Genomic DNA, 55,826 nt, shown 5'->3' with positions numbered 1-55,826 from the left:
CGAGCCCGTCGGTCATCACGAGGTACACCGCGGGCGCGGCCGCGATCAGGGCCTCGCTGGTGACCGGCCGGTACTCGGCGTCCAGGCCGATCGCCGTGCCGGCGTCGACCCCGCCGACGGCGGTGATCAGCTGGTCCGCGCCCGAGCCCGGACCGAACAGCAGCTTCAGCGCGGACCCGCGCAGGTACAGGAACGCGACGACGGGGGAGCCGGTCTGCGCGGGGACGGCCTCGCGTGCGGAGCAGATCTCGTCATCGGTGCGCTTGGCCAGGGCAGCACCGGCCGCGTCGACGCCGAGGGCGTGCGCCACGGCCGTGATGCGCGGCCCGACGGAGGCGAGCGTGCGCTCCGGGGCGAAGGTGACGACCGGGACGCCGGACTCCGCCAGCTGCGTGCGCGTGGCGTCGGTCAGGATCGAGTCGTCGGTGAGGATCACGGTCGGGTCCAGCCCGAGGATCGCCTCGACGTTCAGGCTGTGGCCGGCCTGCGTCACGACCGGCACCGCCGCGGCCTCCGGGAACCCGGTCGAGACGTCGCGCCCGACGACGTTGCCGCCGAGGCCCAGCGAGTAGACGATCTCGCCCAGCGTGCCGTAGAGGTCGACCGCGACGATGCGGTCCGCCGACGACACGGTGACCTCGGCGCCGTCGGCCGTCGGCACGGTCACCGGCAGGGTGGGCCGGGGGTCCTCGGCCACCGGGTGGATGCCGTCGTCGGGGATCGTCGCCGTGCGCGGTCCGTCGGCGAGCGCGGTGGCCGCGGGAGCGGACGGTGTGCAGGCGGCGGCGACAGGGCCGGGGCCGGCGGAGGCCGCCTGCGTCGGGGCCGGCGACGCAGTCGTGGTGGGCGTCGGCGCCGCCTCGATCGGGGCGCAGGCGGCGAGCGCGAGTGCGGCGACCGCCAGAGTGGCGAGGCGAAGAGGGCGTCTCACAGAAGTCAGCGGCAGTGGATCGCGCCGAGGTCGGCGAACATCGCGCCGTTCAGCTGGAACGCGAGCTGCGCCTCGGCCACCGCGCGTGCGGACTGCGCACCGTCGAGCCTCAGGCCGTCCAGCCGCTCGCGGTAGACGTCCTTGAACGGCTTCGCCTTCGGGATCTCGACGAACGTGTAGAACGCGAGCACCTCGGGACCGAGCCCGTAGTGCCGCTCCAGCATCCGCTTGACGATCTGACCGCCGGACAGGTCGCCGAGGTAGCGCGTGTAGGCATGTGCGGCGTAGGTGGCGACGTCGGTCCCGAGCTCGTCGAGCCGGTCGGCGTAGACCTGCGTGGCGGGGTGGACCGTGATCCGGGATGCCCAGTCGGGGCCGACGAGGTGCGCGAGGTCGCTCTCGATCGACGCGGTCCGCGCCAGCTCGTCGAAGACGAGGGTGGCGCCCCGCTCGTCGTCGCGCATCGCGTCCGTGGCCCGCTCCAGCGCCCGGTAGACGACGAGCTGCTGCGCCGCCAGGTCCGCGTACGCAGCCACGTCGAGCTCGCCGGCCATGAGCCTCGAGATGAAGCGCGACGACTCCGCCCGCTCGTGCTCGGCACGGGTGCCCTCGCGCAGCAGCGAGGACAGCAGGGTGGGCGCGACCGTGTCGGCAGTCATGGCGGAGCTCCGATGTGCAGGCGGTCGGGAGACCGCGAGATGACGATGCGTCAGAACATACGGCAGGAAGTGAGGATTGCCTATCCTCAGTGTGGCTACCCTAACTCAGACCTTCGTGAGGGCGATGGCCGCGGAGACGTCACCGTGCAAGAATCACTTTTCTTGACGGGGAGGCAACGGCGATGTCCGAACAGGTGCGGGACCGGGAGCCCGACGCGCTCACCATCGGCCGGCGGGTCCGGCACCTGCGCACGTCGCGCGGCCTGACGCTCGACGCCCTCGGACGGCAGGTCGGCGTCACGCCGAGCCTGCTCTCGCTCATCGAGAACGGTCGCCGGGAGCCTCGCCTCGCGCTGTTGCGCAGCATCGCCGAGGCGCTCGACGTGAGCGTCTCCGACCTGCTGGACGCCGAGCCGCCGTCGCGGCGGGCCGGGCTCGAGATCGCCCTGGACCGCGCCCAGCGGTCGGCGGGCTTCGAGCGGCTCGCGCTGCCGGCCGTGCGACCGAGCCGGACCCTGCCGCTGCCGGTCCTCGAGCAGCTCGTCGGGCTGCACTCCGAACTCGCGCGCCGGGACCTCGAGGCCGTTGCGACGCCCGAGGAGGCCCGTCGCGCGAACACCCAGATCCGGCTCGAACGGCAGGCACGGGACAGCTACCTGCCGGAGATCGAGAAGGTGGCCGAGCAGATGGCGCGCGCGGCCGGCTACACGGGCGGCGCCCTCACGCACCGGGCGGTGTCCCGGATGGCTGAGCAGCTCGGGTTCGCGATCGTGCACGTCGACGACCTGCCGTCCTCGACCCGCACGGTCACCGACCTCGCGCACGGCCGGATCTACCTGCCGCCCGCCTCGATCCCGGGCGGGCACGGCCTGCGCTCCCTCGCGCTGCAGGCGATCGCGCACCGCGTGCTCGGCCACGAGCGGCCGACGTCGTACGAGGACTTCCTGCGCCAGCGGATGGAGATCACCTACTTCGCGTCGTGCTGCCTCATGCCGGAGAAGGCCGCCGTCGAGCACCTGCAGCAGGCCAAGAAGGACAAGGACCTGGCGATCGAGGACCTGCGCGACGCGTTCGGCGTGACCCACGAGGCCGCCGCCCAGCGGTTCACGTGCCTGGCGACGCACCACCTCGGGATCCCGGTGCACTTCCTGCGCATCGGCGGGGACGGGGCGATCTACCGCGCCTACGCGAACGACGGCCTGCCGCTGCCGACCGATGTGACGGGATCGATCGAGGGTCAGCTCGTCTGCCGGAGCTGGGGCGTGCGCCGCGCGCTCACCCGGCGCGACCGTTCGTCCGAGTCGTACCAGTACACCGACACCCCCGCCGGCACGTTCTGGTGCTCGACGCAGACGGGGTCGGGCACCGAGGGGCAGCTGGCGATCGCGCTCGGCGTGCCGTTCTCGTCGGCGACCTGGTTCCGCGGGCGGGACACGGCGGTCCGGCACCAGTCGACGTGTCCCGACGAGGCGTGCTGCCGCCGGCCGCGGGCGTCCGCGACCGCGCGCTGGCAGGACGCGTCGTGGCCGAGCGCCCGGGTCCACCAGCACGTCTTCACCGCGCTGCCCACGGGGTCGTTCCCGGGGGTGGACGCGCGCGAGGTGTACGGGTTCCTCGACCGGCACGCCCCGCAGCAATCGGCCGATTCTTGACGGAGCCAGCAAGAATGGTGCTTCTTGGCCGGAGCAACCCGTAGAAGTCGTCGGGACCGGGCCTGAAGTCTGAAGGAACGGCTGCACACCCCGCGGCCGCCTGAGGACGGGAGCCCCAGATGGCCAGGTACGTGTCGAGGTTCTGCGACGGAGACAAGGACCAGAAGGACCTGCTCGGCGGCAAGGGGGCCAACCTCGCCGAGATGACGAATCTCGACCTTCCCGTGCCGCCGGGCTTCACCATCACCACCGAGGCGTGCCGGGCGTACATGCGCGACGGTCACGTACCGCCCGAGCTGCGGGTCGAGGTGACCCTCGCCGTCCGGGAGATCGAGGACACGCTGGGACGCCGGCTGGGCGACTTCCACGAACCCCTGCTCGTCTCCGTGCGGTCGGGCGCCAAGTTCTCGATGCCCGGGATGATGGACACGGTCCTGAACATCGGGCTCAACGACGCGTCCGTGAAGGGCCTCACCGAGTTCTCCGGCGACGAGCGGTTCGCCTGGGACTCCTACCGGCGGCTCATCCAGATGTTCGGCAAGACGGTGCTCGGCGTCGACGGCGCGGCGTTCGAGGCTGCGCTCGAGGAGCGCAAGACGGCGGTCGGTGCGCGCACGGACGTCGACCTGTCGGCCCAGGACCTGCGGATCCTCGTGCAGACGTTCAAGGAGATCGTGGTCGAGCAGACGGGCCGCGAGTTCCCGCAGCACCCGCGCGAGCAGCTCGACATGGCGATCGAGGCGGTCCTCGACTCGTGGAACACGGACCGCGCCCGGCTGTACCGGCGTCGCGAGCGCATCCCGAACGACCTGGGCACGGCCGTGAACGTCGTGAGCATGGTCTTCGGCAACCTCGGCGAGACCTCCGGGACGGGCGTCTGCTTCACGCGGGACCCGTCCACCGGGGCCTCGGGGGTCTACGGCGACTACCTCCCGAACGCGCAGGGCGAGGACGTGGTCGCCGGCATCCGGAACACGCTCCCGCTGGCCGAGCTGGAGCTGCTCGACCCGACGTCGTACGAGGCGCTGCGCACCGCGATGCGCCGGCTGGAGACCCACTACCGCGACCTGTGCGACATCGAGTTCACCATCGAGCGCGGCAAGCTCTGGCTGCTGCAGACGCGGGTGGGCAAGCGGACGGCTGCCGCGGCCTTCCGGATCGCCACGGAGCTCGTCGACGAGAGCCTCATCACGATGGACGAGGCGATCACGCGCTGCACGGGCGACAAGCTCAGCCAGCTGCTGTTCCCGCAGTTCGACGCCTCGGCGGCCCGACGGCTGCTGACCAGGGCGATGCCCGCTTCGCCGGGGGCCGCGGTCGGCGAGATCGTCCTGGACAACGCGCAGGCGCTGGCGCGCTCGTCGCAGGGGGCGCACGTCATCCTCGTGCGCAAGGAGACCAACCCCGACGACCTGCAGGGCATGATCGCCGCCGACGGCATCCTGACGGCCCGCGGCGGCAAGACGTCGCACGCGGCCGTGGTCGCTCGCGGCATGGGCACCTGTGCGGTCGTCGGGGCCGAGGGGATGGAGATCGAGGGGGACAAGGTCCGCTTCGGGGACGTCGTGCTGACCGCCGGGGACCTGATCGCGGTCGACGGGTCCACGGGCGAGGTCTTCCTCGGGGCGGTCCCCGTCGTGGACTCCCCGGTCATGGTCTACGTATCCGACGGGCTCGACGCCGGGCTGGAGGCCGCCCGCGACGCGGAGGCGAAGGCGTTGGTGACCGCCGTCGACCGGGTGCTGCGGCACGCCGACTCCGTGCGCCGGATGCAGGTGCGCGCCAACGCCGACACCGCACAGGACGCGCGGCGCGCTCGCGACCGGGGAGCCCAGGGGATCGGCCTGTGCCGGACCGAGCACCAGTTCCTCGGCGACCGCCGGGTGTACATCGAGCGGCTCGTGCTGGCCGACGCCGGCGACGCACCCGCCGCGCTGGCCGACCTGCTCCCGCTCCAGCGCGCGGACTTCGTCGGGCTGCTGGAGGCGATGGACGGCCTGCCGACGACGATCCGGCTCATCGACCCGCCGCTGCACGAGTTCCTGCCGGACCTCACCGAGCTGGCCGTCCGCGTGGCCACGGGCGAGGGGGACGCGCACGACGCGACCGTGCTGGCCGCGGTCCGCCGGATGCACGAGCAGAACCCGATGCTCGGGCTGCGCGGGGTCCGGCTCGGCCTGACCCTGCCGGGCCTGTTCGCGCTGCAGGTGCGGGCGATCGCGGAGGCCACCGTGTCCCTGCGACAGGACGGCCGGGACCCGAGGCCCGAGATCATGGTGCCGCTCGTCGGCTCGGTCCGGGAGCTGCAGCTGGTGCGCGAGGAGGCCGAACGCGTGCTCGCGGAGGTCTCTGCCGAGACGGGCGTCCCGCTCGACATCCCGATCGGCTGCATGATCGAGCTCCCGCGCGCGGCCCTGACGGCGCACCGGATCGCCGAGGAGGCGGACTTCTTCTCGTTCGGCACCAACGACCTGACGCAGACCACGTGGGGGTTCTCCCGCGACGACGTCGAGCGCGCGTTCTTCGCGGACTACCTGCAGAACGGCGTGCTGACGATATCCCCGTTCGAGACCCTCGACGCCGACGGCGTCGGCCAGCTGGTGCGGGCCGGCGTCGAGGGCGGACGGGCGACCAAGCCGGACCTGCACCTGGGCGTCTGCGGCGAGCACGGGGGAGACCCGGAGTCGATCCACTTCTTCCACGAGGTCGGGCTCGACTACGTGTCGTGCTCGCCGTTCCGCGTCCCGATCGCGCGTCTGGAGGCCGGCCGCGCGGCGGTGTCCGGGCCGTGAGCCGTCGCGGTGGGGACGTGCGGGGCTACGCGCGGTCGCCGGGCTCGTCGATGTCGGCCCGGTCCTGGTCGAGGTCGCCGAGGATCGGGAACCCGATGCCGACGGGGTCGTCGTCGGGCAGGTTCTGCTCGCTCCGCTCTCGCTCCTCGTCGTCCGAGCGGAACGGGTCGTTGGTTCCCGCGACCGGGTCGGGTGTCGTCTGGCTCATGGTGTCGCTCCCCAGGTGAGGGTGTGGGGGACCACGCTGCTGGAGCCCGTACGGCGGCGGCCGGATCGGCCGTGCGCCGTTCCGACGATCATGCGCCCGGGCAGTGCACGCCGCGACCGCTGCAGATGCGTGGCGGGCGACCGGGTGCGACCGTCGAGCGATGACACGTTTCGGCTACACGCTGATGACCGAGCAGTCCGGACCGAAGGACCTGGTCCGCTACTCCATCGCCGCCGAGCGCCTCGGGTTCGACTTCGAGGTGGCCAGCGACCACTACTTCCCCTGGCTCGATGCGCAGGGTCATGCTCCCTACGCCTGGTCACTGCTGGGCGCGGTCGCCCAGGCGACCCGGTCGGTCGAGCTGATGACCTACGTGACCTGCCCGACCCTGCGGTACCACCCAGCCGTCGTCGCGCAGAAGGCAGCGACGCTCGGGGTGCTCTCCGACGGTCGGTTCCAGCTCAACGTCGGTGCGGGCGAGAACCTCAACGAGCACGTGGTCGGCGAGCGCTGGCCGGCGGTCGGGGAGCGGCACGATCTGCTCGAGGAGGCCGTCGAGATCATCCGGGCTCTCCTGACCGGTGAGCGCGTGAACTATGCGGGCGAGTTCTTCCAGGTGGACTCGGCGAAGATCTGGGACCTCCCCGACGATCCCGTCGAGATCGGTGCTGCCGTCTCCGGACCGGACTCGATCGCACGGTTCGCGGCGCTCGTGGACCACCTCGTGGCGGTCGAGCCGGACGGCGGAGCGATCCGCGCCTGGGACGACGCTCGCCCCGACGGCGCTCCCGCGTCGCGCAAGATCGGCCAGGTCCCGGTGTGCTGGGACGCCGACCGGGACCGCGCTGTCGCCCGTGCGCACGAGCAGTTCCGCTGGTTCGCGGGCGGCTGGAAGGTGAACGCCGACCTGCCGACGACGGAGGCGTTCGACGCGGCGAGCCAGTTCGTGCGGCCGGCCGACGTCGCCGAGCAGATCGCCTGCGGACCGGATCTGGACGCGATCGTCGAGTCCGTCTCGGCGTACTGGCAGGCCGGCTTCACCGACGTCGCCATCGTGCAGGTCGGCGACGAGGGCCAGGACGAGTTCCTGGCGACGGCCGCCGAACCGCTGCTGGACCGGCTGCGCAGCGCAGCACCCACCGACTGAGGGGGCGAACCTGGCTGTGACCGCGTTCCGACGAGCCACCGGCTGCGCCGGACGCGCGGCCTGCCCCCCCCGGGCCGAGTTCGCCGGAGCCCGGCGGCCGACGGGGCGCCGTGACCGCCGGTCCGCTCAGGCGTGCGTCGGCTCGGCGTCCCGTGCCGCCCGGGCACCGTTCCGCGAGGCCAGCACGGCGACGGTTCCCTCGATCTGGGCGAGCAGCGTCCCACCCAGACCACCCTCGGCGGCGGCCGCGGACCGGATCTCCTCGGCCAGCACGCGCACCCGCACGTTGCTGTGCTGCGAGATCAGGGCGAGGCACGTGAACGCGGTCTCGCCGTCGACGCCGCAGGTCGACATCACGACGCCCTTGGCCTGGTCGATGACGGAGCGGGACTCCAGCGCGAGCGCGAGCTGCGCGTTCACCGCCTCGGCCACCGCTCGGCTCCGAGGCGTCGTGACATCGACGAGCAGGCCCACCACGGTGCCGTCCGGCTGAGCGTCGACGGCCAGGGTCACGATCAGGTCCCTGCCCGCCAGGTCGACGAGCCGGTACTCGCACCCGGCCGGCTCGACGTGCCCGGCACCGACCACGTGGGTCACCTTCGCCCGGTCGTCCGGGTGCACGTGCCGCAGGAAGAGGGCCGCCGTGGGCACGACGGCGCCCGGCTCGATCCCGTGCAGCGCGAACAGGCCGTCGGACCAGACCCAGCGGTCGGTCCCGGGCTGGATGGTGAACCGGCCCGTCGGGGTGAGCGGCGGGGTCGTCTCGGCGGGTGGTTCATCGTTCTGGTCCACTGGATCTCCTCGTGGTCGCTTCGACGGCGGAGCGCACGGGCGGTCAGGCACCGCGGCGGGGGCCGGCGGTGCGCCGCACGGGGGTGCGTCCGCACTCGGAAAGGGCGGGGAATGCTGGGGGAGCGCGCGACGCGGTCGGTCGCGTGCCAGGTACCTTCCGGACTTCGCTCGACGGCACGCACCTGTGGCGTACCAGATTCACGTCCGGCGACGTTTCCTGCCCCGGACCGCGGAAGGCGGATCGACGAGTCGACCCAGCAGATCGGACGTTAGGCCACCGGCCGGGCGTCTGCCACTCGAACGGACTCCGGCACTAGGCCCGCTGCTGGAAGCTGTCCGCCTCGCTCTGCTCGCTCCCGGCGACCCTCTCGACGATCGCGGCGGCGACGTCACGGAGCTTGACCTTGCGATGTCCCGACGCGCTGCGCAGGATCGCCATCGCCTCGGCCGGCGTGCACCGGTTCTCGGCCATCACGACGCCGATCGCCTGGTCGATCACGGCCCGTGATGCCAGGGCGGCCCGCAGGTCCGCGTTCAGCTCGGCCTGGTCGGCGCTGCGCAGGCTGAGCGTGACGGCGCGGGCGACCTCGTCCGCGTAGATGTCGGCGACGGCGATCGCGGCGTCGTTCCAGGCGTGCGGCGCGTCGGCGTAGAGGTTCAGGGCGATGTGCGCACCGGGTCGCACGTCTCGGGGGAGGGCCGCCGCCGACGCATAGCCCTTCCGCAGCGTCACCGCTCGCCACTGCGGCCACCGGGTCTCGGTGGCCAGGTCGGGCACGTGCACGATCCGGCCGAGGTCGATCGAGCTCAGGCAGGGGCCGTCGTCGGCGGCGTACTCGACCTCGTCGCACTCGGCCGCCCGCGGGTCGCTCGCCGCGACGAGGGTCGCGCGTCCTTCCCGGCGCAGCGTGATGGTCGCGGAGGTCGCGGGTCCGACGTGCAGGGCCGCCGCCTGGGCGACGCCTTCGAGGAAGTCGTCGACGGTCGCGGTCGTGAGCAGCACGTCCTGGAGCTCGACGATCGCCGCGCTCCGCGTCCGGTCCTCCATGGTCTCCTGGTCCTCCTCGTGCGACGGGTCGTGCTTTTGCGACGGTACGCCACCGTTCCTTCATGCGCCGAGGAGCCATCGCAGGGTGCGGGCGTTGCGGACGGCGTTGCCGCCGCCGTCGTTGTTGAAGTACACGAGGACGTCGCGCCCGCCGTCGGCCCACTCGCGGATCCGGTCCGTCCACCACCGGAGGTCGTCGTCGGAGTAGGAACCGCCGTACAGGTGGTCGTGGTCGGGGCCGTGCATGCGGACGTAGACGAACGGCGCGGTCGCGCGCAGGACGCACGGGAGGTGGGCGCCGCTCATCACGCAGGACGCGGCACCGTGCCGTTCGAGCAGGCCGAAGACCTCGTCGGTCTGCCAGGACGGGTGGCGCAGCTCGACGGCCACGCGGATCCAGCCCGGCAACGAGCCCAGGAACCAGTCCAGGCGGGCGTCGTCGCGCTGCTGGTCGGGGCGCAGCTGCACCAGGAGGACCTCGCGCCGGTCGCCGAGCTCGTGCCACGACCGCGCGATGCGGTCCGACCAGGCCTCGGGTGCGTACAGGCGCTTGGCGTGCGTCAGCCCGCGCGGCGCCTTGACCGACAGCCCGAACCCGGCCGGGAGCCGGCGCCGCCAGCCGGCGAACGTCGCGTCCTTCGGCCAGCGGTAGAAGCTGGCGTTGAGCTCGACCGTGCCGAACTCCTGCGCGTAGCGCGCCAGGCGGTCGCGCACCGGGAGGCCCGGCTCGTACAGGACACCCTCCCAGTGGTCGTACGACCAGCCCGACGTCCCGATCCGGATGCTCACGCCGCGGCCGCGAGCGCCGTCTCAGGCGGAGTTCAGCGGGCCGTCGGACGCGGGGTCGTCCGTCGGGTCGTCGGGCGCGTCCGGGATGTTGCCGGGAAGGTCGGGCGGGTCGGGGATCTGCTCGGGCACGTCGCCGGGCACCGTGCCCTGGTCGGGGTGGTCGGGTCCGGGGACCTGGGGGATGCTCATCGCGCACACCTCGTACTGGGTCTCGTCCGAGGTCCCGCCTGCTCGAGGCCTGTGGCGCCGGCGTACGCCGCGCGCTCGTCGTCGATCATGCGTCCTCGCGCGCCCGGCCGCGACCCGGCGGGTGGGTCAGCCGCTGATCCGGTCGAGGTGCTGCAGGAGGTCGTGGGCGGTGAGCTCGACGTCCTTGTGGCGCCACTGCGACGCGCGGTACACGCACGCGATCAGTGCGGTGCGGTGCACCCGGCGGAAGTCGCCCGCGACGAACGCGTACCGGGCCTTGGTCTCGTCTGTCGCGCCCTCCGTCAGGCCGAGGTGCCATGCCGCGTACTCGGACCACGAGTGCTTCTCGAGGTAGGCGTTCTGCGCCTCGGCGTCGGGCTGCGCCTCGCCCCAGTCGCTGTCCAGCACGTACTGGCGGGCGTCGATCAACGACCGGAGGTGGGCGACGGCCGTCGGGTTGGAGGTGTAGCTCGCCATGACGACGAGCATAGGAACGGCGGCGCGGTGGCGCAGGTGCACGGCCCGTGATGTTCTCGGACGATGCGCTACGGCACCCTCGGGAACAGCGGGACGGTCGTGTCGAGGCACTGCCTCGGCACCATGACGTTCGGGTCGGAGGCCGACGAGTCGACCTCCGGCGAGCTCCTCACCGCGTTCGTCGAGCACGGCGGCACGTTCGTCGACACGGCGGACGTCTACTCGGCCGGCGCGTCGGAGGAGATCCTCGGCCGGTGGCTCGCGGCTCACCCGACCGAGGCCCGGCAGCTCGTCGTCGCGACGAAGGGACGGTTCGCCACCGGGGCCGGACCCAACGACCTCGGGCTGTCCCGCCGGCACCTGCGCGACGCGCTCGACGCCTCCCTGCGCCGGCTCGGCGTCGAGCACGTGGACCTCTACCAGCTGCATGCCTGGGACGCGCTGACCCCGGTGGACGAGACGCTGCGGTTCCTCGACGACGCCGTCGCCGCGGGCAAGATCTCGCACTACGGCTTCTCCAACTACCTCGGCTGGCAGCTGACCAAGGCGGTGCACGTGGCCCGCGCGCACGGTTGGGCGCCGCCCGTCACGCTCCAGCCGCAGTACAACCTGCTGGTCCGCGACATCGAGCACGAGGTCGTCCCCGCAGCGCTCGACGCCGGTCTCGGCCTGCTGCCGTGGTCGCCGCTGGGCGGCGGGTGGCTGTCCGGCAAGTACGAGCGCGACGTGCCGCCGCAGGGCGCGACCCGCCTCGGGGAGAATCCCGCGCGGGGCATGGAGGCGTGGGAGGCGCGCAACGCCCAGGAGCGCACGTGGCGGGTGGTCGACACCGTCCGAGAGATCGCCGACGGGCGCGGCGTGCCGATGTCGCAGGTCGCGCTTGCCTGGTTGGGCAGCCGTCCGGCGGTCACCTCGGTGATCCTCGGCGCCCGCACGGTCGACCAGCTCGTCGACAACCTCGGGGGCGTCGACCTCGAGCTGTCCGACGACGAGCTGGGCCGCCTGACGGACGTCAGCGCCCCGGTCGTCGACGACTACCCGTACGGCGGGCCCGGCGTCTCCCAGCGCTCCCGCCGGCTGACCGGGGGCCGTGACGGGTGACGGTCAGACGCGGACGGGCGCCACGCCGAGCTCGTCGAGCAGCGTGAGGATGCGGCCCCGGATCTCGTCGCGGATGGGCCGGACGGACTCGATGCCCTGGCCCGCCGGGTCCTCGAGCACCCAGTCCTCGTAGCGCTTCCCCGGGAAGTACGGGCACGCGTCGCCGCAGCCCATCGTGACGACGACGTCGGACGCCTGGACCGCCTCGGTGGTCAGGACCTTGGGCTGCTCGGCCCGGATGTCGATGCCGACCTCCGCCATCGCCTCGACGGCGACGACGTTGACCTTGTCCGCGGGCATCGAGCCCGCCGAGCGGACCTCGACCTCCCCGCCGGACAGGGCGGTGAGGAATCCGGCGGCCATCTGCGACCGCCCGGCGTTGTGGACGCAGACGAACAGGACGCTGGGCTTGTCGGTGGTCACGGTGCTCCAGTCAGGTGGGGGACGAGGTGGTCGACCCGGCGCGCGAGGTCGTCGAACGCCGCGTCGAACGCGGCGTCGTCGCCGGCGGGCACCGGGTCAGGGATGGACCAGTGCAGGTCCGCGACGGCGCCGATCTGCTCGTGCGCGTTGTCGCAGACGGTCACGATGAGGTCGCCGTCGTGGCGGACGTCGTCGAGGAGCTGGGGCACCGCGTCGCGGAGCGAGAGGTGGCGGCGCGCTGCGACAGCCMGCGCGCCGGGTGCGACGGCCCGCGCCGGGTGGGTGCCCGCGGAAGCCACGGCGATCGGGCTGCTGCGCCGCCACAGGGCCACGGCGAGGTGCGAGCGCGCGGAGTTCGCCGTGCAGACGAACAGCACCCGTGCCGGGCGCGGCAGCATCCAGCCGGACGGGACGGCGGCCGCGTCGGAGGTGAGGTGCAGGTACGTCCGCCGCCGGTCGCCCTCGGACCTGCTCCGCGAGACCAGCCCGTGCTCGGCCAGGACCCCGACGTGGTGGGCGACGAGGTTCGAGGCCATCCGGAGCGCGGCGGACAGCTCCGAGGGGGAGAGGTCGCCGAGCGACAGCAGCTCGACGACCGCGAGCCGGCCGGGGTCGGCCAGCACCGCGTGCAGCGCCGCGCGCCGCTCGATCTCCTCGTGCCACTCAACGTTCATTGAGTCAATTCTGGCTGAGTGATGTCTCTCGCGTCAACCGGCTGCTCGTCGCGCCGTGCCTGCGACAGGGCGAGTGCCGCGAACAGCTCGGGGGTGATCACAGGACCACGACGCCCTTGCCGCCGACTGCCCCGGCCTCCATGTCGGCGTGAGCCTGGGCGATCTCGTCGAGGCGGTACACGCGTCCGACGGGTACCCGTGCCCGGCCGTCCGCGACCGCGTCGAGGAACTCCTGGAGCACGGGGGCGGGGAGGTTGGCCGACTCGCCGGAGTAGGCGGTCAGGCGCGTGCCGTTGGGGATCCAGTCCATCGGGTAGAAGTCGGGGATCGTCCAGTCGTCCGAGAGCATGCCGGTGAAGCAGACGGTGCCGCCCGCGCGGACCGAAGCGAGCGTGTCCCGCAGCACGTCGACACCGACCAGCTCGACCGCGCCGTCGGCCCCGTCGGGGTACAGCTCGCGCACCTGGGCGGCCACGGACCCGTCGTCGACGAGGGCGTGGTCCACGCCGACGCCCTCCAGCAGGCCGCGTCGGGCGGCGGACCGCGTCGTCGACAGCACGGTGAGGCCCTGCAACCTGCCGAGGACGGCCAGGGTCAGGCCCACCGACGACGTCCCGCCCCGGACGAGCAGCGTGTCTCCCGACGAGGGGCGAACCCCGACCGAGAGCGTGCCGTGCGCGGTCTGGAGCATCTCCGGGAGCGCGCCGAGCACGTGCCACGGCAGGTCGCTCGTGAACGGGACCACCTGGGCTGCCGGGACGAGCACGTACTGCGCGTAGCCGCCGTCGAACGAGCGACCCATCCCGCCCATCATCGTGACGACCTGGGTGCCCGGCGCCAGCTCGCCCCCCGGGGCGTCCTCGACCACGCCGGCCGCTTCGATGCCAGGGACGCGCGGGAAGGAGCCGGAGGATGCCTGGCCCCGTCGGAAGTGGAGCTCGGAGCGGTTGAGCCCGAAGGCGTGCACCCGGACGAGCACCTGTCCGGGCTCCGCCCGGGGCACGGGGACGTCCCGCACCCGCAGGACCTCCGGACCGCCCGGGCCGTCGACGACGACCGCACGCATCGTGGCGCTCACGGGGCCACCACCGTCAGGCGGTCCAGGAGTCGTCCCAGCAGGGCGGTGTCGGCGGCGACGTCCTCGTCGGCCAGGTGCGCGGCGAGCTCGGCCTCGAGCACGGCGACGCCGGCGTCGTGGGCGGCGTCGCCGGCCGCGGTCAGCGCGACGACCGACGAGCGCCGGTCGTGCGGGTTGGCGCTCCGCTCGGCCAGACCGTCCCGCTCGAGGCGGTCGACGAGCTTGCTGGCCGCGCCCACGGTGATGCCGAGCTCGTCGCTCAGCTCCTGCACGCGGCCCGACCCGGCGTGCCGTCGCGCGACGCGCAGGGCCATCAGGTTGCCCAGCGACACGGCGCCGGCGGACCGCAGCCTGTCGTCGAGGTGGTTCCAGAGGTAGGTCTCATAGCGGACCAGGCGGTCGAAGAACTCCATGCCCCACCACAAGTACATTCGCCAGAACTATATTCCCGGGAATCGAGTCACGTCGACGCATGAGCCCGAAACGCGGACCAGGCAGGATGAGGGCCTCACCACCCCGCCGGCGAGAGGCACCCCATGGAAGCAGCGGCCCTGTACCTGGTTGCGGCGGTGCTCGGCGGGCTCCTCGCGGTCACGCTCCGCCTGCCGCCGCTCGTCGGCTTCCTCGCCGCCGGCTTCGCGCTGGGCGCGGTCGGCGCTCCCGACCTGCCCTACCTCGACTCGATCGCGAAGTTCGGCGTCATCCTGCTGCTGTTCGCCATCGGCCTCAAGCTCGACGTCCGCACGCTGCTGCGGCGTGAGATCTGGCTGACGACCCTCGTGCACATCACGCTGAGCGTCGCGATCGCGCTCGGCTTCCTCGGCCTGATCGCCGTGATCGGCTTCGGCTTCGTCGCCGACGAGTCGTGGGGCGCGCTCGCGCTCGTCGGGTTCGCTCTCTCGTTCTCCTCGACCGTCTTCGTCGTCAAGGTGCTCGACGACCGCTCGGACACGACCTCCCTCTACGGGCGCATCGCCGTCGGCGTGCTCGTCATGCAGGACGTCGCCGCCGTGATCTTCCTGTCGCTGTCCAGCGGGGAGGCGCCCAGCCCGTGGGCGCTGCTGCTCTTCCTGCTCATCCCCGGCGCGTGGGTGCTGCACCGGATCTGGGACCGCGTCGGCCACGGCGAGCTGCAGGCGCTGTTCGGGGTGACGGTCGCCGTCGTGCTCGGGTACGGGCTGTTCGAGTACGTCGGCATCGACGGCGACGTCGGCGCGCTCGTGGTGGGGGTGCTGCTCGCGTCCCACCCGCAGGCGGGCGAGCTGTCCCGGTCCCTCATGACGTTCAAGGACCTGCTGCTCGTCGCGTTCTTCCTGCAGATCGGGTTGCACGGCACGCCGCACCCGCTCGAGATCGGGCTCGCGCTGCTCCTCCTGCTGCTCCTGCCGTTCCAGGTCGCGGCCTACGCCGTCGTCCTGTGGATCATGCGGCTGCGGCGGCGCACCTCGTTCCTCGCGGCGCTGGTGCTCTCCAACTTCTCCGAGTTCGGGATCATCGTCGTCGCCGTCGGTGCGAGCACCGGCCTGCTCGACGACCAGTGGGTCGTGGTGGTCTCGCTCGCGGTCGCCTTCAGCTTCGCCCTGTCCGCGATCATCAACCGCCGCGGCGTCGAGCTCGCCACCCGGCTCTCGCGCATGCTGCCCCGGCGGGACACCGACAAGCTGCACCCGGACGACCGGCTGGTCGACGTCGGAGACGCGGACGCGATCGTGCTCGGCCTCGGCCGGGTGGGCTCCGCGACGTACGTCCGGCTGCGCGACGAGTACGGGCTGTCCGTCGTCGGCGTCGAGCACGACCAGACGCGCGTGTCCGCCCTCGAGGAGGAGGGGTTCAAGGTCGTGCGCGCGGACGCGACCGACCTGGAGTTCTGGATGCGGGTCCAGCGCGCCGGCCGCGTCCAGATGGCGGTCCTGGCGATGCCGTTCCACAACGCCAACCTGATCGCCCTGGCGCGCCTGCAGGCCGCCGGGTTCAGCGGCAAGGTCGCGGCGGTCGCGCGCTACGACGACGACGTCGCCGAGCTGGAGCGGCACGGCGCGGACGCGGTGTTCCACCTCTACGGCTCGGCGGGCTTCGCGCTCGCGGACCACGCGGCCGAGGTCCTGGTCCGCGGCCGGACCGATGCGATGCCCGAGCCACCGGCGGCCGAGCCGGCCGACGAGAGCGACGCCCTCGACCGGAGCACCGGGCCGGCCTGATGTCCGGCTCCGCCGAGGCGTGGGTACAGGCCCGGGTCGACGCCGTGCGCGACGAACCGGCGGCCCGCCTCGCGGCCCGGACGGACCACGGTCCGTCCGGCCGGGCGCCGCGCCACCACATCCCGCTCGTCCGGGACGCCGGGTTCGGGTGGTCCGCTGGGCGGTAGCGTCTCAGCAACCGACCCCGGAGGGCCCCATGACACCGGTGAGCCAGCCACCGACCGACGATGACGGGCTCGGTGCCGTCGAGGACAACCTCGGCGGACCGCGGCTGAGCAAGGAGGCGTCCGAGCTGTCCGCCGCCGAGGAGTACACCAAGCCGCGGCGCGGTCCGCGCTCGGACGTCACGATCCACGCCGAGATCGTCGTAGAGTCGGCCGACACCGGCGAGCGCGGCGAGTGACGCGGTGTTGTCCGCGACCTTGTGGTGACGCTTACGCCAGGAGCTTCCAGGCGCTCCAGGCCGTTCCCGGGGTGACGCCGGAGGTCCACCACTGCGCCTGGTAGGTGTGGCCGAGGTAGGTCACCTTCTCGCCGCCGACGTAGACGGTCGCTGCGCTCCATGCGGGGAAGGAGCCGGCCGGGACGGGCGCCGGCACCTCGGTCCACGGTCCGCCGACGCCGCCCGGGACCTGGTTACGGGTCCACCACTGCGCCTTGTACAGCTTGGCGTTGTAGACGACCACGTCGCCGGCGTTGAAGACGCGCGACGGCGTCCAGATCGCGGTGCCGTCGGCGGCCGTCGCGAGCTCCTCCCAGGAGCCGTAGGCGCTCGAGCCGGGGACCTCGCCCGAGGTCCACCACTGCGCGCGGAACACCTTCCCGGAGTAGGTCACCTTGTCGCCCGTGGTGTAGATCTTCGACGAGATCCAGGCGGCCGGTCCCGGCGGTACGCCCTGCCCGCCCAGGCCCAGGTCACAGCTGACCCGGCCGCTGTACAGCGCGTGCCCCTCGCCGGGCGTGCCCGCGCCGGTTCCCCAGAGGCCGTCGTCGGACCAGACGACCTCCTTGGTGCCGTCGACGCACGTCGAGCTCGGCGCCACGGCGAAGCCCTCGATGTTGTCCACGGGCAGGGTCGTCGGCCGGCTGTATGCGACCTCGGGGACGATCGTCCCGGTCGAGCTCACCTTGAGCACCGTCGAGGTGACCCCGCACGTGTTGTCGCAGAGCGCCCAGATCCGCTGGGCGTCGGCGTCGTACTGCACGTCCATCACGTGGCCCATGCCGGTGTCGACGGTCGCGACGCGGTGGAACGTGTGGTCGCTGTTCAGCGCGTAGGCGTAGAGCTTTCCGTCGTTCTCCAGCGCCGCGAAGTACAGGCCGGTGCCGTGCAGCGGGTAGCTGCTCGGCGCGTAGGTCAGGCCCGTGGAGGCGTCGACGAAGCCGTTGGCCACCAGGTAGCTGTCGGGGACGAACGTGACGCCCTCGAACCCGAGGTTCGCCTCGGTCTTGCTGCCGGCGTGCAGCTCGGGGAACTCGGCGGTCAGGTTCCACTGGTCGGTGGCGACGAGCTGCGTGCCCGGCTGGGTCGGGTCGATGCGGAGCACCGAGTTCAGTGGGACGGTGTTCGCCGCGTTGTTGCGCTCGGTGGTCACGTACAGCGCGCCGTCGGGGCCGACGGTCAGACCCTCGGAGTCGGGCTGGTTCGTCGCGGTGTCCGTGCTCCCGGGGAAGAAGATCTGCTTGCCGGCGCCCCAGCCGTTGCTGGTGTCGGGGACCCAGAGGGTGCCCTGCTTCACCAGCCGGTACACCCAGCTCTTGTTCTTCACCGAGTACAGGACGCTCGCGTTGCTCGGGTCGAAGACCAGACCGCTGACGTCGCGTCCCTCCGGACCCGTCGACGTGATCCATGCACACTGCGTGTCCGCGACGGCGACCGTGGCGGACCCCGGCCAGGTGCCCGGCACGAGGGCCGTGGCGGGCAGGGCGCCGGCCGGGTCCGGTGCCTCGGGCTGGCAGAGCAGCGTGGTGCCGCCGCCGGGCGTGCTCGGGTCGGTCGCGGGTGTCTGGCACGCGGTCGCGTTCGAGGCGCCGAAGCTCTTGGTCGTCACGGGGACGAAGGCACCCGAGCCGTCGGGGCAGCGCGCGTACGCGCCCGCGCCGAAGCCGTTCGTCTCGTCGGAGCCCGCCTGGCCCGCGGTGTACGACACCGAGTCGACCAGCGTCCCGGCGGTACCGGACGGGCCGTCGGGCAGGTAGATCTTCACGCCGTCACCGCCGCTGCCCAGACCCTTCGTGGAGCCGAGGTAGACGAAGCCGTGCGCCGCGACGACCGTGGTCGCCGTGCCGTCGGGCAGCCTTGCCGCCAGAGGAGCGGCCGCGCTGGCCAGGCCGCTGTCGATCTGCAGCCAGCCGGCGATGCTGACGTCGGCCGCACCGCTGTTGTACAGCTCGATCGCGTCACCCACGGGGGTGGCCGTGTTGTCCGAGGAGACCTCGTTGATGCGGACGTCGGCCCAGGTGCTCACGGGCGCGACCGGCGCGAACCGGCTCGTGCCCGGCGAGCCGACGTCGCCCACGGTCGAGGCGCGGGACGCCTCGGCGTCACCGACGACAGAGACCTGCCACTGCGACGCGTCGTTGGCGCCGAGCGCGGCCGCCGTCGTCGGGACCCCGGCGACGCCCAGCGTCCGCGGACCCTTCACGGTGCCGGTGCCCTGGTCGTTGTAGGTCAGCCGGTCGACGAGGTCGGCGGCCGCGTCGGGCCCGTCGAAGAGGTTGATCTCGTCCGCGCGGCCCAGGTTGGTGGTGTTCGCGGCAAGGATCTTCACGGACCCGCTCAGGCCCCACTGGCTGCGGAACGTCCCGTCCGGGGACTCGGTGATGATCGCGAACTCACCGACCGCGAGGCTGCCCAGCGCGTCCAGCGGCACCGTCCCCGGCGCCCTGCTGTCGTCGTCGAACGACCAGCCGGCCAGGCTCACCGGGGCCGTGCCGAGGTTGGTGATCTCGACGTACTCGCCCGAGGAGAGGACCGGGTTGTACATCCACTCGGTGATCCTGACGGCAGGCGCCGCCTCGTCGGCGGACGCCGAGACGGGCAGCGCGATCGCCAGCGCGCTCACGGTGGCCAGCAGGGCGAGGGGCGCGACGGCGCGCGAGATGCCAGGTTTCACGTGCAGAGTCTGGCGAGGCCGCACATACGGACAAAGACGGCAGAGCCAACGTCAGGGAAACAGCTGGTGGTGCGTCAGTGCGCGTCGTGCTGGCGGATCTCGTCGGCCACCTTGTGCTCGACCAGCACGGGCACGAAGTCGCGGACGACCGAGCCGTCGAGCTCCGCCACCGCCGCGTCCACCTGCTCCTGCACCTGCTCGGCCGGGACCTGCGGGAACTTGGCCTCGATCCGCTCGACCACTTCGTGGAGGGCCTTCGCTTCGTCTTCGATGGGCATGGATCGAGCGTGACAGATCTCCCGGGCGCGCGCCCATCGGGCCCGTCCGGATGCGTCGGCGGCTCTCCGGTGCCACCGTCGACCGGAGACACCGACGACCGTCGAGCGAGAGAGGAACGGACATGGCTGTGACCGCATTCGGAGACTTCCCGCTGGCCGACCGCGACCGCGCGTGGGACGGCGACGCCGCCGAGAGGCGCGTCCGCGAGTGGGCGAAGGCGACGGACGAGCCGAACGAGAACTACCGCGACGCGCACGTCTGGTACGACGCGGATGCGAAGGAGAACTTCACCGCGTACAAGCTGCTCATCGCGGACGTGGTCGACGGTCGGCTGAAGGCCGTCCCGCGTGGGGTGTTCGCGGCGGCCGCCGTGATGCAGGGGTCGCGGGGCGGCGTCGACGTGCCGGACAAGGACCGCGACCGGATCAAGAGCCATCTGGCCAAGTACTACGCCAAGCTCGACGACACGCCGCCCTGGGATGACTGAGAACTCGCGACAGGGTCTTGCACCTCACGTTGCGTGAGGGCCTAGCGTCGTGAACCGCAACGGTCCCGACGACCCGAGGAGCCCACGATGACGAAGCTGGTTCCCTACCTGACGGTGCACGACGCCGAGGCGGCGATCGCGTTCTACGCCGCGGCCTTCGGGGCGCAGGAGGTCGGCGGGCGCGACGAGGGCGGCGGCCGGATCGGCTTCGCCGCGCTCGCGGTGGGCGACGACGCGTTCTACCTCTCCGACGAGTTCCACGAGTACGGCGCCTACGCGCCGGCGACGCTGGGCCACAGCTCCTGCGCGATCGTCCTCGAGGTGGCCGACGTGGACGCCGTCTACGCGGCCGCGGTCGCCGCGGGCGCGACCGCCGACCGTGAGCCGGCGGACCAGGGCGACGAGCGGCGCGGGTGGCTCGTCGACCCGTTCGGGCACCGGTGGGCGCTGCACACACCCCTGGCGTAGACGTGTCCGAGGGCGGCGAGACCTCCTGGCGGGTCGGCGAGCTCGCCGAGGTGTCCGGCCTGACCGTGCGGACGCTGCACCACTACGACGACATCGGGCTGCTGCGCCCCGACCGCTCAGCCGCCGGTCACCGGGTGTACGGCCGGGAGCACGTCGAGCGGCTGTACCGCATCAGCGTCCTGCGCCGGTTCGGCGCGACGCTCGACGAGGTCGGCCGCGCCCTCGACGACCCCGCGTGGAGCCTCGACGGTGCGCTGCGCGGTCATCTGGCCGCGCTCGAGGACCAGGTGCTGCGCATGGAGCGGTTGCTGCACCGGCTGACCGACGTGCGGGCCGACGAGCTGGTCGAACGCGCCGACGAGAACGTCTGCCGCCGCCTCCTCGCCGTCCTGGAGGACCGGCCCGTGGCCGCCATCGAGCCGCTGCGCCGGATCGCGGTCCTGGTGTACTCCGACCTCGAGGCCGCGCACCGGCACCTCGTCGACGTCTTCGGGCTGGAGCCGGGGCCGCTCGTGCGGGACGACGACGGGGTGGTGGTGCACGCCGAGGTCCGCACCGCCGACGGCATCGTCATGCTCCACCGGGTCGCCGCCCGGTGGCGGCTCGCCTCCCCGTCGATGCTCGGCGCGGCCACCGGGATGCTCGTCGTCACGGTCCGGGACGTCGACGCGCACCACGCGGCAGTCGTCGCCCGGGGCGGAACGATCACGTTCCCACCGGAGGACCAGGCCTACGGCGTGCGGGAGTACGGGGCGCTGGGGCCGGAGGGGGAGCCGTGGTCGTTCTGGGCGCCGCTGCCGAAGGGCTGACGCGTCAGACGCGTCCGAGGACGGCCGCAAGGGCCGATGCACATGGTCTTCAGGGCGGCGAGCGTACTTTGCGCGCGCAGGGTCGTCGACGTCAGCACAGGTCCGGCCCTGGCCGGCCGGCACCGACCCATCGTTCGAGGGCGCTCGGTGCGAACACCTCGTCGATCACCGTGAACGCGACGCCGGTGATGCCGACGACGTCGCTGTCGAGCGAGCGAGCGATGACGAGGTCACGCGTCGCCAAGGGCAGCGATCGCTCGTAGATCGCCTGCCGGACGGCCGCGAGGAGGAGGTCTCCCGACTCGGCGACGTGCCCGCCGAGGATGATGAGCGCAGGGTTGAGCGTGTTGATCAGCGACGCGAGCATCTCGCCCACCCGACGCCCCGCGGTCCGCAGGAGCTCGGCGGTCGTGCGGTCGCCGTGCTCGGCCGCTTCGGTGAGGTGCCGGACGGTGAGGGTGCCGTCCCGTTCGAGCAGGCCGGCAAGGATCGGGCTCGTGCCGTCCTGGGCCGCGCCACGCGCCTGGGCGACGAGTGCCGCGCCGCCCGCGACCGCCTCGAGGCAGTCGGTGCGCCCGCACCGGCACGGCACGCCGAGCTGCTCGCGTACCGCGATGTGACCGACGTCGCCGGCGACTCCCTGGGCTCCCCGGTGCAGGCCGCCGCGGGACACGACCCCGGCGCCGATGCCGGTGCCGATCTTGACGTACACCACGTCGCTGCGGCCGCGCGCGACGCCCGTGCGGAGCTCGCCGAGAGCCATGGCGTTCACGTCGTTGTCGACCCACACGGGCACGGGCCACGTGCGCTGGACGTGCTCGCGGATCGGGTAGTCGTCCCAGCCCGGCATGATCGGTGGGGACACGGGACGCGCGGTCGAGAACTCCACCGGACCGGGCACACCGAGACCCACGCCCCACACCCGCGCCTCGGGCTGGTCGACGGACACGGCGTCGAGCAGCTCGCGCCACAGCTCCAGGACGAGGTCGAGGGCGGGTACCGGTCCGTCGGCGATGCTGTGCGTCCGGTAGGTCTGCGTCAGCACCTGCCCGGAGAGGTCGGCGAGCCCGGCGCTCACGCCCGTCGCGCCGAAGGCCGCGACCAGGACGAGTCCGGTCTCCGGCTCGAACCGCAGCCGGCGAGGAGCGCGCCCACCGGTCGACGGGCCCAGGGCGCCCTCGGACAGGAGTCCGAGCTCGATCAGCTCGGCGACGCGCTGGGCGACGACCTTGCGCCCGAGCCCCGTCAGGTGCTCGACCTCGGACCGGGTGGAGGCGCTGCCGCTGCGCACGAGGTCGAGCACGGCGGACAGCGACGTGATGCGGGGGTCGAGCACGGACCGCGACGGCGCGGAGGGCGACGGGTTCATGGCTACCACCGGGACATCATGGCCGACGAGGGATCGCCCCATGGCTGGTTCGGTGCGTGAGGTGTCGAACCATGCACATCTGCGCCCGATCGGCGGGCAGTGCGCGAAGGCGGGTCCGCCTCGACGAGGACGGACCCACCTTCGTGCAGCGATCGAGCAGGGAAGGTCAGAACCTGACGGTCTGGAGGTACTCGAGACCTGCGAGGCTCGGACCGAACGGGTCGTAGGTCGGGTCCGTGAACGGCGGGTCGCGCTCGATGACGTAGTACTTGATGCCCTTCCCAGCCGCCGCGAAGATGCTCGGGAAGTCGATCGTGCCCTGGCCCACGGTGGTGATCGACCCGTCATCAGCCATGTCCTTCACGTGGAACAGCTTGATCCGGTCGCCGTACTTGTGAATGACCGTGATCGGGTCGACGCCGGCCTTGGTGACCCAGTAGAGGTCGAGCTCGAAGACGACGTTCTTCGACCGGGTGTACTTCTGCAGCAGGTCGTAGCCTGTCGTGCCCTCGACCGGCGCGAACTCCCAGTCGTGCGAGTGGACCATGTACCGCAGTCCCTGCTTGCGGGCCAGCTCGCCGAAGTGGTCGATCTTCTTCGCGAACGCGATCCACTCCGCGGCCGTCGTGAAGGTCCTCGGGTCGGCCCCGGCTCCGACGTACGGCGAGCCGATCTCCTTCGCGATCGCCACCTTGGCGTTCCACTCGTCGTCCGTGGTGTCCATGGTGATCGACGTGTGCAGCCCCGACGCCTTGAGGCCGTACTTGTCCAGCAGCGCCCGGTACTGGGACGCCCCCAGACCCTGGAAGCTCGTGTAGTCGACCGGTTCGACGTTGCGGTAGCCCGCCGCGGAGAGCCGGCTCAGCACCTCTTCCTGGCGGGCCTGCGCCTCGGGTGACGCGTCGAACCCGATGTAGGCGAAGAAGTTGAAGAGCTGGACGCTGATCTCGTGGTCGGAGATCGACTTCCCGTGCTTCTGTGGTTCATGACCGCCGCCCGGGCCTGCGGACGCGGCCCCGGCGAAGCCGAGAGTCATCGCTACCGCCGTGGCCGCGACCACGGCCAGTCGTCCTGCAGTGGACCTCTTTATCCATCGCAACGCCATCACTCCTTCGATCGGAGCCACCCTTGGCCCCTCGGTGCGGACTCAGCAAGGTTCTGCGCGTTGCGCGCATAAGTCAAGCCTTGACGCACGGAAGTTTGTCTGATCTGCCGGAGATCTCCGCCGTTCCGCGGGGCAGATCGACGCGCAACCGAACCAGTGGCCCGTGGCGGGTGGGCGCACCTGACGCGTCCGGCGTGTTCAGGCGTCGTGCGTGACCGCGATCCAGTCGGGCGAGCGGCTGCCGGGACGATAGGGCGCCGACCGCCGCTTGGCGACGACGCCCGCGAGCCGGTTCGCCCGGCTCGCGGCCAGGACGTCCGACCCTGGGCCGTCGAACGACGGGGGAGTCTGCCAGGACGCGCCGGTGAGGGCGAGGCCCTCGAGCAGGCTGCGGCGCTCGTCGTAGGAGAGCGCGACCGTCGACGTCCCGTCGAGGTGGAGCACGTCGAACACGAGATAGACCACGGGCACGGTGCGGGCCAGCCGTCGGGCCGCCGGCGCGTCCGTCACCTCAACGCGCTGCTGGAGCAGGCCGTCGTCCGGGGCGCCGCCGGAGTCGAAGGCCACGAGCTCCCCGTCGAGCACCACGGGCGTCGAGCCGACCTGCAGGCCCATCGCGGCGATCTCGGGGTAGGAACGCGTGATGTCCTGGTCGTCGCGGGACATGAGCCGCACGCGGCCGCCGTCGACGTACGCGACCGCGCGCACGCCGTCCCACGTCATCTCGTACGCCCAGTCCTCGTCGTCGGTGGGCAGCCCGCCCGCGGACGCGAGCATCGGCCGGACGAGGTCCGGCAGAGGCTGCCAGTCCGGCCGCGTCGGCGGGTCCATGCGGTGCACCATCCAGCTCTTGCCGTCGTCCGGGGCGCCGGCCGGCCGGCCCTTCGGGCGGGTGGCGAACAGCACGTACCGACCCTGGACGCGCTCGCCGTGCAGCACCACCTGCACCTCGCGGTCGGACCACTTCACCAGGTCGTACGTGCCGTGATCCCAGACGGTGACCTGACCGCCGCCGTACTCGCCCTCTCCGATCCGGCCCTCGAACGTCGCGTACTCGAGCGGGTGGTCCTCGGTGTGGACCGCCAGGTGGTTGGTCATCTGGTCCTGCGGCAACCCCTTGGGCACCGCCCAGGACACGAGCACCCCGTCGCGCTCGAGACGGAAGTCCCAGTGCAGCGCGCGGGCGTGGTGCTCCTGGATGACGAACGACCGGCCGTCACCCGGCGGCGGTCCCTCGCCCGGCGCCGGCACGGGCTCGGGTGTGCGCGCCGGGTCCCGCTTCGCGCGGTACTCGGCGAGCCGCTCGCCGTCGTCGCTCCGATCGGGCACGACCCGAGTCTCCCGCCGTCGGGCCCGGACGGCGAGGGGATCGACGGCGGCGAGAGGGTCTGGTCGACGGCGCCCGCGGACCGTGCGACGACGGACGCGGCGTCAGTCATCCGTCCCCGCTTCGCCAGTGCCTGAGAGGAAGGCCCCGACCCCGGTCAGCGGGTGAGCTGATCCCGCAGCCGGGCGAGCCGGTCCCGCAGGGCCGACGGCACCCGGTCGCCGAAGATCGCGAAGAACTCCTCGGTCAGGTCGGCCTCGAGAGCCCAGGAGTCGGGGTCGATCGCGAACAGCTGGTCCAGCGCCCCCTCGTCGAGGTCGAGTCCCCGCGTGTCGAGGGCCCCGGGCGCGGGCAGCAGGCCCACCGGACTCGGCACGGCGCCCACGTCCGTGCGCAGGCCGCGCGCGCGGTCGACCTGCTCGACCATCCAGGCGAGCACGCGCGAGTTCTCGCCGAACCCGGGCCACAGGAACCGGCCGTCGTCGTCCTTGCGGAACCAGTTGACCTGGAAGACGAGCGGGCGGTGCGAGGCGTCGAGGGAGGCCCCGACGCGCAGCCAGTGCGCCCAGTGGTCGGCCATGTCGTAGCCGCAGAACGGCATCATCGCGAACGGGTCGCGACGCAGCTCGCCGACGACGCCCTCGGCCGCGGCCGTGCGCTCCGACGAGATCGTCGCGCCCATGAACACGCCGTGCTCCCAGCTCTCCGCCTGGGCGACGAGCGGGACGTTGGTCGCCCTGCGGCCGCCGAACACGATCGCGTCGAGAGCCACGCCCTCGGGCGCGTCCCAGCCGTCGGCGATCGTCGGGCACTGGTCGGCCGCGACCGTGAACCGGGAGTTGGGGTGAGCGGCCGGGCGGTCGGCGTCCGGGGTCCAGGCGCGACCGGTCCAGTCCACGAGGTGCGGGGGAGCCTCCTGCGTCAGCCCTTCCCACCACACGTCGCCCTCGGGCGTCAGCGCCACGTTGGTGAAGATCGTGTCGCGGCGCAGCGTCTCGATCGCCGCGGGGTTCGTCGTCGGACTGGTGCCCGGCGCGACCCCGAAGAAGCCCGCCTCCGGGTTGATCGCCCGCAGCGAGCCGTCCGGGCCGGGGCGCAGCCAGGCGATGTCGTCGCCGATCGTCTCGACGCGCCAGCCCGGCAGCGTGGGGACGAGCATCGCCAGGTTCGTCTTGCCGCAGGCCGAGGGGAACGCGGCGGCCACGTGGTAGCGGCGACCCTGTGGCGAGGTGAGCCGGACCAGGAGCATGTGCTCCGCCAGCCAGCCCTCGTCGCGGCCCATCACCGAGGCGATGCGCAGCGCGAAGCACTTCTTGCCCAGCAGCGCGTTCCCGCCGTAGCCCGAGCCGTACGACCAGATCTCGCGGGTCTCGGGGAAGTGGGCGATGTACTTCGTCGGGTTGCACGGCCACGGCACGTCTCGCTCGCCGTCCTGCAGGGGAGAGCCGAGGGAGTGCACGGCGGGCACGAACGGCGCGCCCGCCTCGACCAGGTCGAGCACCGCGCGCCCGACGCGGGTCATCACGTGCATGCTCACGACGACGTACGGGGAGTCGGTGACCTGGACGCCTACCTGGGACAGCGGTCCGCCCACCGGGCCCATCGAGAAGGGCACGACGTACATCGTGCGGCCGCGCATGCTCCCGGCGAACACCGTGTCGAGCTCCGCGCGCATGGCGGACGGCTCGCGCCAGTTGTTGGTCGGCCCCGCGTCGGCCTCGTCGGCCGGGCAGATGAACGTCCTCCCCTCGACCCGCGCGACGTCGTCGGGGTCGGAGCGCGCAAGGTAGCTGCCCGGGCGCAGGTCGGGGTCGAGCGGCAGGAGCGTCCCGGTGCGCACCATCTGCTCGACGAGCGCCCGGCGTTCACCGTCGGAACCGTCGCACCACACCACGGCGTCCGGCTCGGTCAGCTCGGCGACGGCCTCGACCCACGCGTGCACGTCGCCCCTGACGGCCGCCGCCGTGACGTCCGCGAGGGAGGTCACGTGACTGCGAGCAACGACGGGGGACTCGGACAGCAAGGTCATCTCGGTGTCTCCTTCGGCGGACCTCCGGTGGTCCGCGCTCTGCGATATCACCATCGTTTCGTCACACCGAGTCGATCTGAGGCCCTCGCGCGGCGTCAAGAATCAAGGAATTTGACCGAGAGTCAGATTCGACGCGGTCTCGACGGGTCCCCGGCTCGCGATGAGCCGTCGACGGGCGCCATCGGGTCAGCTGAGCCGAGCGGCGAGCTCCTCGGAGCCCCGTGCCAGGAGCGTCACGTCGGCGCCAAGGAGCACGAACGACGCGCCGGCATCGACGTACGAGCGCGCCAGGGCCGGGTCGAACGCGTTGACACCGACCGGCTTGCCCGCCCCGCGCACGGCCTCGAACGCCCGGTGCACGGCGGCGACGACGTCCGGGTGGCCCTGCTCGCCGAGCAGCCCCATCGAGGCGGCGAGGTCCGACGGCCCGACGAAGACGCCGTCGACGCCGTCGACCGCCGCGATCGCGTCGGCAGCGTCCACGCCCTCGGCGGTCTCGATCTGCACGAACAGCGACACGTGGTCGTCGGCGTGCTCCAGGTACCCGTCGACGCGGTTCCACCGGGCCGAGCGCGCGAGCGCGGAGCCGACGCCACGGCGTCCGCGGGGCGGGTAGCGGACGGCCTCGACAGCGGCCCGCGCCGACTCCGCCGACGACACCATGGGCACGAGGAGGTTCTGCGCCCCGAGGTCGAGCACCTGCTGGATGAGGACGGCGTCGCCGGTCGACACCCGCACGACCGGGGTCACGGGGTAGTCGGCGACGGCCTGGAGCTGCGCGAGCACGGACTCCAGCCCGTTGGGCGAGTGCTCCATGTCGACGAGCAGCCAGTCCAGCCCGGAGCCGGCACAGATCTCCGCGACCAGGGGGCTGCCCGTGCACACCCACATGCCGGCCAGCGGCCGGTCGGCCGCCGCGAGGGCGTCGCGGAACGTCGGCGTCAGTCGAAGCGGCATGTGATCGTCCCCAGGTCGCGGTAGTCGGCCAGCACGGTGTCGCCCGGGTGCACCCACATCGGACGGGTGAACGAGCCCGCGAGCACGAGCTCGCCGGCCTCGAGACGGTCGCCGTGCTGGGCCAGCTTGTTCGCCAGCCAGACGACGCCCCTGGCGGGATGGTCGAGCACGGCACCCGCGACGCCGGACTCCTCGACCTCCCCGTTCCGGTACAGCAGCGCGGCGACCCAGCGCAGGTCGACGTCGCCGGGCGCGACGTGGGTGGTGCCGAGGACCATCGCTCCCATCGCCGCGTTGTCGCTGATGGTGTCGACGATCGTGCGTCCCTCCAGCTCGATGCGGGACGACAGGATCTCGAGGGCGGGCACCACGTACTCGGTGGCCCGCAGGACGTCGTCGAGGGTCGCGTCCCTGTCGACGGGCTCGGCCAGCCGGAACGCCAGCTCGACCTCGATGCGGACGTTCGAGAACCGGGCGTGCTCGACGACCGAACCGCTCTCGACGACCATGTCGTCGAAGATGGCCCCGTAGTCCGGCTCGTCGATGCCGGTCGCCACCTGCATGACCTTCGACGTCAGGCCGATCTTGTGGCCGACGGGCCGCCGACCGGCGGACACCGCCCGGCGCCGCCACTCGCCCTGGACCGCGTACGCGTCCTCGACGGTCATGCCGGGGTGGCGGGCGGTCAGCAGCGGCACCGTGGCGCGGTCGCGCTCCGCGACGGCGAGCTCGTCGGCGATCGCCGTGATGGTGCCGGAGGGCAACGACGACCCGGTCACAGCTGGTGACCCAGCTTGTACTCGCCCTGCTTCCAGCTCGGAAGCTCGTCGGGAGCGTCGCCCTTGCGGGTGTACGAGAAGCCGTCCGCGCCGATCGTCACCTCCATCTCGCTGGTGTCCGTGCGCGCGACGACCGGCTGCGGGACACCGTCGAGGTCGAGCACCAGGGACGCCTCGGTGTACCAGGACGGGACGACGGGGTTGCCCCACCAGTCCCGGCGCTGGTTGTCGTGGACGTCCCAGGTGACGACCGGGTTGTCCGGGTCGCCCGTGTAGTAGTCCTGGGTGTAGATCTCGAAGCGGTGCCCGTCGGGGTCGCGCAGGTAGAGGTAGAACGCGTTGGACACCCCGTGGCGACCGGGACCCCGCTCGATCCGGTCCGACATCCGCAGCGCACCGAGCTGGTCGCAGATCGCCAGGATGTTGTGCTTCTCGTGGGTCGCGAAGGCGACGTGGTGCAGGCGCGGGCCGTTCCCGCCGGTCATCGCGGTGTCGTGGACGGTCGGCTTGCGACGCATCCAGGCCGCGTAGGTGGTGCCGGCCTCGTCCTGGATGTCCTCGGTCACCCGGAACCCGAGGTCCTCCATGTACGCCACGGCGCGCGGCACGTCGGGGGTCACCTGGTTGAAGTGGTCGAGGCGCACCAGGGTGCCCGGCGTGTAGAGGTCGTAGCGCCACGCGAGCCGCTCGACGTGCTGGACGTCGTGGAAGAACTCGTAGGGGAACCCCAGCGGGTCCTGCACGCGCACCGAGTCTCCGATGCCCTTCACGAAGCCCTCCGGCCGCCGCTCGACCCGGCACCCGAGCTCGCCGTAGAACGCGACCGCCTTGTCGAGGTCCTCGGGGGAGCGGACGCGGAACGAGAGCGCGGCGACCGCCGCGACGGGCCCCGCGCGCAGGACGAGGTTGTGGTGGATGAACTCCTCGAAGCTGCGCAGGTAGACGCACTCGTCGTCCTCCTCGGTCACGACCAGACCGAGGACGTCCACGTAGAAGCTGCGCGACGCCGCGAGGTCGGTGACGACGAGCTCCATCGAGGCGGCGCGCAGGATGTCGGGTGGCGGCGACGACGGCGTCGGGATGGGGTCGGCGGTCCGGATCGGGTCGTCGGCGGTCACGACGGGCTCGGTCCCGTCCGGGGTGATCGGGGTGCTCACGTCAGCGTCCTTTGCCGAAGGTCGGGTGGTGCGGCTCGCCCAGCGTCACGTGCACGGCCTGCTGGTGGGTGTAGAAGTCGATCGAGCGGTAGCCGCCCTCGTGGCCGAGCCCGGAGGCCTTGACCCCGCCGAACGGGGTCCGCAGGTCGCGGACGTTGTTGCTGTTGAGCCAGACCATCCCCGACTCGACCGCCTGGGCGAAGGTGTGCGCGCGGCGCAGGTCGTTCGTCCACACGTACGCCGCGAGCCCGTACCTCACGCCGTTGGCCAGCGCGAGCGCCTCCTCCTCGGTGTCGAACGGCGTGATGGCGACGACGGGGCCGAAGATCTCCTCCTGGAAGATCCGCGCGTCGGCCGGGACGTCGGCGAAGACCGTCGGCGCCACGTAGTTGCCGGTCGGGAATCCGTCGGGCCGACCGCCGCCGGCGACCAGACGCCCCTCGGCCCGGCCGATCTCGATGTAGCCCATGACCTTCTCGTAGTGCTCCGGGTGCACGAGGGCGCCGACCTCGGTGCTCGCCTCGTGCGGGGGACCGACGACGACGCGCTTGGCCTGGGCCGCGTAGCGCTCGACGAACTCGTCGTAGATCTCGCGCTGGACCAGGATCCGGCTGCCCGCCGTGCACCGCTCGCCGTTGAGCGAGAACACCCCGAAGATCGTCGCGTCGATCGCCGCCTCGAGGTCCGCGTCGGCGAAGACGACGGCGGGGGACTTGCCCCCGAGCTCCATCGAGAGGCCCTTGAGGTGCGGCGCCGCGTTGGCGAAGATGAGCTGCCCGGTCCGGCTCTCGCCCGTGAACGAGATGAGCGGGACGTCGGGGTGCTTGACCAGGGCGTCGCCCGCCTCCTCCCCGAGTCCGTGCACGAGGTTGAACACGCCCGTCGGCACGCCCGCCTCCTCGAAGATCCCGGCCCACAGGGACGCCGACAGCGGCGTGAACTCCGCAGGCTTGAGGACGACCGTGTTGCCGGTCGCCAGCGCGGGTCCGAGCTTCCACGACTCGAGCATGAACGGCGTGTTCCAGGGCGTGATGAGGCCGGCGACTCCGATCGGCTTGCGGTTGACGTAGTTGAGCTGCCGCCCGGGCACCTTGAACGCGTCGTCGGCCTGGGCGACGACGAGGTCGGCGAAGAACCGGAAGTTCTCCGCGGCCCGCCGGGCCTGGCCGAGCGCCTGGGTGATCGGCAGGCCGGAGTCGAAGCTCTCGAGCTCGGCCAGCCGGGCGTCGCGGGACTCGACGATGTCCGCGATCCGGTGCAGGACGCGCGAGCGCTCGCGGGGCAGCATCCGCGGCCAGGGACCGTTCTCGAACGCGTGCCGTGCCGCCGCGACGGCACGGTCGACGTCCGCGGCCTGACCCGCAGCGGCGTGCAGGTACGTCTCGTTCGACACCGGGTCGAGCACCCCGAACGTCCCGCCGTCCGCGGAGTCGGCGTGCTCGCCGCCGATGTAGTGCTGGAGGCGCGAGGGGAGGTCGGCGGGCAGGTGGGTCTCAGCCATGGGTGGCCTCTTCCAGTGCGGTCGTCACGTCAGGGTGCTCGTGGCTCAGGTACGCGGCGAGCGTGGCCGAGCGGTGCCGGCGGGCGGCACGCTCGATGTCGGCCAGCGGTGCGCCGGTCTCGATGAGGTCGACGATGGTCTCGTGCTCGCGCACGGACTCCTGCGCGCGGCCGGGCACGAAGCTGAACGTCGAGTCGCGCAGGTGGCCCAGCCGCACCCACTCGGCCTCGACGAGCGCGAGCATGCGCGGGTTCGGGCAGGCGGCGAAGAGCACCGCGTGGAACCGCTGGTTCAGCGAGGTGAACAACCGCGGGTCGAAGTCGTCGAGCGACTCGACCAGCCGGCGGTTGAGCTCGCGCGCGTGCCGCAGGTCGTCGGTGGTCAGGCGTCGGGCGGCGAGCGCGGTGGCCGATCCCTCGAGGATGGCGAGGGTCTCCATGCTGTGCCGGTACTGGGTGTCGTCGATCATCGACACCCGCGCCCCGACGTTCCGCTCGTACGTCACCAGGCCCTCCGCCTCGAGCCGACGGATCGCCTCGCGCACCGGCACGACGCTCATGTCGAGCTCGTCGGCGATCGAGCCGAGGACGAGCCGGTAGCCCGGCGCCAGCTCCTGGCGGGAGATCCGCTCCTTGAGCCAGAGGTAGGCCCGCTGCGACTTGCTCCGTTCGCTCACCGGTCGCGCCTTCGTGCGTCGAACCGCGCCTTCCACTGCGCGTTCATGGGGAAGAGGCCGTCGACCGGGTGACCGGCGGCGACCTGCTCGGCGATCCAGCCGTCCTCCTCCTCCTGGGCGAGGGTCGCGTCCACGACCTCCTCGACGAGGGCCGGGGGGATGACGACGACGCCGTCCCGGTCGCCGACCACGACGTCGCCGGGCTCGACGGTCGTCCCGCCGCAGGCGACCGCGACGTCGACGTCCCACGGCACGTGCCGACGACCGAGCACCGCGGGGTGCGCGCCGGCCGAGTAGACGGGGATGCCGACGGCGGCGACCGCGTCGACGTCGCGCACGCCACCGTCGGTGACGATGCCGGCGGCGCCGCGCACGTGGGCGCGCAGGGCGAGGATGTCGCCGAACGTCCCGGACCCGGTCTCGCCCCGCGCCTCGATGACGATCACCTCGCCCTCGCCGACGGCGTCGAAGGCGCGCTTCTGGGCGTTCTGCCCGCCGCCGTGGGTGGCGAAGAGATCCTCGCGGGCGGGCACGAACCGCAGGGTGCGTGCCGTGCCGACGAGCTTGGCTCCGGGGTGCATCGGCTGCACCCCGTCGATCGTGACGGCGTTCAGACCCCGCTTGCGCAGCTGTGCGCTGAGCCCGGCGACCGGCGCCCGCACCAGCTTCTCGCGCAGCTCCGGCGTGAGGCGGACGCGGACGGGCTCGGACGTCCCCGCTCCCCACGCTTCGGCGCGCTGCACGTCGTCGACGGCGGGCAACGACCCGAGCGCGCCGTCGAACGGGTGCGCGCCCTGGGTGACGGTCGTGACGAGTCGGCCCGAGGTCGGCGCCCCAGCCGCGTCCGGCGCGTCCACCTCGACCTCGACCACGTCGCCGGGGACGACCACCGACGAGCCCGCCGGGGTGCCCGTCAGGATGATGTCGCCGGGCTCGAGCGTGAGGTGCTGCGAGAGGTCGGCCACCAGCTGCTCGAGGGGGAACAGCAGGCCCGCGGTCGTGTCGTCCTGGCGCGGCTCGCCGTTGACCCACGTCCGCAGCCGCAGCGCACCGGGGTCGACGGCCCGGGCGTCCAGGAGGCCGGGACCGACCGGGGTGAACCCGTCGCCGCCCTTGGACCGGACGTTCGAGCCCCGGTCGTTCGCGCGCAGGTCGTACAGCCCGAGGTCGTTCGCCGCCGTGACCCAGGCGACGTGGTCCCACGCGCGCTCGAGCGGGACGCGTCGTGCCGTGGTGCCGACGACGAGCGCGATCTCTCCCTCGAAGGCCAGCAGCTCGGTGCCGAGCGGACGTTCGACGGTGCCACCGGAGGCGGCCACGGAGCTCGACGGCTTGAAGAAGTACGAGGGGTGGGTCGGGCGGCGGCCGCGCTGGTCGGCACGCGAGGCGTAGCTGAGGTGGATCGCGACGATCTTGCCCGGGCGGCCGGGAAGCGCGGAGAACCTGGCGTCCGCGCCGCCGTTGGTGTCGTGGGTCATGGCTCCCTCGTCTGGTGGTGAGATGTCGGTCGTCCGCCGGCCTCAGCCGCTCGCCCGGGTGATCTCCTCCCAGAACGGTGCGACCACCGACCCGGAGATCCGCAGGTCCAGGAGCAGGAACGGGCGTTCGTCGGCCGGTCGGGCGCGCCACGTGGTGAGCGCCTCGAGGTCCTCCACCGACCGGACGGCCACGCCCTGCGCACCGAGCGCGGTGGCCACTCCGGCGAAGTCGACGTCCGGGATGAGCATCGGCTCGCGCGCCAGACCCTTGCGACCGTAGAGGTGCATCTCCGCGCTGTACGCCCCGTCGTTCCACACGACCGCGATCCCGTGCCCGGCCGCGACCCGCACCGCCGACTCCAGGTCGGACAGGGCCATGAGCCCGCCGCCGTCCCCGGTCGTCAGCACCACCGTGGCCTCGGGCCGGGCGAGCGCCGCGCCCACCATGCTGGGGAAGCCGAGCCCGATCGCCTGGAACGCGGTGCCGACCATCACCATCCGGTCCGGCGCGGTCACCGGCCAGTACATGTTCGACCAGCCCAGGAAGTGCCCGCCGTCCGAGACGACCACCCGGTCCTCGGGCAGCAGCTCCCCGAGGCGCGCCGCCGCGGTGCGGGGGTCGAGCCGGCCGTCCGGGGCGGTCCCGTCGCCGGGCTCGTGCCGGCGCGCAGCGGCCAGGTCGACGGACTCGCGCCATCCGCTGGGTTCGGCGTCCGCGAGCTGGTCGAGGATCGCCTCCGCGACGACCGTGGCGTCCCCGCGGACGTACCCACCCACGTGCGGGTGGGTCGCGGCGGGTGCGACGTCGACCTGGAAGACCCGGCACCCCGGCGCGAAGAGGTCCCCGAACCGCATCGTGAACTGGTTGAGCGAGGCGCCCACCACGAGCGCGACGTCGGCCTCGCGGACCAGCGCCATGGCCTCCTGTGCGCCGAACCCGCCGGAGACGCCGAGGTCGAACTCGGTCCGGGGGAAGACCCCGCGCCCCAGCGCCGTCGTGGTCGTCAGCGCGCCTGTGGCGTCGGCGATCGCGCCGAGGGCCTCGCCCGCACCGGCCGCCCAGGCACCGCGTCCCGCCAGGAGCAGCGGGCGCCGTGCAGCGGCGAGGGCGAGGGCGATCGCCCGCACGACTCCGACGGCGAACTCCCCGCGCACGGCGAGCGGCGGGGGAAGGCGGGGGACCGGCGTCTCGGGCACCGGGCCGGTGTCCAGGGTCGCGACGTCGTAGGGGATCGCGAGCACCGTCGGCACCCGGTAGGTCAGCGCGTGCTCGACCGCGATGACGGTCGTGGCGGCGGCGTCGGTGCGGCCCACGGTGTACGTGCGGGCGCCGACGGCCGAGGCCATCGCGATCTGGTCGACGTCCCAGGGGCGGGGCCCGGAGGTCGGCTCGTCGCCGACGACGAGGACGAGCGGCACGTGGGCCTGCACCGCCTCGGCGAGGGCGGTGAGCGTGTTGGTGAACCCGGCGCCGTAGGTCGTCGTCGCGGCGGCGAGCCGGCCGGAGGTCCGGTGGAACGCGTCGGCCGCGACGACGGCGCCGGCCTCGTGCCGCACGGGGACGAAGTCCGCGTCGGTCTGGCAGGTCAGGGCGTCGAGGAAGTAGGCGTTGCCGTTGCCCATCACCCCGAACACGTGGTCGACGTGCGCGGCCAGCGTGATCGCGACGTGCGCGGAAACCGTCGGCATCTGAGCAGGGCCTCCCGGACCAGGTCGACCGCAGCGGCATCGATGCGGTTCGAGGAGATAATATACGATCGGTCCCACCTCGACATCGACGTCAGAGGAGTCGCATGCAGTTCCACGACCACGGTTACGTCTCCGGCGACCCGCGCGTCCAGCCCGCGGCCGGCGTCGGCCTCGACCGGCCCGACGAGCTTCCCGACGAGGTGGACGTCCTCGTCGTCGGCACCGGTCCGGCCGGAATGATCACGGCCGCGCAGCTGTCGCAGTTCCCGGGCATCACCACGCGGATCGTCGACCGGCGCGAGGGACGGCTGGCGATCGGCCAGGCGGACGGGATCCAGCCGCGCAGTGTCGAGACGTTCCAGGCCTTCGGGTTCGCCGGACGGATCGCCGAGGAGTCCTACCGGGTCATGGAGGTCTGCTTCTGGCACCCGGACCCGGACGACCCCACCCGGATCGTCCGCGGTGAGCGCACGCCCGACGACCCGTCCGGGATCAGCGAGTTCCCGCACCTCTATGTCAACCAGGCCCGCGTGCTCGACTACTTCGCCGAGTTCATGGCGAACGCCCCGACGCGGATGGCGCCCGACTACGGCTACGAGTTCCGTGACCTCGAGATCGCCGACGGCGGCGACCACCCGGTCACCGTGCACCTCGCGCGCACCTGCGGCCCGGACGTCGGGCAGGAGAAGGTCGTCCGCGCGAGGTACGTGGTCGGCGCCGACGGCGCGCACAGCGGCGTCCGGCGGTCCATCGGCTGCACGGCGGTGGGCGGCTCCGCGGCCCATGCCTGGGGCGTCATGGACGTCCTCGCCGTGACCGACTTCCCGGACATCCGCCGCAAGTGCGCGATCCAGTCCGGCTCCGGCGGCAGCATCCTGCTCATCCCGCGCGAGGGCGGGCAACTGTTCCGGATGTACGTAGACCTCGGCGAGGCCCGGGCCGACAACCACGACGCGCTGCGCGGCACGACCGTCGAGCAGATCGTCGCCCACGCGAACGCGATCCTGAGCCCGTACTCGCTCGACGTGAAGAACGTCGCCTGGCACAGCGTCTACGAGGTCGGCCACCGGGTCACCGACCGGTTCGACGACGTCCCTCTCGACCAGATCGGCGTGCGCGCCCCGCGTGTGTTCATCGAGGGCGACGCCTGCCACACGCACAGTGCGAAGGCCGGCCAGGGCATGAACGTCTCGATGCAGGACGGCTTCAACCTCGGCTGGAAGCTCGGCTACGTCCTGTCCGGCCGCAGTCCGCAGAGCCTGTTGGCCACCTACTCGGCCGAGCGCCAGGTCATCGCGCAGAACCTCATCGACTTCGACAAGCAGTGGTCGTCGCTCATGGCGAAGAAGCCCGAGGAGTTCTCCAACCGGGCCGAGCTCGCGGACTTCTACGTGCAGACCACCGAGTTCCTCTTCGGGTTCATGACGCAGTACCCGCCGTCGATGCTCGTCGCCGAGCCCGCCCACCAGGACCTGGCCACCGGGTTCCCCGTCGGGAAGCGGTTCAAGTCCGCCCCGGTCGTGCGCGTCGCCGACTCCAACCCCCGGCACCTCGGGCACGAGCACCGCGCCGACGGCCGCTGGCGCGTCTACGCCTTCGCCGACGCGGACGCCTCCGCGCTGGCGACGTGGTCCGACTGGATGGCGGCCTCACCCGACTCCCCAGTGGTCGCGCACACGGGCGAGGGGGAGGAGGTCGACGCCGTCCTGGACCTCAAGGTGGTCTACCAGCAGCGGCACGACGCGGTCGACGTCGCGGAGGTGCCGGAGCTCTTCCGCCCGCGCACCGGGCCGTTCGGGCTGGTCGACCACGAGTTGGTGTTCGCGACCCACCCGGACGAGGACATCTTCGAGCTGCGGGGCATCGACCGCGCCGGCTGCGTCGTCGTCGTGCGGCCCGACCAGTACGTCGCGGCGGTCCTGCCGCTGCACGCCACGGACGAGCTCGCGGCGTTCTTCCGGCAGCACCTGCTCGTGCGGGACCGGCAGCCGGTCGCGTAGAGGTCAGCGGCTGACCGCGGCCTCGCGGGCGAGCCGGGCCGGCGTCTCGTCGTCGAACTCCGCGAAGAATCCGCCCACCCGGTCGGTGAGCTCGCCCATGCCGTCGCACGCGAACAGGATCGGCTGGTAGTGCGAGATGTCGTACTCCAGGGTGGCCATCGCGTGGAAGTCGACGGGACGCACGTCCGCGCCGCGGAACTCCTCGATCTCGCCGTACGAGGAGAGCAGACCTGCGCCGTACGCGCGCAGCTCGCCGGCCTCGTACATCACGCCGAACTCGATGGTGAACCAGAAGACGTCCGCCACGTACTGCAGCCCCTCGGGCGTCTGGCACCGTCGCGCGGCCTCGCCCGCGCGGCGCTTCACGTCCGCGATCGCGGGGTTCGCGAGCAGGTTGCAGTGCCCCACCACCTCGTGGAGGATGTCCGGCTCCGGCGTGTAGAGCGGTTGCGACGGGTGCCGCAGGTACTGGGTGGAGTGGAAGATCCCGTCGGCCAGCGATCCGTAGAACACGTCGAGCGGGACGAGCCCGGCGGCCGGGTGCAGCCGGAAGCCGCTGAGCGGCTCGAGCCCGTCGCTGACCTCGTCGAGCTGAGGCACGCGGTCGCTCGGGAGGGCGAGGGCTTCCTTGCCCTCCAGGAAGCCGCGGATGGCGAGCCGCTCGTGCTTGGGCGCGAGCTCGCGGCACACGGTCGCCCAGATCTCGTTCTCCGAGTCGGTGTACTCCACGCGCGGCACGGGGTCGCCCGGCCGCCACGCGAGTGCCGGGGCGGCGATCTCGTTGCGACGACGGCGGTACTCCTCGTCGTTCGCACCGGGGTGGTCGTCCGCCAGGTGCACGGTGGCCTTGCCGTCCTTGTCGGCGGTGACAGGGGCGTACAGCTGACCTTCTTCGAACATGGCTCCGTTGTACGCCGAAAACAGGGGCGACGCATCCTCCGTGAACCCGGAGCCACCCGGTCTCGTGTCAACAGGTGTCGGGCCTGTCCCGGGCCCGCGGAGAAAGGGTTGACGATGAAGACGATCCTGAGGCGCGCAGCGATGGCGGGGGCGGTCGTGGCGACTGTCGGGCTGCTGGGGGCTCCCGCGGCCTTCGCCGACGGCGGGCACGGAGGTGGTGGCGGGCGGACGATCCTGACCGCGGAGGTCGCCGGCAGCCTGACGACCGACCCGGTGCTGTTCGGGGCGGTCACGCCCGGCGGTGCCGACTGGGTGATCGGCGACGGCGACGTCAAGCTGCGCCACGACGGCCGGCTGGACGTCAAGGTCGAGGGCCTCGTCCTGACGTCGACCGGCGCGAACCCCGTCACGACGGTCTCGGCCAGCGTGGCGTGCAACGGCGCGGTCGTCGCGACGACGGCCGCCGTGCCGTTCTCGCCCACGGGTGACGTCCGGATCCGGGCCACGGTCGCCCTGCCGCAGCGGTGCATCGCACCGGTCGTGCTGCTCAACCCGCGCGGCAACCCGGCGGTCTACATCGGCGTGACCGGCACCGAGGGGTGAGGTCGGCCCGGTCCGCGGTCCCGTCGGCTCCGACCGCGGACCGGGCAGTCGCACGCAGCGCCACTCGCGCCGGTTCACGGACTCCTCGTGTTCCTCGGCCGGCGGGCTCATGTTGGGCGCCCGAAGGGTCGATGGAGTGGAGAGGTCGAGGGCGACCAAGGAGCGGAGCCATGGCACTGACGTTCGACGCAACGCCACCCCACGCGCGCTCGAACGCGGATGCCAGCCCCGCGAAGCTGCGCGACGAGATCAGCCGACTCTCGCAGCGGCTGGTGCGCGCTCGGGAGTCCTACAACCAGGACTTCGTCGGCGGCGAACCCGAGGTGCCGCTCGACGACCAGCTGGCCGTGATCGAGAGCTACCGGGCCAGGCTGGAGATCGTGACCGCACAGCTACGCGAGCACGAGGGCCCGGGCGGTCCGGTGACCGCGGTGCCTGAGCAGCCGTCCCCGGCCCGCGCGTCGGCGCCGCCCGAGCCACAGACGCCGCCCGTCCAGGCCCGTGCGCACGAGGTCCCGCAGCCGTCGGCGCCGGCGTCAGTCGGGCCCCGCCCGACCGGCACCGGGATCGCGAACCCGGACGGGACCCCACTTCTCGCCGACGGCGGCACCGTCCTGCGCACCGAGGACGCCGCTGTGGGCGAGTACGTCCGCCACGTCGCCGACCAGCGCTGGCTGACGACGACCGGTCGCTCGGCCGGCGACGAGTTCGACGCGATCTGCTCCGACATCCTCGCGGCCCTCGCGCACAAGCACGGCGTGACGCTCGAGGACGAGCGCCAGCTGCTCGCCCGCCAGGTCGACGCTCGGTACCGCCGCGACTACGGGTGACGCCCGCGTTACGCACCAGGTCGACAGTCTCCGCCGGCCGTTCCGTGATGCAGGGCCTCGGCGAGCGCGAACCGACCCAGCTCAACGGGCCGTCGGCTCGAGCGACTCCTGGCCCTGGGACGTCCACTGGATCAGCAGGATCGTCGCGTCGTCCTGAAGGACGCCGTTCTGGTGGTCCAGGATCCGGCGGCCGACCCGGCGCACGATCTCGGGCAGCGGCACCCCGTCCGCCGCCTCGCGCTCGATGAAGTCGACGAGCCTGTCGAGTCCGAAGAACCGTCCCTCGGTGTCGCGCGCCTCCGTGATCCCGTCCGTGTAGAGCACGAGCACGTCATCCGGTTCCAGCCACTCCTCGGCGACGGTGACCTCTCGGGTGTCGAGTCCCAGGAGCGGTCGGCGACCGGAGGACAGCGTCTTGACGACGCGGCCTCGGCGCAGGAGCAGCGGTGGAGCATGACCGGCCGCGATGTAGCGCAGCTCGCCGGTGTCGAGCGCGAGGGTTCCCAGCACGCCGGTGGCGTAGGTGCTCCCGGCGAACTCGTCGCTGACCGCGCGGTGGATCGCTTCGGTCTGCTGGAGCAGACCGTGCCCGTGGCGCCGCGAGTTGCGGTAGGCGGCGAGGGCGGTCGCTGCGGCGAGCCCCGAGTGCAGGTCGTGACCTGTGGCGTCCAGGATCGCGAACTGCGCCTGGGCGTTCGACAGCGCGTAGTCGAACACGTCGCCGCCCACGTGGGACGACGGTTCCAGACGGCCGCTGACGACGACCTTGTCGGTGCCCGACGTCAAGGGCGGGAGCAGCTGCCAGATCAGCTCGGCGGACACCGTCCGCGGCGCCTGGCGCCGGACCTCGTCGACCGCGTCGCCGTACTCGTCGAGGATCGTGACGAGGTGTCCGAGGAGGTGCGCGAACGACCACAGGTCACGCAGGAACGCGTCGTCCCCGAGCCGCTCCTCGTCCGGCACGACCACCTGCAGGACGCCGAGCCGTTCGACCCCGTCGATGATCGGCATCCAGATCACCGGACCTTCGGCCGCCACCGTGGTCTGCACGGTCAGCAGGCGGTAGGCGCGACCAGCGAGGGTGGCGTCGATGCCGAGCGTGTCGGGGCGTGCTCGGCCCGCCGCGACCATCGGGACGAGCACCGTGTTGCTGTAGTCCGCGAGGTACGTCACCGCCGACGCGCGCAGGTGCGCGACACCCGCCTCGACCGCGTCTGGCAGCGCGTCGGGTGCAGCCAGGTGCGTCCGGTGCAGGAGCGTGAGCAGCGCGTCGAGCGCTGCGCGCCTCTGGTCGTCCGATCGTGCGGCCATGTCGCCTCCCGCTCCGATCGGGGAGTGGGCCTCCCGGGCACCTCGCCCTTCGAGCCGAACGGCGACTACCCCGACGGTAGCCGGGGCACGGGCCAGCCGTCGTCGTCCGTGTCCAGCGGGATTCGGACTGGAGCCGGCTCCGCCGAGCACGACGCGCACTCCGTGGCCCTCGAAGGGACGTGCGAGTCGTGTGGCTGACGCCCGCCCCGATCGGACACGGGGCGGGCGTCAGGATGTGGCGGACCTATCCGACCGTGAAGGTCCCGGTCACAGAGGCGGTCGCGGCCGACGGACCGACCTGGACGGTGTAGGTGCCGGGTGCGATCGTCCAGGCGTGGCTGGCCGTGTCGTAGTACGACAGCGGCAGGTCCGCCGCCTGCGGATCGATGGTGACCGTCGCCTTCTCGCCGCGCCCGACCTTGGGCGACACCTTGGCGTACCCGACGAGCCGCTTCGGCTCACCCGTCGCGGAGGGAAGCGTCAGGTAGACCTGGGCTGTCTCCGTACCGAGCTTCGGACCGGTGTTGGTCACCAGGAAGGTGACGTCGATCGGCTTCTTGCCGTTCGTCTTGCCCGTGACCTTGAGGTTGTTGTAGGCGAAGCCGGTGTAGGACAGGCCGTACCCGAACGGGAACAGAGGCGTGATGTTCTTCGCCGTGTACCACTTGTAGCCGACGAGCAGCCCCTCGCTGAAGCTGACCTGTCGGATCTCGGTGCTGCCTGTGGGGCGGGTCGTGCTGCCGTTGGCGAACGTGCCGGGGTATTGCTGCGGGGTGTTCGTCGGGGTGTCCGCGAGCGACTTCGGGAACGTCATGGGGAGTCGGCCCACGAAGTTGTCGTCGCCGTAGAGCAGGCGGGCGATCGCCGTGCCCTGCTGCTCGCCCGGGTACCAGGCCTCGAAGACGGCCTTGACGCTGCCGAGCCAGGGCATCGGGGTCGCCGTGCCGGTCTCGAGGATCGCCACCGTCCTGGGGTTCGCGGCGGCGACCGCGGCGATGAGCGCGTCGCCGTTGTTGTCCAGGTCCAGCGTCGTGCGGTCGGCGAACTCGCCCTGCTTGGAGTAGCCGAAGACGATCGCGACGTCCGCGGCGGCTGCCGTCGCGGCGGCGCTGGTGAGGTCGGCTCCGTTGTCGAAGGTGACGGTCGCTCCGACCTGTGCAGCGCGTGCCGTGATCGCGTCGAGCGGTGCCACGGGGTTCGGGCACGGGTTGCCGCTGCCGCCGAAGGGACCTGAGGCCTGGGCGCAGACGCTGCCAGCGCTGATCCCGTTGGTCGGGGTGTTCGAGGCGGTCGGGCCGATGATCGCGATCTTCGTGGTCGATGCGGTCAGGGGGAGGACGTTGCCGTCGTTCTTGAGCAGCACCGAGCTCTCGGAGGCGATCTGAGCGGCGAGCGCCTTGTGGGCGTCCGTCGACGAGCTGGTCGAGGGGACGTCCGGGAGCGGGTGGTCGAACAGCCCGTTCGCGATGTACGCCCGCACGACGCGGAACGCGGCACCGTCGATCTGCGCCATCGTCACGGAACCGTTGTCGAGCGCGGCGCCGATGTTGGCCGGCGTGTAGAACCGCGGGCGGTTCAGCTCCTGGTCCAGCCCGGCAGCCAGCGATGGTGCAGTGCTGTGCACGGCACCGAAGTCGGACACCACGTAGCCCTGGTAGCCGGTGTCGCCCTTGAGGAGGTTGTTCAAGACGGGGTTCTCGCACGCGAAGACGCCGTTGATCTGGTTGTACGAGCACATGATCCCGCCAGGGTTCGACTTGTCGATCAGAATCTTGAACGGCAGGTTGTACACCTCGCGCAGCGTGCGGCCGTCGACGTTCGACGAGCTCGTCTGCCGGTCCAGCTCCTGCTCGTTGGCGACGTAGTGCTTGACCACGGCCATGACGGGCTGGCTCGGGTTGCCCTTCTGGATGCCGTTGATGGTGGCCGCGGCCATGTTCCCCGAGAGCAGGGAGTCCTCGCCCAGATACTCCGGGGTCCGGCCGGAGAGAGGGGTCCTTCCCGAGGCGACGCCCGGGCCGAGGATGACGTTCTTCCCGGAGCGGAAGGCCTCGTCCGCCTGCGCGACGCCCTTGTCGTAGGCGAGCTGCTCGTCGAACGTGGCGGCCAGACCGATCTGGTCGGGGAAGACCGTGACGCCGGTCGACCCCCGCACGTAGTCGGGGCCGTCGGTGTAGACGACCTTCGGCGTGCATGCCACCTGGGCCGGGTAGGTCACGCCGTTGAACGTGGTCTGTGCCGGGCTGTTGGCGGCCTGCTCGTCCAGCCAGCGCAGCTTCTGGTCGAGCGTGCTGGCCTTCAGCAGGAGGTTCGCCCGCTGGTCGGCGGTCTTGCTGGTGTCCATCCAGGGGCAGGCCGCGTTGGCCGGCGCGGCTTGCGCCGACACAGCCAGGGGGACGCCGACCGCGAGGGGTACCAGGACCGCGAGCGACGACGCGAAGGCGATCGACCGGCGTGAGCCGGGCAACCGGAGGCGGGGCAACGAGACGTGCATCGGTTCTCCTCATTGAGAGACGGATACGACAAGGTCCGTGCGCAAGTCCGCTCCAACCCTTGAGTTGAAGCGTTTCAAACAATGAAGTCGAAACTACTCAGAAGGCCACAATCTCGTCAAGCGGTGCAGATCTCTGGGCTGCGCAGATTTTGGTGTCGGCGCCCGTTTCGCAAGCGACAGGAGGGCAGGATGAAACGCTCCACCTCGGTCGGGTGGAGCGTCTCTCCGATGCGGTCAGGTGCTGATCAGATGGTCGAGCCCTGCCGTCAGCTCGTGGCGCCCGGACGTGACGTCGACGACGCCGGCTCTACCGAGATCGACGCGTGCCCGAGCGCCGACGGGGACCGTGACGGTGATGGCCACCTGGTCGCCCTCGATCTCCCAGCGGACATCGGCACGCCCGTAGGAGGTCTCCAGCCACGCCCGTGCCCAGTTCAGCCCGCCGCCGGGGCGAGGCGCCACCTCGAAGACGTCGCCTTCTGGTGAGGCCTGGCGCAGACCGGCGACCGTCCCGTGCAGCCACTCGGCGACGCTGCCGAGCGCATAGTGGTTGAACGAGGTCATGTCCCCGGGGTTGACGGTCCCGTCCGGGAGGATCGAGTCCCAGCGCTCCCACATCGTCGTCGCGCCCTGCCCGACCATGTAGAGCCACGACGGGCACTCTGTCTGCATGAGGAGGGCGTAGGCGCGATCGAGGTGCCCGGTGCTGGCGAGTGCGTCGAGCACGACCGGGGTTCCGACGAATCCGGTTGCCACGACGTCACCGCCCTCCTCGACGAGCCGGGCGAGCCGGTCGCCGGCGACCGCGCGGAACTCGGTCGGGATGAGGTCGAACGCGAGGGTGAGGGCGTATGCGGTGGGCGCATCGCTCGCGAGCTTGCCGTCTGCCTGCACGTAGCGGCGCACGAACGCCTCGCGTACCTCGTCCGCCAGGGCGCCGAATCGTTCCGCTTCTTGGCGGCGTCCCAATGCGTCGGCCATGCGAGAGAGCAGCCGCGCCGAGTGGGCGAAGTAGGCGCTCGCCACGAGGTAGCGGTCGGTGCGCGCACCGGCGGGGTCGTCTGGCGGAGCGGCGGGGTCGAGCCAGTCGCCCAGCTGGAAACCGTCGTCCCACAGCCTGTCGGGGCCGGCGAGTCGTTCGACGCACTCCACCCACGCGCGGGCCGAGTCGAACTGCCGGCGGAGCACGTCGAGGTCGCCGTACCGCTGGTACACGGTCCACGGCACGATGACGGCTGCGTCTCCCCAGGCGGCGCCCGGGCGAGGAGGTGACCACATCGGGTTGCCGTAGATCGTCGGCACGAACCACGGCACCGTTCCGTCGGGCAGCTGCTCGAGGGCCAGGTCTCGAAGCCACGACGACAGCAGACCGGCGCAGTCGTAGAGGAACGTCCCCGCTGGGCCGAACACCTGGATGTCACCGGTCCACCCGAGGCGTTCGTCGCGCTGGGGGCAGTCGGTCGGCAGTCCGACGAAGTTGCCCCTCATGCTCCACACGACGTTGTCGTGCAGGCGGTTGAGGCGGGTGTCCGACGAGGCGAAGCCTCCGGTGCGCCGCATGTCCGTGTGCAGGACCCGAGCAACGACGTCGCCACGCCGCAGCTCGCCCGGCCAGCCTTCGATCTCGACGTACCGGAACCCGTGGATCGTGAAGCGTGGTTCCCACTCCTGCGGCCCACCAGGGCCGAGCGTGTACTCGTCGACGGACTGCGCACCGCGCAGCGGTCGCACGTAGACGTCTCCGTCCTGGAGCACCTCGGCGTGACGGAGACGGATGAGCGTTCCCTCGGGGCCGTCGACCGTGATGCGGACCCGGCCGACCAGGTTCTGCCCGAAGTCGACCAGAGCGGTCCCGCGAGCCGTCCGCGTGATCGACTCGGGCTCGAGCTCCTGCGTGCACCTGATGGACGGACCCTCCGGGGCGACGAGCGTCGCCGGGTCCCGTTCGACCACGTCGACCGGCGACCACGTGCTGTCGTCGAATCCGGCCACCGACCATCCCGCGGGGTCGAGTCGTGCGTCATGCCTCTCGCCTTCGTAGAGGCCGGAGCTCAGGATCGGCCCTACGCCTGCCTGCCAGTCCGGTCCGGTTCCGATGACGCGTCGGGTGCCGTCGGCCAGTACCACCTCGAGCTGGGCGATCAGGGCGAGGCGGTCGCCGTAGATGTCGCGGCTGCCACCGTCGAAACCCAGACGTCCCCGGTACCACCCATCGCCCAGGAAGGCGCCGATCGCGTTCGGCCCGACCTTGAGCAGGTCGGTGACGTCGTACGTCGCGTACACGAGGCGGTGCGGGTACACGGTCCAGCCCGGGGCCAAGACCTCGTCGCCGACGCGGACGCCGTTGAGGTAGGGCTCGACGAGACCGTGCGCGGACGCGTACAGGCGCGCCGAGACTGGTCGCTCCGCGAGCTCGAACTCGTGTCGCAGGAGCGGTGGACGACGGAGGTCGGTGTCCTCGACCGGTCCGGCCGGCGTGACGGCTCGGGCGACCCAGTCTGCGGTCTCGAGGAGTCCGGCCTCGACCGCTGTGGGCGACGACCACGGCGACCGTCGGCCGCCCTCGTCCTGTACCCGGACGGCGATCAGGACCTGCTCCCGCGACCGCAACGACTCGAAGGGCCACTCGACGAGCCTCTGCGTCCCACTGCTCACCCAGCCCGAGCTGACGGCCGGCCGGCCGGCACCGCTCATGCGTACCTCGTAGGCCGAGGACTGCCAGCCGCTGGGCGCGCGCTCGATCGTCCACGAGATCCGCGGACGCGGTGCGCCGATACCGAGGGCGTCGGCGCGGTGCTCGACGACGGGCGCGCTGACGGCGATCTCGGGTGCGGGCATGTCGGGCTGGTCCGGCGGCAGGGCCGGCCTGGGTTCGGTGATCACTCCTCAGCCCTTGACCGCTCCGGCGGACAGGCCGCGCATGACTCGCTGGTTGAGGAAGATGTAGAGCACCAGGATGATCAGCATGTTGATGCAGATGGCGGCGAACGTCGGTCCGTAGTCGACGGCTCCGAACTGCCCGGTGAAGTTGAGCAGGCCGACCTGGACGGTGCGCAGGTTGTCCTGGGTGGTGAACGTCAGGGCGATGAGCAGGTCGTTCCAGAGGAAGAAGAACTGGACGAGGGCGATGGTGAACACCGCGTTGCGCATCATCGGGAAGCCGATCGACCAGAACGAGCGGACTGCGGACGCGCCGTCGAGGGTGGACGCCTCGAACACTTCGCGAGGTATCGAGCGGAAGTAGGTCGCCATCATGAACACGGTCAGCGGTAGGCCGATCGCTGTGTAGGTGATGATCAGCGGCCACAGCGTGCTGGTCAGGTGCAGCTTGAAGTACACCGTGAAGAGCGGGAGCAGGATCATCTGGCCGGGGATCATGATCCCGGCCAGGAACAGCAGCAGGACGCCCCCGCGACCACGGAAGACCATGACCTCGAGCGCGTACCCGGCGGCAGTGCCGAGCACGACGACGAGGGCGAGGGCCGGGAAGACGGCGAGCACCGAGTTCCGCAGGTAGAGCGCGATGCTCGACCAGGCCTCTGCGTAGTTGCTGAAGTTGGTGAAGCTCTCGGGGAGCGACCAGGTGGGGTCGTTGAGGAACTCGTCCTGCGTCTTGAAGGACCCGAGCAGGAGCCAGATCAGCGGGTACACCATCACGACCAGGAGGACCGTCACGCCGGCGTACAGCGGGATGCGGCGGAGGCGGCGGCGCGTCCGGCCGGGGTGGGCCGGTGCGGCGACGGACTTCGGTGTCTGCGTCAGGGTGGTCATGGCTCAGTCCTGGGTGATGTCGCGACGGTTCGCGCGGAAGATGAAGAGAGTGACGATCAGGCACAGGATCGTGAGCGCCAGCGCGATCGTTGAGCCGTAGCCGTAGTCGCCGTAGAAGAACGACGTCCGGTACATCAGCAGCGTCAGGGGAGTGGTCCCGCTGCCTGGGCCTCCGCCGGTCAGTGCGTAGATCGAGTCGAAGACCTTGAGGGTGCCGTTGATGCTGAAGATGATCGACGAGACCAGCACCGGCAGCGAGAGCGGCAGCACGATGCTGCGCACGAGCCGCCAGCCGGCAGCGCCGTCGAGGCGCGCGGACTCGAGCAGCTCGTCCGGCACGTCGACCAGCCCGGCGTAGAGCAGGACGGCGTAGAAGCCCATCGAGCGCCAGATGTCCATCAACGCGATCACCCAGAACGCGTGGCTCGCAGTCCCGAACCAGTCCACGGCGTTCAGCCCGACGGCTTCGAGCAGGGCGTTGACCGGCCCGGTCTGCGGCGCGAACTCGAAGAACTTCTGGAACAGCAGCGCGACGGCCACCGTCGGCAGGACGACGGGGAAGAACACGAGCGTGCGGATCGTGGCCGACGCCTTGCGCAGGAAGAAGATGTACAGCAGGGCCAGTCCGTAGCCCACGAGCACCTGCCCGATGGTGATCACCACGGCGTACTTCAGGGTGAACAAGAGCGCCTCGCGCGCGGCCGGATCCGTGAAGAGCTTCTGGAAGTTCTCCAGACCGACCCAGTCGAACCCCGTGACGACGCTGCCGCTGAAGAACGTGTATCCGAGCGACCAGATCATCGGCAGCAACATGACGAGCGAGTAGACGAGCAGTGCTGGCCCGAGCAGCAGCAGGATGGCGCGCTTGTCGCCGAGGACACGGTTCATGGCAGGAGCTGCCTCTCATCGTCGAGGGGTGTGAGACGGGCCGGTGCCGCAGGCACCGGCCCGCCTCGTTGGTCGTGCGCCGACACTCAGGGTGTGTCAGGAACCGAGGCTGGCCTGGACCTGGTTCATGAAGTCCTCACCGCTCAGCTGTCCCGAGCCGAGCAGACCGCCGTCGTTCTGGCTGGTCGTCGTCGCCTCTGGGCTGAAGTAGGCCTCGAACCACAGGATGCTCTCCTGGGTCTTGCCGATCTCGTCCTGGACGAGCTGGCTCAGCGGGGAGACCTCGACGTCGCCGTTGACCTTGAAGCCGGTCACCTGGCCGCTGTCGCGCAGGGCGACGGTGCCGTAGTTCGCGGCGATGCACTTGACCCAGTCCTGCGTCGCCGAGTCCTCGAAACCCTTCGTCGAGATCGCCACGGCCGTGCCGACGTTTGCGGGCATCTGCTCGGCCGAGCCCTTGCCGCCGTCGACGTCGGGGAAGTGCATGAAGCCGATGTTGTCGGCGCCGATCTTGTTCTGCTCGGGGTCGCTGAAGTTCGACACGGCCCACGAACCCATGTAGATGAACGCGGCGTCGCCCGTCAGGAACGTGTTGAGCGCCGTCGTGTAGTCGATCGACGTGGGGGACTCGCCGAAGTAGCCCTGCTTGCCGAGGTCCGCGATCGCGTCGGCGGCCTTGACGTATTCCGGGTCCGTGAGCTTGGCCTTGGCGTCTCGCACGTCCTGAAGCGCCGTCGGACCGAGGTCACGAGCGATGTAGTTTCCGACCCATCGGGTCACGCCCCAGCCGTCGCCACCCTTGCCCGCGTTCGAGATCGGCTGGACGCCGGCCGCCTTCAGCTTCGCGAACGCGTCGGTGAGCTCGGTCCACGTCGTCGGGACCTCGATGCCGTTGTCGGCGAGGAGCTTCTTGTTGTACCAGATGCCCTCGATGTTCAGCTCCGTGGGCAGGACGAGCTGCTTGCCGTCGTACAGGTTCTCGATGACCGACGATGCCGCAGGCAGGACGTCGTCCGAGATGCCGAGCTGGTCGAGTGCGTCGCCGGCGTCCTGGAGGGTCCCCTGCTCGGCCAGCTGCGCGTTGAGCGACGGAGCGTTGGCGCTGATGAACAGAGACGGCAGCGCGTCCTGGCCAGCGAGCAGCTGCAGCTGCTGGTCAAGGGTCGACTGCGCCTGCTTGGTGATCTTCAGGGGCTGCGCCGCGTCCTGCGCCTTGCACTCGTCCTTGCTCAGCGTGGTCAGCGTGGTCGGGATGGTCTCGTTCTCGTTGATGGCGAGGAACGACAGGTCGGCGGCTGACTTCCCGGACCCGCCCGACGACGATGCGCTGGACCCTGAGTCCGAGCCACTACATGCGGCGAGCGCGAGGGTTGCGCTCACACCGACGACGCCCACCAGCAGCGTGCGCCGGCGCTTCAGCATCGAGTTCACAGTTCCTCCTTGAATTGCGAAGTATGGATTGAAGCGTTTCAAAACGTAGACCTCCGGTCCGCGTCGGTCAACCGGCGTTGCCAAACTGTGATTTGACCAGGTTCGATGGCCGAAGGGTCCCGGAAGCAGTGCGCAGGGTCCGGTCTAGGGTTGGCTCGATTCAACGAGTGCCACGGAAGCGGCGCTGCATCCGGCTCGCCGCCTGGGACAGACCGCTACTCTCGTCTCGCCATCGATCACTGGACCACGAAGGAGCCATCGGTGCCTCCCCGAGAACCGACGAACCGTCCAGCCGCGAGGTCACGACCGAGCGTGGACGATGTCGCGTCCCTCGCTGGGGTGTCGCTCGGGACGGTCTCCAACGTCCTCAACCACCCGGACAAGGTCGCGGCCGCCACGCGAGAGCGGGTCGAGCGCGCCATGGTGATGCTGGGGTACGTCCCCAACACGGCCGCCCGGTCCTTGAAGTTCGGATCGACGCGGTCGATCGGACTCATCGTCTCGGACCTGAGCAACTCACTGTTCGTCGACATCGCACGCGGCGCGGAGAACGGTGCCGAGCAAGGCGGTCTGACGCTCCTGATCGCCAACAGCGACGCACGGATCGAACGGGAGTCGAACTATCTGGCCATGTTCGCCCAGTCCCGGGTCACCGGCGTACTGATGACTCTGAACGACGCGGCACACTTCGCCGCGGTCGCGCGGCGCGCGCCGGCCGGGATCCCGCTCGTTCTCCTCAACTTCAGCGCCCCGTCGTCGCAGTACTGCAGCGTCGACGTGGACAACGCTCTCGGTGGCTACATCGCGACCAAGCACCTGATCGAGACGGGCCGTCGCAGGCTGGCGTTCGTCGGTGGTCCCTACGAGCTCCAGCCCGTCGTCGACCGTGGCAAGGGGTTCCACCGTGCCGTCGGCGAGCACCCGGACGTCACCTCCGAGGTGATCACGCCCGAATGGATCAACCGCTCCGACGGCTGGTCCGTGGGCGTGCACCTCGCGTCCCGCGTCGCAGCCGGCGAGATCGACGGGATCTTCGCCGCCTCCGACCTCCTCGCGGCCGGCATCGTGCAGGCGCTGTCCGTCTCGGCGGGCGTCCGTGTTCCTGAGGATGTCGCGATCGTGGGCTACGACAACAACCAGGCCGCATGGGACAGCCCGATCCCGATATCCACCGTCGCGCAGCCCGGCGACGAGGTGGGGCGCCTCGGTGCCACCCTCCTGCAGGAAGAGGCCGCACACGGCGACGGACCGCACGAGCACTCGACGATCGTCCTGCCGCCGAAGCTGATCGTGCGTCAGAGCTCTCGGGCCTGACCCGGCGCACTTCGCCTGCAGGCAGCCCGCGGTGCCGTGACGTGTGCGCACCTGGAGCGGTCTGGCGCGCGCACGCGGGTCGCACCACGACGACATGAGAAAGGCCCCCGCCGCGTTTCGCTGGTCAGGGGCCCGTCTGCTGGCTCCCTCGACTGGACTCGAACCAGTAACCGTCCGATTAACAGTCGGATGCTCTGCCAATTGAGCTACGAGGGATCGTGCGGGGAAAACTGTAGCAGCCGTCGGAGGGTGCTCCCGCACTCAGCGGGGGAGCCCGACGGCGTCACGGACCTCGTCCTCGGCGGCGTCCACGACGGCCGCGACGGCCGGGTCGGAGAGGTCGACGGAGCCCTCGCCGAGCACCTGCGTGAACAGCTCGCCGTCCTCGCCGCGGCGCAGCGCGACCCGGATCCGCTGGCCGTCGGGGAGGGTCGCGGCGACCGCGTGGACGACCGACTGCTGTACCCGTTCGCGGAACGTCTGGGCGAACGCGGTGGACCCGGGGGCGTCGGTGAAGAGGAACCGGCTCGTGCGACCCCAGACCCAGCGGACGCTCAAGGTCCGGGTGGTGGGGTCCATCGCGCCGTGGTCGACGTCCGACCACGGGTGGCGGACGGCCTCCTGCCCCGCGTCGAGCACGTGCAGGGCGAGGCGGGTGGCCACGACCCAGCGGTCGTCGACCAGCTCGGTACTGACCAGGACGGCGTCGCCGGGTCGCAGCTCGAGGCGCGAGCGCACGGTGTCAGGGAGTCGTCGACGGGAGAACAGGGCCACGGCAGAAACCTACCCGCGTGGCGTGGTGCCCCAGGTCGGGCTTGAACCGACGACCTCTCAGATTATGAGTCTGGCGCTCTGACCGGCTGAGCTACTGGGGCATCGGAACAGTACCGAAGGTGCACTCCGCGGGGTGAACACGTTGCTGCGTCGGAGGGAACGGCGTCGACGCGCGTACCGCCGGGTACGCAACGGGTCGATGAACGTCAGGAGCGCCCGGATCGGGTGCGACGCCTGGAAGGAGCACAACGACGTGCGCTACGGATTCGACATCTACCGGAAGACCGCCGACCCGGTCCAGGAGCCGGCGAGCCCCTGGGGCTGGACCCCACGACGCGGTGAGGTCTGCACGGGGGAGCACGTGGTGCAGGAGCACGACAACACGCTGACGTACATCGGGGCCGACGAGGACCTGGCGGCCGCGTTCGCCCGCGGCTCCCGCCTGTCGCAGGTAGCCCTGCTCCGCCCCGACCTCGTCTTCTACCCCTCCGGCTACGACGGCTGCTCGCCGGACGCGACCATGTTCGTCCCGACGCAGCGGCGCGGGCTCTTCGGGCGCACCCGGGGCATGGTCGGCAGCCGCCCGGCGTAGGTCGCCCGCTCCGGTCGCCGCCCGGCGTGGTCGCTGGGATCATCGGCGCCGAGGACGCCACCCCCGGCGGTCCACGAGGGAGTGTTGTCATGGCGACGACGAGCGGGACACAGAACGCCCAGCGGGGCTGGGAGGCCGCGGCGCGAGGCGGCTATGTCGTCAGCGGCGTGCTGCACGTGCTCATCGGTCTGCTCGCGCTGCGCGTGGCGTTCGGCTCGGGCGGCGAGCAGGCGGACCAGTCCGGAGCCCTCGCGGCGATCGCCTCGACCCCGTTCGGCGGCGTGGTGCTGTGGTTCAGCGTGCTGGCGTTCGTCGCGCTCGGTGTGTGGCAGCTTGCCAAGGCGATCGGCAAGGGCGCGCCGGGCCGTTCGACCGCGACCGCGAGCGGGGGCGACCGGGCCAAGGCCGCGGGCCGGGCGATCGTGTACCTCGCCCTGGCGTTCACCGCGTTGTCGTTCGCTCGCGGGGGAGGGTCCGACAGCTCGGCGCAGACGCAGGACCTCACCGCGAAGCTGATGTCCGCGCCGGGCGGCCGGCTGCTCGTGGGAGCCGTGGGCGTCGCCGTGATCGCGGTCGCCGGCTACCACGTCTACAAGGGCGCCACGAAGAAGTTCCTCGACGACCTGCGCGGCCTCCCACCCGCGCCGGCCGACTCGGTGGCTCGGCGCCTGGGCGTCCTCGGCTACGTGGGCAAGGGCATCGCGCTCGCGGTCGTCGGGGTGCTGTTCGTCGTCGCCGCGGCCACCGCGGACCCGTCGAAGTCGACCGGGCTCGACGGTGCGATGCACACCCTGCGCGGCCATCCGGCCGGCGTGGTGCTGCTCGTGGTGGTCGCCGCCGGCCTCGTCGCGTACGGCGTCTACTCCTTCGTCAGGGCCCGGTACGGCCGCATCTAGGCCCGCGGCGCCCGTCGTCTCTACGGCAAACGGGTGAAATGCGCCACATGTTGGGAAGTCTGCCCAGGTCTGTCCCTTCTGTCCCTCGGACCGGTTTGACGGGCCCGGTCAGGACCGCCCCGGCGGGTCACTGTGACGAAACGGACACCGCCTGGTTTGCTTCGACCGGCGACATAACTCCTGGTCAGGGCCGCTTCACCGGTGGCCTCGAGGTTCGCGCTCTCACCGGGGACCGCGGGTCGGCCGATGCCACAGGTCCGGTCCCGAGGGAAGGTGAACATGGCCGTCCGCCCGGTTTTGGAGGGTTTGAATCACCCGTTTGCCCGCGAAACGGCCTGGTCAGCCTGTTGCACACGTGTCCAGAACCGGGCATAGTTCCCCTTGTCAGCGACAAACGGCAAACCCGCTGCAAGGCGGGGACGCAAAGCCACGGGGCCCACGAGGCCAGCCGAGCTACCGAACGACAGGAGAACGATCATGGCTGTTACCACCATCGAAGCCCCCCTCTCGCAGGGCGCCCTTCTCACCCCCGGTGAGGTTGCGGTCCTCTTCCGCGTCGACCCCAAGACGGTCACGCGCTGGGCCCAGGCCGGCAAGCTCTCGGCGGTTCGGACCCTGGGCGGCCACCGCCGCTTCCACGAGTCCGAGGTCCGCTCGCTCCTCACGGGTGTCCCCACCCAGCGCGGCGAGTGATCTCGACCCACACTGACGTCCCTCGGGACGACGCAGGAAGCCCGCCGGAGACGGCGGGCTTCTTGCATTTCCGGGGACGGATCGCGATCTAGACGACCGTGGCGAGGATCGCCGCACGGACCTCGGCGAGCGTGCGGTGCGGCTGGAACACCAGCCACTCGAGGCCGCCGAGGAGAGTTGCGCCGAAGAGGGCTGCGGCCGCGAGCAGCGCGTTGCGCTCGGGCCAGGCCTCCGCGACGACGTCGGCGAAGGTGCCGATCGACTCGTCGCGCAGGTGCCGGATGGAGTCCTGCCAGCTGCGCCCGGTCCGGAACGACTCCGCCGCCATCAGCTTGGCGAAGTCGGGGTGCGCCTGGATCTGGGTGAGCAGCTCGGTCACGAGCGCCTCGAGCGCCTCGCGGCCGTGCAGCCCGTGCGATGACGACCGCAACGCCTCGGTGAGCCGTCCGACCCCCTGGCTGATGATCGACTCGAAGAGCCCGGCCTTGGAGCCGAAGTTGTAGAAGATGCTGCCCTTGGCCACTCCGGCCGCCGCGGCGATGTCGTCGACGGACGTGGCGGCGAAGCCACGCTCCGCGACCAGCGCGAGCGCTGCGTCGACGATCTGTTCCTTCGTGTCCCCTGCTCGCATTGCCGCAGCCTGTCAGATCGCTCGGGCACTCATATGCTCAACGCCGGGTGAAGCCGGGCAACTGTCCAGGTCCGCATCCGTCCGGCCTTCCAGGCGGTGACGGCCAACGACGCCAGCAGCACGGCGACCAGGTAACCGACGGCCACCCAGAGGCGGGCGTCGGGCGTGCCCGTCACGAGGTCGCGCAGACCCTGCACCGCGTAGGTCATCGGCAGCAGCGGGTGCAGCACCTGGAAGAACGTGGGCGTGGTCTGCACCGGGTAGGTGCCGCTCGCCGAGGTGATCTGGAGCATGAGCAGCGCGATCGTCGCGACCCTGCCCGCGGCGGTCCCGAGGACGGCGATCAGCATCTGCTGGACCGCGAGGAACGTCGCCGCGACGAGCACGAGGAACAGGGCGGCTCCCACGGGGTGTCCGATGCTCAGGCCGAGTCCGAACCCGACGACCCCGAGCAGGAAGAGCACCTGACCTGCACCGATAGCCAGGGCCGGCAGGTAGCCGGCGATCGCGACACGCCAGCCGGACGCGGGGGTCGCCAGAGCCCGGGTCGGCAGCGGTCGGAGCAGCATCCACGTGATGATCCCGCCGACGAACAGCGCCATGGGCAGGAACATCGGGGCGAAGCCCTCGCCGAGACTGTCGGCGGTCGCCAGGTCGGTGGTCGCGAGCGCCACCGGGCTCGCGATGGTGCTGGCGCGTGCGGTCCGCAGGTCCGACGAGTCGTCCGGGATCTTGGCGGCGCCGTCGGTCAGCCCGTCCGCGAGCTGCTGCGCGCCGTCGCCGACCTGGGTGGTGCCGGACGCCACCCGGGAGGCGCCGTCGGCGAGCGTCGCCGTGCCCGCGGCCAGCGACGCGGCCCCGTCTGCGGCGTCCGACGCGCCGTCCGCGACCTGGGACGCCCCAGCGGCGAGCGAGCCCGCTCCCGTGGACAGGGTCTGCGCGCTGCCGGCGAGCGTCCCGAGGCCGCCGTTCAGGGCGGCCGCTCCCGACGCGACCTGCGCCGCGCCCGTGTCGAGCTGGCGCAGCTGGTCCGAAGCACCGGACACGTCCGCGGCGCCGAGGGCCGCGAGCAGCGCGGCCGCGTCGGGGTCGCCCGTCGCGGCGCGTGCGGACAGATAGGCGCCGACCTGAGACAGCCCCGAAGTCACGGCCGCGACCTGACCGACGGTCGCGTGCACCCCGTCGGCGACCTGCCGCGCACCCGCCGCGACAGCCGCGCTCGACGTGCTCGCGGTCTGGGCACCGGTGGCGAGCCGTCCGGCACCGTCGGCCAACGACGCGCTGCCGTCGGCGACCTGGGCCGACCCGGTGCGC

Annotated in this window: 51 protein-coding genes, 2 tRNA genes and 1 riboswitch (1 of these 54 running past the window's edge); of the genes, 16 read left to right on the top strand and 37 right to left on the bottom strand. The window is 71.6% G+C overall.

All coding sequences use genetic code 11. The features are described from left to right. Both AC1DUE_RS14500 and AC1DUE_RS14495 read right to left on the bottom strand, forming a co-directional pair. On the bottom strand, positions 1-931 hold the 5' portion of the coding sequence (locus AC1DUE_RS14500; protein ID WP_477040134.1) for a heme/hemin ABC transporter substrate-binding protein. It extends 164 nt beyond the left edge of the window; the window shows 931 of its 1,095 coding nt (coding positions 1-931); its start codon is at positions 929-931; its stop codon lies off the left edge, out of view. Positions 932-936: 5 nt separating this feature from the next. Further along, positions 937-1,590 carry a biliverdin-producing heme oxygenase gene (locus AC1DUE_RS14495; RefSeq protein ID WP_477040133.1) on the bottom strand — a complete coding sequence of 218 codons (654 nt, stop codon included), beginning with the start codon at positions 1,588-1,590 and terminating at the stop codon, positions 937-939. Between the two features lie 182 nt (positions 1,591-1,772). Between AC1DUE_RS14495 and AC1DUE_RS14490 the strand changes: the two genes are divergently transcribed. Beyond that, positions 1,773-3,242, top strand: a complete 1,470-nt coding sequence (locus tag AC1DUE_RS14490) for a helix-turn-helix domain-containing protein (protein WP_477040132.1) — start codon at positions 1,773-1,775, stop codon at positions 3,240-3,242. A 119-nt stretch (positions 3,243-3,361) separates the two neighbouring features. Continuing rightward, on the top strand, positions 3,362-6,034 hold the full coding sequence (gene ppdK, locus AC1DUE_RS14485; protein WP_477040131.1) for a pyruvate, phosphate dikinase: 2,673 nt from the start codon (positions 3,362-3,364) through the stop codon (positions 6,032-6,034). A gap of 25 nt (positions 6,035-6,059) precedes the next feature. On the opposite strand, the gene AC1DUE_RS14480 is transcribed toward ppdK, so the two are convergent. Then, positions 6,060-6,242: a hypothetical protein gene (locus tag AC1DUE_RS14480; protein WP_477040130.1), complete on the bottom strand. Its 183-nt coding sequence runs from the start codon at positions 6,240-6,242 to the stop codon at positions 6,060-6,062. Between the two features lie 160 nt (positions 6,243-6,402). Here AC1DUE_RS14480 and AC1DUE_RS14475 point away from each other — a divergent pair, with 160 nt between their 5' ends. Continuing rightward, positions 6,403-7,389: a TIGR03557 family F420-dependent LLM class oxidoreductase gene (locus AC1DUE_RS14475; RefSeq protein ID WP_477040129.1), complete on the top strand. Its 987-nt coding sequence runs from the start codon at positions 6,403-6,405 to the stop codon at positions 7,387-7,389. 126 nt (positions 7,390-7,515) lie between these two features. On the opposite strand, the gene AC1DUE_RS14470 is transcribed toward AC1DUE_RS14475, so the two are convergent. The 5 genes from AC1DUE_RS14470 to AC1DUE_RS14450 all read right to left on the bottom strand — a co-directional run bounded on the left by AC1DUE_RS14470 (position 7,516) and on the right by AC1DUE_RS14450 (position 10,684). Further along, a complete protein-coding gene (locus AC1DUE_RS14470) occupies positions 7,516-8,181 on the bottom strand; it encodes an ANTAR domain-containing protein (protein WP_477040128.1) in 666 nt (221 codons plus the stop codon). Positions 8,182-8,494: 313 nt separating this feature from the next. Further along, entirely contained in the window at positions 8,495-9,229 is a 735-nt protein-coding gene (locus AC1DUE_RS14465; RefSeq protein ID WP_477040127.1) for a GAF and ANTAR domain-containing protein, read from the bottom strand. 60 nt (positions 9,230-9,289) lie between these two features. Next, entirely contained in the window at positions 9,290-10,018 is a 729-nt protein-coding gene (locus tag AC1DUE_RS14460) for a DUF72 domain-containing protein (RefSeq protein ID WP_477040126.1), read from the bottom strand. Between the two features lie 21 nt (positions 10,019-10,039). Beyond that, positions 10,040-10,207 (bottom strand): hypothetical protein, encoded by a 168-nt coding sequence (locus tag AC1DUE_RS14455; RefSeq protein WP_477040125.1) that lies wholly within the window; start codon positions 10,205-10,207, stop codon positions 10,040-10,042. A 126-nt stretch (positions 10,208-10,333) separates the two neighbouring features. Continuing rightward, positions 10,334-10,684 (bottom strand): hypothetical protein, encoded by a 351-nt coding sequence (locus AC1DUE_RS14450; protein ID WP_477040124.1) that lies wholly within the window; start codon positions 10,682-10,684, stop codon positions 10,334-10,336. Between the two features lie 63 nt (positions 10,685-10,747). Between AC1DUE_RS14450 and AC1DUE_RS14445 the strand changes: the two genes are divergently transcribed. Continuing rightward, on the top strand, positions 10,748-11,785 hold the full coding sequence (locus tag AC1DUE_RS14445; RefSeq protein WP_477040123.1) for an aldo/keto reductase: 1,038 nt from the start codon (positions 10,748-10,750) through the stop codon (positions 11,783-11,785). A gap of 3 nt (positions 11,786-11,788) precedes the next feature. On the opposite strand, the gene AC1DUE_RS14440 is transcribed toward AC1DUE_RS14445, so the two are convergent. The 4 genes from AC1DUE_RS14440 to AC1DUE_RS14425 all read right to left on the bottom strand — a co-directional run bounded on the left by AC1DUE_RS14440 (position 11,789) and on the right by AC1DUE_RS14425 (position 14,391). Beyond that, positions 11,789-12,208, bottom strand: a complete 420-nt coding sequence (locus AC1DUE_RS14440; RefSeq protein ID WP_477040122.1) for an arsenate reductase ArsC — start codon at positions 12,206-12,208, stop codon at positions 11,789-11,791. After that, a complete protein-coding gene (locus tag AC1DUE_RS14435; RefSeq protein ID WP_477040121.1) occupies positions 12,205-12,882 on the bottom strand; it encodes an arsenate reductase/protein-tyrosine-phosphatase family protein in 678 nt (225 codons plus the stop codon). Before AC1DUE_RS14435 ends, AC1DUE_RS14440 begins: the two co-directional genes overlap by 4 nt. A gap of 97 nt (positions 12,883-12,979) precedes the next feature. Then, positions 12,980-13,960, bottom strand: a complete 981-nt coding sequence (locus AC1DUE_RS14430) for an alcohol dehydrogenase catalytic domain-containing protein (RefSeq protein WP_477040120.1) — start codon at positions 13,958-13,960, stop codon at positions 12,980-12,982. Next, positions 13,957-14,391 carry a MarR family winged helix-turn-helix transcriptional regulator gene (locus AC1DUE_RS14425; protein WP_477040119.1) on the bottom strand — a complete coding sequence of 145 codons (435 nt, stop codon included), beginning with the start codon at positions 14,389-14,391 and terminating at the stop codon, positions 13,957-13,959. Before AC1DUE_RS14425 ends, AC1DUE_RS14430 begins: the two co-directional genes overlap by 4 nt. Positions 14,392-14,496: 105 nt before the next feature. On the opposite strand from AC1DUE_RS14425, the gene AC1DUE_RS14420 reads away from it, so the two are divergent. Continuing rightward, positions 14,497-16,158 carry a cation:proton antiporter domain-containing protein gene (locus AC1DUE_RS14420; protein WP_477040118.1) on the top strand — a complete coding sequence of 554 codons (1,662 nt, stop codon included), beginning with the start codon at positions 14,497-14,499 and terminating at the stop codon, positions 16,156-16,158. Between the two features lie 205 nt (positions 16,159-16,363). Then, on the top strand, positions 16,364-16,561 hold the full coding sequence (locus AC1DUE_RS14415; protein WP_477040117.1) for a hypothetical protein: 198 nt from the start codon (positions 16,364-16,366) through the stop codon (positions 16,559-16,561). A 31-nt stretch (positions 16,562-16,592) separates the two neighbouring features. Here the strand turns inward: AC1DUE_RS14415 and AC1DUE_RS14410 are convergent, their stop codons facing one another. Together AC1DUE_RS14410 and AC1DUE_RS14405 are read right to left on the bottom strand one after the other, a co-directional pair. Continuing rightward, on the bottom strand, positions 16,593-19,274 hold the full coding sequence (locus AC1DUE_RS14410) for a lamin tail domain-containing protein (RefSeq protein WP_477040116.1): 2,682 nt from the start codon (positions 19,272-19,274) through the stop codon (positions 16,593-16,595). A gap of 74 nt (positions 19,275-19,348) precedes the next feature. Next, positions 19,349-19,552, bottom strand: a complete 204-nt coding sequence (locus AC1DUE_RS14405) for a three-helix bundle dimerization domain-containing protein (protein WP_477040115.1) — start codon at positions 19,550-19,552, stop codon at positions 19,349-19,351. A gap of 122 nt (positions 19,553-19,674) precedes the next feature. Here AC1DUE_RS14405 and AC1DUE_RS14400 point away from each other — a divergent pair, with 122 nt between their 5' ends. The 3 genes from AC1DUE_RS14400 to AC1DUE_RS14390 all read left to right on the top strand — a co-directional run bounded on the left by AC1DUE_RS14400 (position 19,675) and on the right by AC1DUE_RS14390 (position 21,317). Further along, positions 19,675-20,040, top strand: coding sequence for a hypothetical protein (locus AC1DUE_RS14400; protein ID WP_477040114.1), 366 nt, complete (start codon positions 19,675-19,677; stop codon positions 20,038-20,040). Between the two features lie 87 nt (positions 20,041-20,127). Continuing rightward, on the top strand, positions 20,128-20,508 hold the full coding sequence (locus AC1DUE_RS14395) for a VOC family protein (protein ID WP_477040113.1): 381 nt from the start codon (positions 20,128-20,130) through the stop codon (positions 20,506-20,508). A gap of 2 nt (positions 20,509-20,510) precedes the next feature. After that, positions 20,511-21,317 (top strand): MerR family transcriptional regulator, encoded by an 807-nt coding sequence (locus AC1DUE_RS14390; RefSeq protein ID WP_477040112.1) that lies wholly within the window; start codon positions 20,511-20,513, stop codon positions 21,315-21,317. A 91-nt stretch (positions 21,318-21,408) separates the two neighbouring features. On the opposite strand, the gene AC1DUE_RS14385 is transcribed toward AC1DUE_RS14390, so the two are convergent. The 11 genes from AC1DUE_RS14385 to AC1DUE_RS14335 all read right to left on the bottom strand — a co-directional run bounded on the left by AC1DUE_RS14385 (position 21,409) and on the right by AC1DUE_RS14335 (position 35,384). Further along, the gene (locus tag AC1DUE_RS14385; protein WP_477040111.1) at positions 21,409-22,686 is read right to left on the bottom strand and encodes an ROK family protein; all 1,278 of its coding nucleotides are present in this window, start codon (positions 22,684-22,686) and stop codon (positions 21,409-21,411) included. Between the two features lie 166 nt (positions 22,687-22,852). Continuing rightward, on the bottom strand, positions 22,853-23,722 hold the full coding sequence (locus AC1DUE_RS14380; protein ID WP_477040110.1) for a sugar phosphate isomerase/epimerase family protein: 870 nt from the start codon (positions 23,720-23,722) through the stop codon (positions 22,853-22,855). Positions 23,723-23,989: 267 nt separating this feature from the next. Beyond that, complete coding sequence (locus AC1DUE_RS14375) at positions 23,990-25,120, bottom strand: DNA polymerase ligase N-terminal domain-containing protein (RefSeq protein ID WP_477040109.1); 1,131 nt, start codon at positions 25,118-25,120, stop codon at positions 23,990-23,992. 155 nt (positions 25,121-25,275) lie between these two features. Further along, positions 25,276-27,147: a phosphoenolpyruvate carboxykinase (GTP) gene (locus tag AC1DUE_RS14370; protein WP_477040108.1), complete on the bottom strand. Its 1,872-nt coding sequence runs from the start codon at positions 27,145-27,147 to the stop codon at positions 25,276-25,278. A 186-nt stretch (positions 27,148-27,333) separates the two neighbouring features. Further along, on the bottom strand, positions 27,334-28,104 hold the full coding sequence (locus tag AC1DUE_RS14365) for an HpcH/HpaI aldolase family protein (RefSeq protein WP_477040107.1): 771 nt from the start codon (positions 28,102-28,104) through the stop codon (positions 27,334-27,336). Then, the gene (locus AC1DUE_RS14360) at positions 28,089-28,883 is read right to left on the bottom strand and encodes a 2-keto-4-pentenoate hydratase (RefSeq protein WP_477040106.1); all 795 of its coding nucleotides are present in this window, start codon (positions 28,881-28,883) and stop codon (positions 28,089-28,091) included. The genes AC1DUE_RS14365 and AC1DUE_RS14360 overlap by 16 nt, the downstream gene beginning before the upstream one ends. Next, on the bottom strand, positions 28,880-30,028 hold the full coding sequence (gene hpaD / locus AC1DUE_RS14355; RefSeq protein WP_477040148.1) for a 3,4-dihydroxyphenylacetate 2,3-dioxygenase: 1,149 nt from the start codon (positions 30,026-30,028) through the stop codon (positions 28,880-28,882). The genes AC1DUE_RS14360 and hpaD overlap by 4 nt, the downstream gene beginning before the upstream one ends. A gap of 13 nt (positions 30,029-30,041) precedes the next feature. Further along, complete coding sequence (hpaE, locus tag AC1DUE_RS14350; protein ID WP_477040105.1) at positions 30,042-31,541, bottom strand: 5-carboxymethyl-2-hydroxymuconate semialdehyde dehydrogenase; 1,500 nt, start codon at positions 31,539-31,541, stop codon at positions 30,042-30,044. After that, entirely contained in the window at positions 31,534-32,217 is a 684-nt protein-coding gene (locus tag AC1DUE_RS14345) for a GntR family transcriptional regulator (protein ID WP_477040104.1), read from the bottom strand. Before AC1DUE_RS14345 ends, hpaE begins: the two co-directional genes overlap by 8 nt. Then, positions 32,214-33,695 carry a fumarylacetoacetate hydrolase family protein gene (locus tag AC1DUE_RS14340; protein WP_477040103.1) on the bottom strand — a complete coding sequence of 494 codons (1,482 nt, stop codon included), beginning with the start codon at positions 33,693-33,695 and terminating at the stop codon, positions 32,214-32,216. The genes AC1DUE_RS14345 and AC1DUE_RS14340 overlap by 4 nt, the downstream gene beginning before the upstream one ends. Before the next feature lie 42 nt (positions 33,696-33,737). Continuing rightward, positions 33,738-35,384, bottom strand: coding sequence for a thiamine pyrophosphate-binding protein (locus tag AC1DUE_RS14335; RefSeq protein WP_477040102.1), 1,647 nt, complete (start codon positions 35,382-35,384; stop codon positions 33,738-33,740). A gap of 104 nt (positions 35,385-35,488) precedes the next feature. Between AC1DUE_RS14335 and AC1DUE_RS14330 the strand changes: the two genes are divergently transcribed. Continuing rightward, positions 35,489-37,384 (top strand): FAD-binding monooxygenase, encoded by a 1,896-nt coding sequence (locus AC1DUE_RS14330; protein ID WP_477040101.1) that lies wholly within the window; start codon positions 35,489-35,491, stop codon positions 37,382-37,384. A 3-nt stretch (positions 37,385-37,387) separates the two neighbouring features. On the opposite strand, the gene AC1DUE_RS14325 is transcribed toward AC1DUE_RS14330, so the two are convergent. Continuing rightward, positions 37,388-38,284, bottom strand: a complete 897-nt coding sequence (locus AC1DUE_RS14325) for a phenylalanine 4-monooxygenase (protein ID WP_477040100.1) — start codon at positions 38,282-38,284, stop codon at positions 37,388-37,390. Positions 38,285-38,398: 114 nt separating this feature from the next. Between AC1DUE_RS14325 and AC1DUE_RS14320 the strand changes: the two genes are divergently transcribed. Together AC1DUE_RS14320 and AC1DUE_RS14315 are read left to right on the top strand one after the other, a co-directional pair. After that, a complete protein-coding gene (locus tag AC1DUE_RS14320) occupies positions 38,399-38,887 on the top strand; it encodes a hypothetical protein (RefSeq protein WP_477040099.1) in 489 nt (162 codons plus the stop codon). Positions 38,888-39,057: 170 nt separating this feature from the next. Next, the gene (locus AC1DUE_RS14315) at positions 39,058-39,717 is read left to right on the top strand and encodes a hypothetical protein (protein ID WP_477040098.1); all 660 of its coding nucleotides are present in this window, start codon (positions 39,058-39,060) and stop codon (positions 39,715-39,717) included. An 81-nt stretch (positions 39,718-39,798) separates the two neighbouring features. Here AC1DUE_RS14315 and AC1DUE_RS14310 read toward each other — a convergent pair whose 3' ends face one another. The 6 genes from AC1DUE_RS14310 to AC1DUE_RS14285 form a co-directional block, all read right to left on the bottom strand. After that, entirely contained in the window at positions 39,799-41,028 is a 1,230-nt protein-coding gene (locus tag AC1DUE_RS14310; protein ID WP_477040097.1) for a PP2C family protein-serine/threonine phosphatase, read from the bottom strand. A 244-nt stretch (positions 41,029-41,272) separates the two neighbouring features. Further along, positions 41,273-43,522, bottom strand: a complete 2,250-nt coding sequence (locus tag AC1DUE_RS14305) for a beta-glucosidase (protein ID WP_477040096.1) — start codon at positions 43,520-43,522, stop codon at positions 41,273-41,275. A 234-nt stretch (positions 43,523-43,756) separates the two neighbouring features. Then, positions 43,757-46,405: a family 78 glycoside hydrolase catalytic domain gene (locus tag AC1DUE_RS14300; protein WP_477040095.1), complete on the bottom strand. Its 2,649-nt coding sequence runs from the start codon at positions 46,403-46,405 to the stop codon at positions 43,757-43,759. A gap of 3 nt (positions 46,406-46,408) precedes the next feature. Continuing rightward, entirely contained in the window at positions 46,409-47,293 is an 885-nt protein-coding gene (locus tag AC1DUE_RS14295) for a carbohydrate ABC transporter permease (protein ID WP_477040094.1), read from the bottom strand. Between the two features lie 3 nt (positions 47,294-47,296). Then, entirely contained in the window at positions 47,297-48,181 is an 885-nt protein-coding gene (locus AC1DUE_RS14290) for a carbohydrate ABC transporter permease (protein WP_477040093.1), read from the bottom strand. Between the two features lie 96 nt (positions 48,182-48,277). Further along, complete coding sequence (locus tag AC1DUE_RS14285; protein ID WP_477040147.1) at positions 48,278-49,603, bottom strand: ABC transporter substrate-binding protein; 1,326 nt, start codon at positions 49,601-49,603, stop codon at positions 48,278-48,280. 321 nt (positions 49,604-49,924) lie between these two features. On the opposite strand from AC1DUE_RS14285, the gene AC1DUE_RS14280 reads away from it, so the two are divergent. After that, a complete protein-coding gene (locus AC1DUE_RS14280; protein WP_477040092.1) occupies positions 49,925-50,926 on the top strand; it encodes a LacI family DNA-binding transcriptional regulator in 1,002 nt (333 codons plus the stop codon). Positions 50,927-51,066: 140 nt separating this feature from the next. Here AC1DUE_RS14280 and AC1DUE_RS14275 read toward each other — a convergent pair. The 3 genes from AC1DUE_RS14275 to AC1DUE_RS14265 all read right to left on the bottom strand — a co-directional run bounded on the left by AC1DUE_RS14275 (position 51,067) and on the right by AC1DUE_RS14265 (position 51,801). Continuing rightward, positions 51,067-51,142, bottom strand: a tRNA-Asn gene (locus tag AC1DUE_RS14275). Positions 51,143-51,187: 45 nt separating this feature from the next. Further along, complete coding sequence (locus AC1DUE_RS14270; protein WP_477040091.1) at positions 51,188-51,700, bottom strand: hypothetical protein; 513 nt, start codon at positions 51,698-51,700, stop codon at positions 51,188-51,190. A 23-nt stretch (positions 51,701-51,723) separates the two neighbouring features. Next, positions 51,724-51,801 (bottom strand) — tRNA-Ile (locus AC1DUE_RS14265). A 98-nt stretch (positions 51,802-51,899) separates the two neighbouring features. Here AC1DUE_RS14265 and AC1DUE_RS14260 point away from each other — a divergent pair. The 3 genes from AC1DUE_RS14260 (at position 51,900) to AC1DUE_RS14250 (ending at position 53,881) form a co-directional block, all read left to right on the top strand. Further along, a complete protein-coding gene (locus AC1DUE_RS14260) occupies positions 51,900-52,292 on the top strand; it encodes a hypothetical protein (protein ID WP_477040090.1) in 393 nt (130 codons plus the stop codon). A gap of 89 nt (positions 52,293-52,381) precedes the next feature. Then, positions 52,382-53,188: a DUF1206 domain-containing protein gene (locus tag AC1DUE_RS14255; protein ID WP_477040089.1), complete on the top strand. Its 807-nt coding sequence runs from the start codon at positions 52,382-52,384 to the stop codon at positions 53,186-53,188. A gap of 386 nt (positions 53,189-53,574) precedes the next feature. Continuing rightward, positions 53,575-53,649, top strand: a riboswitch (cyclic di-GMP riboswitch). Positions 53,650-53,665: 16 nt separating this feature from the next. Further along, positions 53,666-53,881, top strand: a complete 216-nt coding sequence (locus AC1DUE_RS14250; protein WP_477040088.1) for a BldC family transcriptional regulator — start codon at positions 53,666-53,668, stop codon at positions 53,879-53,881. Positions 53,882-53,969: 88 nt separating this feature from the next. On the opposite strand, the gene AC1DUE_RS14245 is transcribed toward AC1DUE_RS14250, so the two are convergent. Further along, positions 53,970-54,512 carry a TetR/AcrR family transcriptional regulator gene (locus AC1DUE_RS14245; protein WP_477040087.1) on the bottom strand — a complete coding sequence of 181 codons (543 nt, stop codon included), beginning with the start codon at positions 54,510-54,512 and terminating at the stop codon, positions 53,970-53,972. A 29-nt stretch (positions 54,513-54,541) separates the two neighbouring features. After that, a partial coding sequence (locus AC1DUE_RS14240) for a YhgE/Pip family protein (RefSeq protein ID WP_477040086.1) occupies positions 54,542-55,826 on the bottom strand: 1,285 nt, incomplete at its 5' end.

Source organism: Cellulomonas sp. P4_A2 (genome assembly GCF_056402515.1).
This window is presented reverse-complemented; position numbering and strand designations above follow the sequence as displayed.

Excerpts from the sequence above, each read along its gene's own strand:
- AC1DUE_RS14495 (WP_477040133.1), bottom strand. The coding sequence starts at position 1,590 with ATGACTGCCGACACGGTCGCGCCCACCCTGCTGTCCTCGCTGCTGCGC.
- AC1DUE_RS14490 (WP_477040132.1), top strand. The coding sequence starts at position 1,773 with ATGTCCGAACAGGTGCGGGACCGGGAGCCCGACGCGCTCACCATCGGC.
- ppdK (WP_477040131.1), top strand. The coding sequence starts at position 3,362 with ATGGCCAGGTACGTGTCGAGGTTCTGCGACGGAGACAAGGACCAGAAG.
- AC1DUE_RS14480 (WP_477040130.1), bottom strand. The coding sequence starts at position 6,242 with ATGAGCCAGACGACACCCGACCCGGTCGCGGGAACCAACGACCCGTTC.
- AC1DUE_RS14475 (WP_477040129.1), top strand. The coding sequence starts at position 6,403 with ATGACACGTTTCGGCTACACGCTGATGACCGAGCAGTCCGGACCGAAG.
- AC1DUE_RS14465 (WP_477040127.1), bottom strand. The coding sequence starts at position 9,229 with ATGGAGGACCGGACGCGGAGCGCGGCGATCGTCGAGCTCCAGGACGTG.
- AC1DUE_RS14455 (WP_477040125.1), bottom strand. The coding sequence starts at position 10,207 with ATGAGCATCCCCCAGGTCCCCGGACCCGACCACCCCGACCAGGGCACG.
- AC1DUE_RS14450 (WP_477040124.1), bottom strand. The coding sequence starts at position 10,684 with ATGGCGAGCTACACCTCCAACCCGACGGCCGTCGCCCACCTCCGGTCG.
- AC1DUE_RS14445 (WP_477040123.1), top strand. The coding sequence starts at position 10,748 with ATGCGCTACGGCACCCTCGGGAACAGCGGGACGGTCGTGTCGAGGCAC.
- AC1DUE_RS14425 (WP_477040119.1), bottom strand. The coding sequence starts at position 14,391 with ATGTACTTGTGGTGGGGCATGGAGTTCTTCGACCGCCTGGTCCGCTAT.
- AC1DUE_RS14420 (WP_477040118.1), top strand. The coding sequence starts at position 14,497 with ATGGAAGCAGCGGCCCTGTACCTGGTTGCGGCGGTGCTCGGCGGGCTC.
- AC1DUE_RS14405 (WP_477040115.1), bottom strand. The coding sequence starts at position 19,552 with ATGCCCATCGAAGACGAAGCGAAGGCCCTCCACGAAGTGGTCGAGCGG.
- AC1DUE_RS14400 (WP_477040114.1), top strand. The coding sequence starts at position 19,675 with ATGGCTGTGACCGCATTCGGAGACTTCCCGCTGGCCGACCGCGACCGC.
- AC1DUE_RS14395 (WP_477040113.1), top strand. The coding sequence starts at position 20,128 with ATGACGAAGCTGGTTCCCTACCTGACGGTGCACGACGCCGAGGCGGCG.
- AC1DUE_RS14385 (WP_477040111.1), bottom strand. The coding sequence starts at position 22,686 with ATGAACCCGTCGCCCTCCGCGCCGTCGCGGTCCGTGCTCGACCCCCGC.
- AC1DUE_RS14380 (WP_477040110.1), bottom strand. The coding sequence starts at position 23,722 with ATGACTCTCGGCTTCGCCGGGGCCGCGTCCGCAGGCCCGGGCGGCGGT.
- AC1DUE_RS14370 (WP_477040108.1), bottom strand. The coding sequence starts at position 27,147 with ATGACCTTGCTGTCCGAGTCCCCCGTCGTTGCTCGCAGTCACGTGACC.
- AC1DUE_RS14365 (WP_477040107.1), bottom strand. The coding sequence starts at position 28,104 with ATGCCGCTTCGACTGACGCCGACGTTCCGCGACGCCCTCGCGGCGGCC.
- hpaE (WP_477040105.1), bottom strand. The coding sequence starts at position 31,541 with ATGGCTGAGACCCACCTGCCCGCCGACCTCCCCTCGCGCCTCCAGCAC.
- AC1DUE_RS14340 (WP_477040103.1), bottom strand. The coding sequence starts at position 33,695 with ATGACCCACGACACCAACGGCGGCGCGGACGCCAGGTTCTCCGCGCTT.
- AC1DUE_RS14335 (WP_477040102.1), bottom strand. The coding sequence starts at position 35,384 with ATGCCGACGGTTTCCGCGCACGTCGCGATCACGCTGGCCGCGCACGTC.
- AC1DUE_RS14330 (WP_477040101.1), top strand. The coding sequence starts at position 35,489 with ATGCAGTTCCACGACCACGGTTACGTCTCCGGCGACCCGCGCGTCCAG.
- AC1DUE_RS14325 (WP_477040100.1), bottom strand. The coding sequence starts at position 38,284 with ATGTTCGAAGAAGGTCAGCTGTACGCCCCTGTCACCGCCGACAAGGAC.
- AC1DUE_RS14320 (WP_477040099.1), top strand. The coding sequence starts at position 38,399 with ATGAAGACGATCCTGAGGCGCGCAGCGATGGCGGGGGCGGTCGTGGCG.
- AC1DUE_RS14315 (WP_477040098.1), top strand. The coding sequence starts at position 39,058 with ATGGCACTGACGTTCGACGCAACGCCACCCCACGCGCGCTCGAACGCG.
- AC1DUE_RS14310 (WP_477040097.1), bottom strand. The coding sequence starts at position 41,028 with ATGGCCGCACGATCGGACGACCAGAGGCGCGCAGCGCTCGACGCGCTG.
- AC1DUE_RS14305 (WP_477040096.1), bottom strand. The coding sequence starts at position 43,522 with ATGCACGTCTCGTTGCCCCGCCTCCGGTTGCCCGGCTCACGCCGGTCG.
- AC1DUE_RS14295 (WP_477040094.1), bottom strand. The coding sequence starts at position 47,293 with ATGACCACCCTGACGCAGACACCGAAGTCCGTCGCCGCACCGGCCCAC.
- AC1DUE_RS14290 (WP_477040093.1), bottom strand. The coding sequence starts at position 48,181 with ATGAACCGTGTCCTCGGCGACAAGCGCGCCATCCTGCTGCTGCTCGGG.
- AC1DUE_RS14285 (WP_477040147.1), bottom strand. The coding sequence starts at position 49,603 with ATGCTGAAGCGCCGGCGCACGCTGCTGGTGGGCGTCGTCGGTGTGAGC.
- AC1DUE_RS14260 (WP_477040090.1), top strand. The coding sequence starts at position 51,900 with ATGAACGTCAGGAGCGCCCGGATCGGGTGCGACGCCTGGAAGGAGCAC.
- AC1DUE_RS14255 (WP_477040089.1), top strand. The coding sequence starts at position 52,382 with ATGGCGACGACGAGCGGGACACAGAACGCCCAGCGGGGCTGGGAGGCC.
- AC1DUE_RS14250 (WP_477040088.1), top strand. The coding sequence starts at position 53,666 with ATGGCTGTTACCACCATCGAAGCCCCCCTCTCGCAGGGCGCCCTTCTC.
- AC1DUE_RS14245 (WP_477040087.1), bottom strand. The coding sequence starts at position 54,512 with ATGCGAGCAGGGGACACGAAGGAACAGATCGTCGACGCAGCGCTCGCG.